Raw genomic sequence first — 54,406 nt, 5'->3', positions numbered from 1 at the left:
TGGCGTAGTGCTGGAAGCGGGGGAGCGCGGTGACCTGCTCGGGGGCCGGGTTGTCGGCCCACTCGCCGGTGATCGCGGAGATGACCTTGCGGGCACCGGTCGTGGTCGCCAGCGAGGACGAGTTCTGCAGCAGCGCATCCCGCACTGGGCCCGGCAGCCGGCCGAGGGCCTGCGTCATGCCGTGCACCCGCACCCCGAACTTCCGCAGGTCCTCGAACATGCTGGCCACGGACTCCGGGGCGCTCCCGGCGATCGTGATGAGCTCGTCCAGGTAGGCGCGGAACGGGACGCGGTCCTTGGGGGCGAGGTCACGCCTCGAGCGGCCGGCCCGAAGCAGCTCGTGCGCGATCAGTGAGGACACCAGCCGGTCGGTGGGCCCGCTGCCGGCCGTGCACACCCACACGATGCGCCGGGTGTCCATTGCCCGCCGCAGGTCGAACCGGCTCACCGGCTGCCCCAGAAATGCCCGGTAGACGGGGTTCTCGGACAGGCGGGCCAGCGGGTTGAGGATGATCCCGAACGCGTCCTGCGGCAGCGTCGGGAACACGGAGCGCCACCAGGACAGCCCGTCGTCGCCGAGGATCGCCGCGGCCGCGTCGAGGGCCTCCTTGCGGAACGCCGCGTCGGTGAGCAGGTGCCGGATGTGGAAGACGGTCGCCTGCGCCTCCGGCTGATCAGCGTGGCAGGCGCGCTCGTTGACGGCGGCCAGGACCTGCACGCACGCGGTGAGGATCGACAGGCCGCGCGGCGTGCTCGCGTCGTCCCAGTTCATGCCCGCGGCCAGGCCGTCCACGACCGAGGCCACGACCGTGTGCCGGGGCCGCTCCAGTCGCATGTCCAGCAGGTTCCACGCCCCGATCTTCGCGTCGGGGCTCTGCACGTTGAGGTCGATGAGCTCGATGCGCGACATCAGCATCGGGTGCGCGAGGTACTTGGCGGCCCGCTCCCACGAATCGCGGTGCGGGTCCACGTACAGCAGGCCACCGCCCGAGTGCGCCAGCGCGATCGCCTGCGTCAGCGCACGCTCCGTCTTGCCGCCGCCCGCCTTGCCGACCCCCGTCTCGAACAGGGTGTCCGCCTCGTATGTGGCAACCAGGCGCCGGTCCCCGTTGGCCTCGACGACTGCCCCTTGCAGCAGCAGAGCCGGGTTGCCGTGCTCGAACGTCGGCAACTGGCCCGGCCGCACCGGCAGATGGCAGTGCTTGGTCGGCGGTTTGAGCAGCCCGGCGAGCTCGTTTATGTCCGTGACGTTCCCGCGCGGCGGCCGGCACTGCCCGCTGTCCCACCGCCGCTGCCACGGCTTCTTCAGCGGCCACGAGTCGGGCCCCCACCACCAGGCCAGGAACCTAAAGCCGCGCGGCGACAGCCGCGCCTCCTGGCTGAACACCCCGAACGCGCCCTGAACCTGCGACAGCAGAGCCCGGGCCCGCCCCTCGGCATCCGAGGCGCAGCGGATCAGGATCTGCACCCGGGTCAGCGTGCTGCCCTCCCCGAGCTTGCCCAGCGCCTGCGCCCGGTCGACGCGCCGCACCTGCGGCACCACCAGCGGAGCCGACTGCGACGAGCGGCCCTGGACGACGGCCCGCAGCGAGTCCGCGGCCGCCGCCACGTCCTGCCGCATCCACCGCGACGCCGCCCGCGCCTCCTTCTGCTCGCCGCCGCGAGCCCGCTGCAGGGCCTGCATGCGCTGCATGCGCAGCGACAACCTGGGCGCGATCTGCAGGTCTACGCACACCTCGACGAGGTCACCGAGGTCGGTGCGCAGCGAGGTGAGCGCGTCCACGAGCGGCTGCAGCGGGTCCGGCTCCAGCGGCACCTCACGCAGGTAGGCGGCCGGGTTGCCGTGCAGCACCATCTCGCCGCGCACCTCGAAGTCGCGCCGGTCGTCCGGCACTTCCGTGTCGGGGCCGGGCGTCGTAATGGTGACGGCCTGCCCGAAGGAGCTGGTGGACAGGAACTTCTCGGCGCCGGGCGGCCCCTCCAGGTGGTAGGAGAGCGGGTGGTCCTCGTCCGAGCGCAGCCGCACCCGCACGGAACGCGTGCGCTTGGGCGCCCACCACGGCAGGGCGTTCGCGGCGTGCAGCAGGTCCAGGCCCTGCCGCATGACGCGCTCGGGGTCCGGTGCGAAGTAGGCGGCGGGCTGAAGGGTGAGGTGGCAGCGCTCCGCCGAGGCCTTCGCCGCCAGCTTGTCGATCGCCAGCTCCCAGACGACGGCGGCGGTCACCGCGACGGCGAGCGGCACGTACCAGTGCTCGACCAGCCACCACAGGCTGTGCCCGAGGCCGAAGACGATGTCGGGCATGCCGAAGGCGGCGGTCATCGGGTGATGGGGGGCTGCGGCTGCCATGCGCTGTCTCCTTGTTCGTGTCGGAATCGGATGTCGGTGATGCGGCCGTCGGTGTAGGTGCCGCCCCGGTCGGCTCCGGCCCACACCAGGTGCACCACGGCCCGTCCCGGACGGCTGCCGTCCTGGCGGGCGATCGCGGCCTGGACGCGGACGCGGGTGAAGGCCGGCGCCACGACGCCGCCTCCTGCGTCGGGGAACGCGGTGGGGAAGGCGTCCTGCCCGACCCCGGTCGCATCCGCGATCAGCACTCGGCGGCCCGCCGCAAGCAGCGTCTTGGCCTGCCCTGTGGGCAGATCGGCCGGCCACGCCTTCTCCAGGACCTGCTGAATGGCCTTGTCGCCCGCGCGTCCCTCGCCGCGCGGCGGCAACTCGCTCTCCCGCCCGGATGGGGAGGCCGACGCCGTGCCGCGTACGGCGTCCTGCGGCGCGGGAGAGGTGGTCGACCGCCCGGCCGCGGACGCGGACGCGGTGCGGGGCGAGGCGGTGTGCGGGCGCGGTTGGTCGGCTCCGACCGACGGAGCGGGGGAGGGGCCGGTGGCCTGGAGGAGCCCGATCCCCAGCGCTGCGAGCAGAACGGTCAAGGCCATCAGCAGCCACGGCCCGCGGCGCCGCTCGGCAGGAGAAAAGGATGAGTTCACAGCAGCCGCGCCCCTCCCGCATAGCCGGACATCGCGTCCACGGGGTCGGTGCGCACGACCGTCCCCGGCCGCGCCGCATTGATCATCTGCCCGCCGCCCAGGTAGATCCCGACGTGGTAGATCGTCGAGTCCCGCCCCGGCGCGTAGCCGAAGAACACCAAGTCGCCCGGCTTCAGCGCCCGCTGTCCCGCCGACGCCGGGATCCGCTTGCCGCGCGAGGCCTGCGCGGCCGCCGTACGCGGCAGACTGATCCCGGCCCGCGCGAACGCGTACGCCGTCAGCCCCGAGCAGTCGAACCCGTTGATGTGGGTGCCGTCGCTGCCGCCCGGCGAGCAGCAGGACCCCGTGGACTTCCCGGCCGCGCCTCCGCCGCCCCACGAGTAGCGCTCGCCGCGCTGGGACATCGCCGCCTCAATAACCGTGCGCACCTTGCCGGTGGCGCCCTTGGATCCTGTGGCGGCCGCCGCGTACTGGCTGATCCACCCGGTGACGTTGGCGACGTACTCGCTGCTGTGGTTGTACTGGAAGACCGCCGCGCGCAGCTGGCTGTCCTTGGTCAGGTCGCGGCCGCGCCCGCACAGGTAGGCGGCGGCGCCGAGCGCGGCATCGTCGGCGTTGTGCGGGTCGCGCACGTCATCGCCGTTGCCGTCCTGTCCGGTCGATTCCCAGGTGGCGGGCATGAACTGGAAGGGCCCGACCGCCCGTTCACCGGCGGCGGTGCCGTCCCACCGGCCGCCGTCGGTGTCCGTGAACACGCTCGTGTTGCCGCCGGCACCGGAGCCGTTGAGGAGGACACCGTAGATCCGCGGCCGGATGTCCCCGCTCGAGGAGACGGTGCGGCCGGCGGCATGGTTCGACTCGACCTTCGCGATCCCGGCCAGCACCGGCCAGGCCATGCCCTTGCACTTCGGCACGATCCGCCGGACCTTGCTCGCGGCCTTCTTGTAGGCGGCGAGCATGCGCGGCGGAATGTCCGCGCTGCTGCCCGCCCCGGCCAGCCCCACGTCCTGGGATCCCTGCTGCTGCGACAGCACCGCGAGGTTGCCCAGAGCCCCGGACAGCGGAGCCGTGCAGCACACCAGAGCGGCCAGCAACACGCCGATGACCACGGCCCACTTGAGGCGCCGGCGTACAGGCCGCACCCGCACCCTGCTACTCACGACTGATCACCGTCGCCCTCCTCGCGCCGCGGCGCGGAGTTCTTGGTGATGCGCCGGAACATCTCTGCGGCCTGCTCCTTCGCGGAGCTGGAGGCTCCGGCCGGAGAGCTCGGCTTCGGACGCGGCCGCACCGGCGCCACGCGGCGCCCATCCGGACGCGGCGTGGGCGCCTCGGCGCCGGACACCGCTTCGGGGGAGGGGCGTTCGGCACGGGGCGGCGCCGTCACGAACCCCGGATTGCGCGGACCCACCGAGCGCTGCCAGGACAACTGCGCGGTGGCGCTGCCCGGCTGCGGCCACGCACCGCCACCCGGGCCGGAGCCGCCCGTACGCGCAGCGGGGGAGGCGCCGGTGGGGCGCTGCCCTGCTGCTGCGGTGGGGATGCGCCGGCTGCTGGGACCGGGCTGCACCGCGCTCTGCAGCATGCTGCCCCAGGCCCGGCCGTCCTCGCGCCAGCTGCTCGACCACACCCGCAGCTGCTGCCGCGCGTCGTGCGTCGCCTTCGAGGTGCCCGCTCGTGCGCCGTGCACGGTCCTGGGCAGTCCGGCGCTCGCCCCGTACAGCATCCGCCCGCCCTGGTGGGCGATGCGGTAACCGCGCAGCCGCACCAGCCGGTTGTGCGCGCGGGTGGCCAGCAGCGTGCGGTCGCTCTTCTGGTCGTGCAGCACCTCCCCGGTCTGCGGGTCGACGATCTCGCCGTCCTCGTTGCGGCCCCGCTCCGGGCTGCCGCCGGCGGGCGCGTTCGGGCCGATCCGGCCCCCGGAGCCGCCGGGCCCGCCCGTTCCGCCGGGCCCGCCCTGCGTGTGGGCGGCGTTCGGGTCGTCGCCGTCGGCGACCGGCTTGCGCAGCGCGGAGAGCTTGTCGTCACCGGGATGCTTGCCGACCAGCAGCGAGTAAGCGCCGGACGCCGCGAGCCCCGCCGTCGCGACGGCCGCGCCGATCGGCGCCAGGCCACGGGAGGCCTCCGCGTTCGCATCCGCCAGCAGCCGCCCCGGATCGCCGGGCATCCCGGTCCCGTCGGTGAACCCGCCGAACACCCCCTTGAGGAGACCGCCGGTGCCGAGCCCGGTGGCCCCGCGGCCGCGCAGCGACCCGCCGCCCACCAGCGCACCCCCCGCGCCGGCACTGCTCATCGCGATCGCCGCACCGAGCTGCGAGTCACCGGCCATGTGACTGCCGCCGATCTGCGCGTACCGCATCCGCAGCGTGAGCCGCTGCGTGAACGAGGTGATCACCGCGAGGAGACGGCGGTGGAACGCGAGCCCGACCAGGGCCAGCACGTCGAGCAGCAGCAGCCGTTCGGCCATCAGCTTGGGGCCGTCGGTCAAGACGACGTCCATCGTGATGCCGACCGCCGGGATGAACGCGGCGATCGCGAGGACCGCGGCCATCGCAATCCCGAACAGCCCCAGCCACTTCCACACCGCGGCACGGCTGGGACCGGGCAGCATGCCCCACACGAAGCACACGCCGCCCGCAGCGGCCGCGCCCGAGCACACGCCCGGGATGGCGAGCAGCACCAGGGACGCCGACAGCAGCAGCGCGCAGATCAGCAGCGCGGCGATGAACACCAGCAGGACCGCGGAGACACGCCACCAGGACGGCTCGGCCGCGTATGCGGCCGCCGACTTACCGACCGGACCCGCCTTCTTCAGATCCTTCAAGAACGCGGCGAACTGCTGGTCCTCGGACGAGGTGATGGGCCGGGTGGACAGATCCAGCAGCGCGTCGCCCGCCGTCATCTTCGGCAGCTCGTCCTCGTCCATGCCCGGGACGCCGGACTCGCCGTAGTTGCGCTTGCAGTAGGCGTTGGCGCGGCCCCGAACTTCCTTGCAGAACTCCTCGGCGGTCTTCTTCTGCCCGTGCTCGGCGCAATACTCCTTCGCCTCGTCGGCCACTGACGCGCAGGTGCCGTCGCCGACCGGCTTGGGCGCGTACCCGCCGGTGACCCACTTCAGGTGCGCGGCGTACGCCTTGCGGTCGGAGGACTTGCCCGGGTCGAGGATCCGCCCGTACTGCAGCAGCATGTACGGCTTGACGACCGTCGCGTTGGTCACCGCGTCCTGGATCGGCTTGGCGATCTTCTCGGAGTCCGGGGTGGTGGCGTCCTGCAGCCCGAAGCACTTGGTCAGCGCCTGCCCGGACATCCCCTTGCACGGATCGTCGGAGGCGAGGTTGCCGCCCCAGGAGTACGAGCTGACCGTCTTCTGCGCGACCTCGGTGGCAGCCGACTGCGCCTGGCGCAGCGGACCGTCCTTGCCGAGCAGGAAGTTGGGGGTGACGAACACCGACGCCGCGAGCGCACCGATCACCAGGGTCAGCGCGATCTCGCCGAGCCCCTTGGCGGCCTTGCCGCGCACCAGGAGCAGCAGACCGAACGCGAACGCGAGCGTCAGCAGCAGCGCCTTGAGCCCGAGGTCGTCGACGACGATGTCCGTGTAGACGTCCGAGAGGTGCTGGGCCGGCTCGGTGAGGATCTTCAGCAGCGGGAACCGGTAGGCGACCTCGATGGCCCAGCACGCCAGACCGACCAGGACCTGGACGACGGTGAACAGGCCGCTCATCACCATGCCCTGCACGGCCGCCGGCAGGGAGAACGCGCTGTCGGGCTGGGAGCCGAGTGTGTAGCCCTTCAGCGAGACGCCCTCGGAGGTGGACAGCTCCAGCGGGGACAGCAGCCCGCCGCCCGAGCTGCTGGTCGCCCCGTAGGCGACGGAGGTGTTGACGGTCAGGAACACGCACAGCAGCAGCAGGACGAAGGCGGCGGAGCGCAGCGTGCCGCGGTCCAGGCGGCGCATCACCGCTGCCCCCGGCGGCGCGTGGCCACGTGCAGGGCGGTCAGGCCCGCGGCGGCGGCCGCGAGCGGCCACGCGTCAGCGGCGGTGAAGCGGCCCTGGACGGGCACGTCGGCGCGGGGCGCGCCCAGGCAGTAGCGGTGGGCCGGCCCCACGATCGCGTCGCACGCGGCCGCGTCCGCCATCTCGCGGTGCGCGGCATCCGCCGGCGGCGCGGGCGTGGCGGCGAAGGCCGCGCCGGTCTTGGGCCACCACGGCGACGGCACGCTCGGCGCCGCGATCACCAGGACGAGCGCGGTGAGCAGCAGCGCCAGGACCGTGCCCACGGTGGTCCAGGCGGCGACGCGGCGCAGCCGGTGGATCGTGGGTGCAGGCATCAGTGATCTCCAGGAAGAGGGGGAGCAGGTGCTGCCATGACGAAACCCGCCGGGGCGTACCGGTCCGCGTACCGATCACCGGGGGCGGCGGTTGCACCTTGGTCACGATGGGCCGGTACGCCCACCGGTACGCCCTGCGTGCCTGGCCCGTACCGGTCCGCTGACCTGCCCGGACGCTGACTGCGCAGCACTGCGCACCCCGGTGCGCAGCCTCCCGCGCAGGCGACTGCGCATCCGGCGGGCTTTTGCGCAGCGGGCGTCATGCGGCGGTCTTCGCGCGGGGCCCGGCGGCCTCGCCGCTCCCGCCCGGGGTGGTGCGGATGTGGTCGGCGATGCGGGGCACGGTGGGGATGTGGACCTTGACGCGGCCGGTGTTCTGCCGCGGGCAGGTCAGCAGGAGTTCACCGGCCCGCTCGGCGACCCCGACGGGGGAGAGGTTCGTGGTGACCATCCGCACCAGGTCCTCGTCGCCGCCGTCCAGACCGATGAAGCCCAACCCGCGGCGGGCGCGGTCACGGTCGGCGGTGCGGGCGAGGGCCTTGTACGCGAACAGGCCGCGGTCGGGCCCGAGCTCCCGCTCGTCGTGGGAGCCGGCGAACAGGCCCGCGTTGTGCTTGCGGCCGTCGTGCAGGATCTCGTGGACCAGCGCGGTGCCCTCGGCGGAACTGGTCAGCCAGTACAGCTCGTCGGTGACCACCGCGCAGAACTTCGATGGGTCGGCGAACGCGGCCTGGCGGGCCATCGCCGCGATCAGATACAGCACCGCCCGCCCGATCAGCGCCTCCAGCGGCTGCTGGTGCAGGATCTCCGGGTTCTCGAACGCGGCCCGCGGCGGCAGCGTCAGCCCCGCCGTCGTGATCACGATCAGGTCGGCGGTCGACGAGCCGTCCAGGCGGGCCACCGGCAGCGTGGGGTCGAACACCATCGCGGACAGCGGGTTGGAGGTGACCAGCCGGAGCATGCCCGCCACCGACTCCGCGGCGTCCGCACGCTTCCCGCTGCCCGCCGTCGCGGTCTGCCCCAGCAGCTCGATCACCTTCGCCATGGAGGCGTCCGGCAGGTCGGCGGCCTGCTCGACCGCCCGGTGCAGGACCTCGCCCTGGATGCTCATCGCACCGATGCCCAGCTGCAGGGTCAGGTAGTTGAGCGCGTACTGGCGTCCCTGCGGCCCTGGGAACAGGCGCAGCGGGTCGATGGACAGTTCGGCCTGCGCGGCGTCGATGACCTGGCAGCGGCCCGGCGCGGAGCCGGTCGCGAAGTGCGCCCATTCCCGCACCGGGGTGCGGTCGATGCAGATGGCCCGCGCCCCGCGGTCCACGACCGCGGACTGCACCGACTTCTGCAGCACGCTCTTGCCGCCGCCGAGATCCCCGACCACGGCCAGCGAGGCGGAGGCATCCCGCTTCGGCGCATCCGCCACGTTGATCATCACGGGGCGGGTGGTGCCGGAGTCCAGGTCCGAGCCGAGCAGTATCCCGGTCGGGTCGCCGACCTCGCTGCGGGTGAACGCCCCCGACATCGCCCAGTCCTCGGCGACCTGATGCTGCGTGAACTCCCGCAGCGCGTACGGGCGGACACTGCCGGGCAGTCCGAGGCCGAACAGCTCCTGCTGCAGCCCGACGGGCCGCAGCACCCGGTAGTCGACGCCCGCCAAAAGCTTCTCGAGCGCGCGGGCCCGCGCATCGCACAGCTCGCTGGTCGGCCCCCACACGCTCAGCACGGTCACCGACTGCACCTCTACCTCGGCGGAGGTGCGCGCCAGCCGGGAGTCCATCTCGCGCAGGTCGCGGGCCGCCTCGGGGATCGATGACGGCAGCCCGGTGGGCTGTGCGTCGTACTGGTCGACCTGATCGGATAGTTCGGTGCGCTTGCGCTGGATCTTGCTGCGGGCATCGGAGGCCGCCACCAGGTTCAGGCTGACGGTGAAGTCGACGGGAAAGTCCAACGCCTCCAGCTGCGCGAACAGGTCGGCGGCCTGCGTGGACACGGCGGGCGGCGCTTCGGCGAGCACCAGGTGCGCCTGGTAGCCGGTGCCGTCCGGGGTCTCGACCTGAAGCCAGCGGCGCTGGAGCGGCGACGTCGCCTCCTTCCACCACTGCCGCGCCGTCAACGCCCCGGCCCCGGTGCGCGGCGCCAGCAGCGACCGCCAACCGGCCGACGGCTTCTTGCTCTTGCCGCCGGGCGGGGTGCCGCCCTCCTCCAGGCGGACCTGCCCGAGGTCGGCGTAGCTCGGCGAGACCAGCTGCCCGCCGCGCACCCGGCTCGCGTACAACTCGCTCGAGGAGGCCTCGCTCAGCAGCGGCTCACGCAGCCCGCGGTGCAGCGCGTGCTGCACCAGCCACACGAGCTCTGCCGGGCGGGCCGCACGGAACGGGATCGCGCCCGCCATCTGCGCCTCGATCTGGGCCGCCTTCTCCCGGGCCCGGGACACGTCGGTGTCCGAGACCGGGGCCGGCTTCAGGCCGAGGACGTCGGCCAGTTCACCCAGCGCACCGCCGTGCAGGCCCCGCACGGCGCTCCCGCGCCCGCCGCGCGTCTCGGTCGACAGCGGCACCGCCAGCCACAGGGTCCGCCGGTGCATCTCCTGCCCGTCCAGCAGATCGAGCGCGGCCTCGACGTGCTCCACCCACGGCTCGGCGCCCTCCACGAGCTCGCCGTCCTGGTCGTGCAGGCCCTCCAGCATCCGCCACGCCACCTCGGACGCATCGACCTGCGCACACACCCCGAACAGCCGCGGTTCACCGGACAGGGAGCGCACCAACGTCGTGATGCGCTGCAGCTGTTCCTCCCGCACGGCGGCCGGAAGGTACGCGCCGGTGACGGCATCGGTGCTGTGCCCGGGCTCGTCGGCATCCGGGTGCAGCCGGTAGACGGCCCACGTGTGACCCTCGCTCGACCACAGCAGATGACCGGCAATGTGACGGATGGGAACACGCATCAGGAATCCTTCGCGGTAAGGAGAGCGGCCTGGACCGGAGACAGCGGCCGACGTACAGCGGAAGCAACTGGGGGCGTCGCGGCACGGGGCGGTCGGCGGCGCCTCGCGGCCGTAGCCGTCCCACCCGGCGCGGAGGCCGATGCCGGGGCTGGGCCCGGGGCTCGGGCCGGGGCAGGTGCGGGGGTGGGAGGGGCGGTCAGGCCCTGCAGGGTGAAGCGGCCCGTGAACGCCTCCGACCGGCGATCCCGTGCCGCGCGGCCCGCCATCCGGCCCCCGGCCGGCTGCGCGATCCGCGCCAGCACGCCGAGCACCGCCCCCACGGGGGTGCGGCCGGCCACCTTGTGCCGACGGCACACGAAGATCAGCACGGCCCACGCGATGACCGGCACCGGCCCCAGCAGCGACCACCACCACGACGACGTCTTCACCAGCAGCAGCCCGCCCAGCGACATGACCCCGATCTGCGCGGCGTTGTACGGGCCGAACGGGATCCGCCAGTCGGCGAACTTGCCGATCACCCACGGCAGGCGGCGCGCCGAGGTGTAGAAGCGGGCGGCGCGCACCGGCTCGCTCGCCGCGCTCACGTCCCCTCACCCGCCTTGCTCGACGGCCTCGGCGGCAGATCGCCGCCCCGGTAGGGCACGTGCAGCTCGGCGGACGACTTGGCCGGGTTCTTCACCTCGTCCTCGACCTTGTCGGAGAGGTCCGTGCGGGAGTCGTAGATGCCCAGAGCGAGCACCATCAGCAGCAGCGCCCCGACCCCGGCCTTCAGGCTGAACCGGGTGGCCATCACGTACACGACCAGGAGCACGAGGAGGACCTTGAACAGGCCGTCCGACCAGCTGCCCAGCATCCCGATCCAGCTGTCGCCGAGATCGGAGAGCGCACCGGCGAGCACCATCTGAGAGGTGTTCACTTCGCCTCACCTCCGCCGGAGGTGAGCGCCGCGATCTCCCAGCGGCCGCCGCGCGCGGCGAGGGTGAGTTCGTAGGTCAGCGGAAGAACGCCCTGGCGGGTGTGCACGCTCGCGCCGGCCTCGACGTGGACCAGGGTGCCGTCGCCCGGCACCTGCTCGGCAGAGGCACGGTCCTCGCGGGCGGTGACCGTCTCGACGTCGACCTCGTCGGCCGCCTCCGGGGACACCGCGGCGAGCGAGGTCTTCGGCGCGAGGTAGCGGTCCACCTCCCCGCTGCCGGACAAGTAGGCGGTCAGGAAGTCGCCGACCGTGTCGGTGAGCGGCCCGTCCGGCACCTCGACCGTGTAGTCGGACGGGCGCGTCTTCGCCGCGGCGGGCGCCGCCACGATCGCGGGCGCCCCGGTCACCGTCACCGCATCCCCCGAGCCCGATGCCGTCACCGGCACCGACAGATAGCGCACCTGGTCCGTGTACCGGGCGGCCACCGTCACCGACCACTGCCCGCCGCCGCGCTGCACACTGCGCACCGCCGCCACCGACTGCGGCGCCTTCGCCTGGTCCGCCGGCTGCGGCAGTGCCACCGACGGGGCGAACCGGCGCGCCCGCGCCGCGGCCGCGCTGTCCGGCTCGGCGTCGCTGGAGCGCAGCCAGGCATCCACGAACTCGGCGGCGTACCCCGACGGGTCAGCCGAGCTCGCGCTCGCCGCGGGCCGCGCCGCCGCGTCGGGGGAGGGGGACTGCGTGACGACCGTCGCCGACGGCCGGGTCAGCGCCACACACAGCGCGGCGGGACCGGCCAGCAGGCACAGCCACACCCCGGCCCGCCCGAGGCGGACACTGCGGCGCGTACGTTCAAGCTCGAGGCCGGCCGCCGCCGGTGGCGCCTCGGTTACGGGTGCTGGCATCAGCGAACTCCTGAAGAGGGAGGGGAAACGGTTGATGCCATGACCAAACCCAGCAGGGCGTACCGAACCGCGTACCGATAGCTGGGACCTGCGGTTGCGGTGTGGTCACGATGCGCCGGTACGGCCACCGGTACACCGCCCACCCGGCGGAACTCACCCGGCAGACCGGCCCGCTGACCGCCGCCGCCCCCTTCACACCCTGTGACCGACCTCCACCGGCCCCGCGCCCGGCCTTACCTCTCGGCCGCTCGCGAATCCCCGGTGACGCCACCCCCGGCAGGCACTGCGCACCCGGACGCGCCCGCGCTGCGCACCGGGCCGAACGCGCAACCACACGGCGGCCGCAGAGCGGCAGCGGACAGCTGCGCACTGGTCCGGCCGCGGCGATCCTGCGCAGTCCCGCCGCCGTGCCGCTGCACAGCCCGCCGCACACGCCGGCCAACCTGCGCAGCACCCGCCGGCCCGCTCAGTGCGCAGCGGCCGCACCCCCACCCCCGCCCCGTCCCACGGGGCCGGTACGGGGCCCGGACACGCGACGACGAGAGGGCGTACCGGTCGAGGAATCAGGGCGTACCGGCACACCTCGCGTCCCGCGCTCACCTCACCCGCGCCAGGCCGATCAGACGCCTCTGACCAGGGCGGTACGCGCACCGGTACGCCCCAGCAACGACTGCGCAGGCCCAGCGTCCGCAGGGCGTACCGGCCTCCACTCAGCGATCCCGCCGGACCGCGCCCGCCACCCCTCAGCTCCTCCCACGGGCAGCCACGCCGAGCCGCCACCCGCCCCGTGCCGTCGCTGCACTCCGCCCCCGCCCGCCTGCCGCGCAGTTGCCGCGCCAGGACGCCGCAGACGACTACACAACCGCACTGCGCACCCACCGCCCGCCCGGCGCTGCGCACCGGAACGCGAGCCGACACGGAACCGGATTCCATCCCCCAACCCGCCGCCGCACGACCGGCGGCCCGCCGCTGCGCACCCAATCGCGCAGAACACCGCGGCGCCCGCGTACCACCGCGCCGCCGGTGCGCGCCCCCGCCTGCGTACCGCTGCACACGCCTCCGGACCGTCACCGAACGTGATGGAACCGTGATCGCTGCCCCTGCGCACCGGTACGGCTTTCGGTACAGGCGGGCGGGTCAACTCCGACATGACCCAAGATCGATGGACGGAGTGACCGTGAGCCCAGCGCGCCAGGGATTCGGAGGGCTGATCGAGCGCGGCCCCATGGCCGTCGATGTGCTCGGAGCCCACTACACCACCGTTTTCAACCAGGCGGTCCGCGACCAACGTCTGTCGCGCCGAGCCCGCGGGCTGCTCGTGGAGCTCCTCAGCCACCGCGACGGCTACGGCATCTCGCTGGCCATGCTCGTCAAGAACGGCCCCGAGGGTAAGGACGCGCTGACGAGCGCCCTGCATGAACTGGAGACGCACGGCTACCTGCATCGCGAGCGCGAGCGGGACGCGCGAGGCCGGCTGGGGGAGACCCGCTACTACCTGACCGACATGCCGCAGGGAGCAGAGATCATCGCGCAGGCCCCGTGGGACACCGGCCTGGCTCCAGCCGCTGGAACGGCAGGCACGCGTTCGCGCAGGTCGGAACCTGAACCGGGAAACCCGCCCCAGGCCGAGCCCGACCAAAATGCCTGGTCAGAACCTAAGTCGGATTTCCCTGCGCAGGCTGCCCCTGCGCAGGCCGAGCCGCCGCATAAGAAGACCAACCGCAAGAAGACCAAGAGGCAGAACCCCAACCCCCTCCCTCCATCCGGGCAGGCGCCCCGGCACGGCAGGGACGGAGGGCAAAGCCAGGAGGTCTCGGCACGGGGAGAGTCGGTGCTGCTGTCGATCGCCCGGCACCACCCCGAACTCCACAGCGCCCTGGCCACCGGCAGCACGCTCGCCGACCAGGCGCCGCTCGTGGGCAAGCTCCTCGAGGCCGGTGTCAGCCGCGAGCACATCCGCGAGGCCCTCGTCGGTCGCCCCTATCCGCCGCCGCAGGAACGCACGCACTCGCTGGCCGCCCTCGTCGCCGCCCGCCTCCAGCACCTCAAGCGCGTGGCCGTCGCCGCCGAGCACGCCCGCAGCGCCTGGAACCAGCCCGCCCCCGTGGAACCGGCCACGCCCGCACCGCACCCGGACCTCGACGTCGCGGTGCCGCCCAAGCCCGAGTGCCCCGGCCAGGACGGCCTGTGCGGCCGCCCCGTCTCGGCGCCCGGAGACCTCTGCCCCCGCTGCCAGTCCGACCACTAGCAGGCCCCGCCGCGCGGCTGGTCGACAATGGGCCGATCATCACCAGCCGGGGGAGGCCTGCATGTGGACATCGCTCGCAGCGATCGGATGGGGGGCGGCCGCAGGATGGCTGATGCTGCCCGCCCTGTACCGGCTCTCCGTCCCGACCGGCACGCCCTGGCACGCCAGCTGCCCTGACGGCCACCCCCTCCGCACCGGCCCCCGCGGCTGGCTCGCCGGGCCTCGCTGCCCGCAGACCGCCCACGCCTGTGTCAGCCGCCGCGCAACGACGGCCGTCACCACCGCCAGCGCCGCCGTGTGCGGACTCCTCGCCGCCGTGACCGGACCCCGCCCCGAGCTCCTCGTCTGGCTCCTGCTCGCACCGCTCGCCCTTCTGCTCGCCCTCGTCGACGCCCGCGTGCACCGACTGCCCGACGTCCTCACCCTCCCGCTCGCCGCCGCCGCGCTGGCCCTCCTCGGGCCCGCGAGCCTCGCTCCCGACGCAGCCGGCTCCTGGACGACCGCCCTCCTCGCCGCCGCCACACTGGGCGGCCTGTTCCTCGTCCTGTTCGTCATCAGCCCACGGTCGATGGGCTTCGGCGACGTCAAGCTCGCCCTCGGCATTGGCGCCGTGCTCGGCTGGTACGGATGGCGTGTGCTCATACTCGGCGTCTTCGCCGGCTACCTGATCGCTGCCGCCCACGGGATGACGCTCCTCATCCGCAGGAAGGCCACGGCGAGGACCGCGCTGGCCATCGGGCCGTCACTGCTCACGGGGGCACTGGTGGGAGTCGCGCTGGGAGCAGCGGCCGGCTGAGTGCTGCGTCGACCGAGCCCCCCGTCCTGTCTACCGGCGGTAGACTTGGGGTATGGACGAGTCGAAGCGGACCAGTATCAAGACCACGGAAGCCGTTCGGGACCGTCTCAAGGCCCTGGCGGACGAGCGACACATGACGGTGACCGCCCTGCTCGAGGAACTCGCAGTGGGCGAGCTGACCGAGGCCGAGCGCGAGCAACGTGCCCGAGAAGCGGCCCGCGAACTCGGAGTCGAGTACACCCCGAAGGTCAAAGCGGCAGGCGCTTCGGCCTGGGAGAAGGTGCGGGCTCACCGAAAGTCCGAGAGCAGCGGCGGCCGTGCCGCGTGAGTGACCACACCGAGACCGCGGTCCTGGACCACACGGCGTTGATCGCGCTGTACGACGCCGACGAATTCTTCACCGGCCTGTTCGTCGAGGCCAGCCACCAGCGCGGGCGGATCGTCGTACCCGCCGCAAGCGTGTGGGCCGCTGAAATCGCCCGGACCGGGGCCGGGACCCACGCCGCCCGGCTCCACCACGTCGAGCACCAGCCCTTCACCACCAACCACGCCGTGCAGGCAGCGTCCTGGCCGCGCACAGAAATCGCCGCCGCCCACCCAGCGGCGATTGCGTGGGAAGCCGGACTCGCAGGCACTCCGCTCACCGTGCTCTCCCTGCAGCCACACCTGTACGCGAGCACGGGCATCATGCCGCTGAACCCGCACGAATAGGCTCAGGACGTAGTGGGGGCTGTGGAGATGACTCGCGCGGAGGCGGTCGCGCTCGTGAAGCGGATCATGGAAGCGGATTACGCCTCAGACGACGAGGCGGACGGCTGGCTGGACAGGCTTGACAGAGCCCTGGCATGCCCGACCGGTTATGTCAGCGACCTGATCTTCTGGCCGCCGGAGCGGGAACTCTCGGCTGATGAGGTCGTCGATCAGGCCCTGGCGTACCGGCCGATCGCGTTGTGAGGTCGGGACTCAGCCCGACGCCAGATGAGTAGAGCTGCGGTGGTTGCGGCAGGCACGGAGCGGTCACATGATCGCCCGGACTGCCCCCTAGCCGCTGGGCGCGCCCTGCCGACGCAGGCACGCGGAAGACAGGCCACCCGCCGCTCACCAGGCTTGCACCGGGAGAGGCACAAGGGCGACCTCGTCCGGGACGGCTCCGTGCGGGGTGCGGCGCGCGTTCTCCAGAAGCCAACTGGTGGCCGCTGTCCGGCCGCTACGCTGGCCGGAGCCGCCAGTAGGGACGGCCGAGGACACCCGCCGAGGGAGCACGTTGAGCAGCCGACCAGACCCGACGGCAGGGAAGGCGGACCTCGCCTCGCTGACGCTCGACATCCACCACACCCACCAACTGCTTGACCCAGCCGCGCAGGGGGTCCAGGTATGGGACGTGCGCATCACCGCCGCCGGCACTCTGGTGGGCAGCCTGACGGCCACGCGCGGAATGTACTGGAAGTCCGACAACCTGCGCGAGCGGATGGCCGACGAGCAGTCCTTCGCGGCTGTGGTCGCTTCCCAGCTCCTGGACGAGCAGGGGCAGTTCACGTACGGGTTCGTGGAGTTCATCGAGATGCCAGGCGACGTCCTGGTCGTGGACCAGCTGCGTCTCGATGAGCCCTATGCCGATCCGCTGATCGCTGCCGCAGTAGTGTCCGCCGTCATCGACAGGCTGACGGACAACTACTTCGCTGTGGTGCTGCCCGGCGAGAAGGCCTGCCACGACGTGGGGGCCGCCCTGCTCGCCGAGGCCGGCACGCTCCTGAGCGCCCAACCCTTCTCCGACGAGTTGCAGATCATCGACAAGGCGCTGGCCGCTCCGGATGAGGCTGCGCAGCGCGTACGCAGCCGCCTCCACCACCTCGCCCGCCATGGCGGCTCACCGGAATGGGATGAGGAGGACGAGGGTGATGAAGCCGACGGCTGGGGTGAGGACACGGAGGAGGGCGAGGAGCTCACGGCACGTACCGCCGCGGTGCTAAGGATGGCGCTCGAGGAGCTCTCCGAAGGCGCCTGGCAGGACGTGGACGATGTGGGCGATGCGCCGCTTCGGCGTGGTCAAGGCCGTGTGCTGGGGATGCTGCCGCCGCTGACCTTCCAGCAAGACCGCCAGTGGCGGCGGCAGATGGCCCGCTGCTTCGATGACCTCGCCACCGAGATCGCCGGCACGAAAACGGCCACTCCGCGGTGCACGGGCGAGGAGATGGCCCTGCATCTGGGCATCGCCCGAGCGGCATCTCTTACCCGGAACCGGCCGCGGCTGGTGGCGCAAGCTGTGAAGGGCATTGACGAGGACCGCCGTGACTTCGACTGGGACTGGTGCTCGGACGTGCTTTTCGAGGACCACGACGTGCTGATGCTGTTCGACGCCTCCCTGGACGGGATCGAGGACAGCGGCAACGCGGTCAACCAGGCTCTCGGCCTGGCCAACCTGGCTCCCACGGATTGGTTCGAACCCTTCCGGCCCGACCAGGCCCGCGACCCCGACCGAGGCTTCCGGCGCGGTTGACGTTGGTCTGCGTATGTGCCTCCGCCGTCCTGCGGGTTCCCGCTGGATGGTGTGGGGTAATCACAGCGCGGCGGCCTCTCCTCAGTGTGGTTGAGGAGAGGCCGCCGCGTTCAGGGGGTGTCAGTTGCCCGACTTGAGTTCCGTGATGAAGGAGCTCCAGCTCGTAGGGGAGAAGAGAACCACGGGGCTCTCTTCGGCGAGTTTGCTGTCTCGTACCGGGACAACGCCCGGTACGAGAGCGGACTCCAGGCAGTTCTGGTCTCCGCTGGAGTAGCTGGCCTTGAACCAGACGGCCGTGGCGGGATCGAAGCGCGGGTGCGCGGTCACTTGCTAGTCCTCTTCCTGTATTGCGGCGCGGATGCGCGCCATGGACTCCTCAACCGGAAGGGCTTCCGAGTTGAGGTGGCGGAACAAGGTGGTGAAGAACTCCACCTGGTCCGGCTGCTCGTAGTAGACGGTGCTCATGAGGCTGTCCGCGTAGACGACGTCCGTCTCCGCGGGCTCAGGGAAGGCGAGGATCCCGAAGGGGCCGTAGAGGGCCGCGTTGATGGGGGCGCTCGTCGGAAGGACCTGAATCTGGATGTTGGTCTCTTGCGCCTGGGTGAGCAGGGACTGCAACTGCTGCTGCATGACGTCGCGGCCGCCTACACGGTGGCGGAGCGCGGACTCGGCGATGATTGCCCACAGCCGGAGCGGGGCGCTGCGGGCGAAGACCTGCCGGCGCTGGCCGCGGACCTTGACCTGCTCCTGCACGTAGTCGAAGTCGTCGGCCTTGTGCGGGTTGTGGAGGCGGATCACCGCCTCCGTGTAGTCGGGCGTCTGTAGAAGGCCCGGGATGAGCGACGTCTCGACGACGTACAGGTCCGAGGCGTCCCACTCCAGAGCGATGTAGTCGGCGTACAGCGGTGTGAGCGCGTCCTCGTGCTGTGACCACCACCCGCGCTCGCGGCCGTAGCGCGCGAGTTCCTGAAGGCGGGCCCGGAGCGCCTCGTCTGTGACGCCGTAGAAGTCCAGGAGAACCCTCAGGTCGAGTGGGCGCACTCCGGACTGGGCCGCCTCGATCCGGGACATCTTGGACTCGGCGCACTGCAGTTCACCCGCGGCCTGGGCCAGGGTCTTGCCCGCTTCGTTGCGAAGGTCCTTGAGCATGCGCCCGAGGCGGCGCTGGCGAACGGTGGGGTTCCGATTCACTGGCACAGCGTGTGTCCTCCCCATTCGACTGGTGTCAGTTTGCCGCTCCCGACTCTGCGCGACAAGCAAGTTGTATCCAAGTCACAGTAGGGACTTGCACCTTGAGGTAGGGGAGCGGGATAGTGGGGGACCCGGCAACTCTGTGTGCGGAGTTGATCACCTTGCGCTGCGCGCTCGGCGGCGCGGCCCCTCTCAAGGACGCGACATGGCCGAAACCACGAAGGACCGATCCCGCTACGCCTCGTATCCCGCCCAGGTAAGAGCCGTCCGGCGCCACGTCACAAAGGTGCTGCGCGACTGGGGAGTCGACGACACCACGCTCCACGACGTGGTGGCCGTCGCCGACGAACTCGCCTCCAACGCGGTACGGCATGCCGGCACCGCACAGGGCCGCGAATTCGGGATGACGTTGCGCCTGCTGGAGACGCTCATCCGGGTCGAGGTGCGTGACGCCGATCCCAACCTGCCCGACCTGCGCAGCCCCGAAGAGGACCTGGACGCCGAAGGAGGCCGCGGGCTGATGCTCGTCGACGGCTTAGCAGCGAACTGGGGCAGCTCACCGGAAGTGCTCGGCAAGACCGTCTGGGCGGACATCCAGTTAGCGCCGTCCGAACAGGCGGCCCCCGCGACGACCACCCTGGGCACCAGGGGGCAGTCGTGACGCTCACCCTCGCCCCACCCACCACCATCACCACCAAGGCGTCAGCGCCGCACTGCGCTCACGACGACTACGAGTGCATCAACACCGCACACCTGCACGGGCGGTCGGCCGTGGAACTGGCCTGCTGCCGCACCACGACCGCCATAGACGCCCTCACCTGGCTTATCGTCCGCGGTTTCCACATCGCTGAGCAGCTCGACACCGAGCCCCGCCGACAACTCCAGGCCTATCTCCTCGCACCGGCGCTGCAAGACGATCTCCTGACCCGCATTTGTGCCCTGCACACGGTCACGCTGGAGATCGCCGACCCCGAGACTCTGTACGAGCTGAGGATCCAGCCGCGTGCCGGGGAGGCGTCATGACCGACGCACTCCTGTCCCAGCCCGGGTACTGGGCCGAATGCAGGCTCAACACCTCCACTTCGGACGAGGACGTCCTCGTCGGAGCCATCGATGTCCCCACCGCCAACCAGGCGCTGCGCTGGACCCGCGTCCTGGTCCGGATGCTGCAGTCGCTCCTCACAGAAGCCGAGGCAGAGCCCGTCGACCTCTGGCTCTACAGCGGCCAGGGCCGCGCCCGCGCACAGCTGCGCGAGCAGCGCCCGATCGAGCTCCTCCTCAAACCCGGGCGATTCCCCGGGATACAGCTGCGCATCACCGTCACACCCGTGGTCTTCCTCCGCCTTGCCGACCGAGACCCCCACAACCTGCCTGCCTGCAGCCAGCGGTGGACCCAACCCGCATCCGTGGCAGGCGCCCTCGCCGCACATACCCGGCCCGCCCCCGAGGCGGCTGAGCAGCGGTAACCCCGCCCTTCAAGGAGGCCCTGGTGAGCACCCTCACCGTCAACACCCCCGAACGCCCCTTCCCGCCCCCGCGCGCCGACCAGGTCTTCGGCTTCGCCCGTACGCAGATACACCACGCGGCCGCACACCTGTGGCCGCACAGCCGCATCGACCTCGGCGCCCACGTCGCGAGCATCACCGGCTACGTCACCCACCTGACCGTCGACGACCAACCCCTGTACGCCAAGTACGACTTCCTCGGCATGTCCCTGGTCTCCCTCCTGCGCGGTGTCGGCGGAACTTGGCCGGAAGTCCGCAGCAAACAGGCGGCCTACATCCAGCGCCCGGACGCCCTCATGGCCCGCGAGCACGCCCAACTCCAGCTCCTGGACGAGCTCGACGGCCCCCGAGTAAGCACGCCCGCCGGCCTCGCCCACGGCGTCCTGTTCACCAACCCCGTTCCCGGAGACACCCTGGGCGACCTCCTGCTGCGCGCACCGCAGACCACCGTCTCTCTGCTGGAGCGCACGCTCGCTGAGCTGCGCCCCCTGTACCGGGCACGCACGGCGCCATGGCTCGGCCCGGCCGGGGCGATCGGTGAGCGCAGCATCGCCGCCACCTTCGCCCGGAAGTTCAACGGCATCAGCGGCCAGACCTATCTGGACAGCATGGGCGCCGACCGCTGCCCACCTGAGGCCGGAGCCGAAGCCGTCGCCCACTTACGGGCCGGGGTGGCCCGGCTGCGGCACGCACGCCTGCGGGCCCTGCAACCCACCCACCAGGTCCTGCTGTACGGCGACCTCAAGCCCGAGCACGTGATCTTCCCTCACGGCGCCGCCGCCGAGCGCCCCCACTTCATCGACCCGGGCCTGAGCCGCGGCCGCGCCACCGGCGACATCGCCAAGCTGATCAGCCGGATCGTGATGCGCCTGCTCATCGCTCACCCCGCGCCGAGCGCGGCTGAGCGCCTCCTGGACAGCCTCGACGACTTCGCCCGCCGCCGCATCACCGCGATGCCGGGCAAGGCCGCACGCACCTGGCAGCGCGAGGTCCTCACCTTCTGGCTGATGGACACCGCCAACCTGCTGTCCACCATCCTGGCCGCGCCGCCCGATCTCCCTCTGAACGAACGCACCGGCGCCCTGGCCGCACAACCGCTCGCCGTCTGCCGCCTCCTGGACCGGCTCACCACGGTCGTCATCCACCAGCACGACGCGGCCACCGCATGGGACACCGCGCTGAGCACCGTCCGGGGAGCGACCGCATGACCAACGCCCCGGTCAACGCGATCGGCCTCATCGGCGCCGGAGCCGTCGGCCAGACCGTCGCCGCCGCCCTGTGCACGGCAGGCCTGAGCGACCGACTGCTGATCACCTCACGCACCGACACCCAGGCCCGCGCCCTCGTCGCCGACATCGACGACCTGCGCGAAGCCACCGCCTCCCCGACCTACGCGCAGGCCACAGCCCCCATAGGGCTGCACTCCTGCCGAGCGGTCGTCATCGCCGCCCGCGCCGCGTTCACCAACACCGCCCGCAGCGACATCCGGATGGCCGGCGCCACCGCGAACGCACCCGTCATCGTCCGCCTCGCCCACCAACTGCGCGGCTACACCGGCACCGTGCTCATGGTCACCAACCCCGTTGACGTCATGACCCGCCTGTTCGCCGAGACGTCCGGCATCCCGAACGTCTACGGGATCGGCTCCAACCTCGACAGCGCCCGCTACCGCAGCCTCCTCGCCCGCCACTTCGCCGTCCCCGCCACCGCCATCCGCGGACACGTCATCGGCGAGCACGGCGACGGAGCCGTCATCTGCGCCTCCACCACCATCGTGAACGGGCAGAGCGTGCCGCTGCCCCTGCAGCAGGCGCGCGACGAACTGCGCTCCCGGGCCTCTCGCATCAACTCCGGCATCGGCCGCACGCGATCCGGCCCCGCCGGCGCAGTCCTGTCGGCCCTGCGGAAAGTCCTCGCACTCGAGGACGGTATCGAGGAACTCTCCACCCCCTACAAGGGCGTACACCTCGGCCTGCCTCTGCACTTCACACGCGGCCGGCCGACCGTCCATCTGCCCGCCCTCAACCACGCCGAGCAGCGGCAGCTCGACGCCGCGCACCACAAACTCCGCGCGGCCCACCACAACCTCACCGCCCACCTCGGCGCCAACGCGCCGAGCCTCATCACCAGCGAAGGAAGCCAGTGAACACCGATACCACCGCGATCCGGCTGCACGCCGCGGACCGTAACCTGACCCTCGTCACCAACAACGCCGACGTCGGTGACTACAACCGCCGCTACTTCGGCTCCTGGTGGAAGGCCTTCGAAGTCCCCGCCGTCACCGCGGCCGCCAGCCCCCTCCTGCTGTTCGCGGACGTCGACCCGGACACGTACGCCAAGCTCAGCACCCTGACCGCGGAGCTCCCGCACGACAAGACGGCCTACGCGCGTGCCGAGACACTCGTCGCCCACGACGACACCGGCACGATCACCGCCGTCAGCCCCACTACCCAACTCGCCTACCAGCACCACACTGCCGCCGGCCGCCTCACCGTCCACGGCACCGACCCCGAACAGGTCGCCCTGGCGTCCGCCCGCATCGCCCGCGACGCTCTGCGCGGCCTCCTCCTCGCCGACGGATGGACCCTCCTGCACGCCTCCGCCGCCGTCCGCGACGGGCAGACCGTTCTCACCTTCGGCTCCAAGGGCGCCGGCAAGACCACCACCGCCCTCGCGCTCGCCAGCCGCGGTTGGTCGCTCCTCGCCAATGACCGCATCTTCGTTCGCCCCAACCCCGCCGGGCACCTGGACGTCCTGCCCTGGCCCTCCGCCGCCGCGATCGGCCTCGGCCTCCTCGACGCCCTCGGCTGGTTCGACCTCGCCCGCTCCCGCATCCAAGCGGGAGAAGCCCTCCACCCCACCCAGCACCCCGACGTGACCCAGGCCCTGGTCGACAACAAGCGCACACCACTGTGGGAGCCGGACGGGCGCCGGGAGCGGAAGGTACAGGTGTTCCCCGACCAGTTCGCCACCTGGTTCGGCCTCGACCTCGCCACCGAGGGCCGCGCCGCCACGGTCCTGTTCCCGCAGATCGACCCCACCGCAGCCCCCTCCGCCACCGGAGAGCACCGCATGCTGGGGGAGGGGGACTTCATGCACGGCGCGACCGAGGACCGCTACCCCGACATCCTCGGCCTCGCCCCCACCGGCAGCGGCAACGACCACGCCCGACAGGCTGTCGCCGCGCACCTGGCCGAACTCCCGCACCACACCGTCCGGCTCGGACACGACCTGGAGGCGAACGCCGACTTCCTGGCCAAGCACCTCTCCTGACCACGCCACCACACCAAGCGACGCGGGGCCGACCAGGACAACGGTCCCGCGACACGCTTGACGATGCCGTCGCACCGAGGCCCTCACCCCGAAAGGCATGGTTTCCAGGTGGGGGCCTATATCTCTGGGGTTGGCCCGTGGTGGAAGAGGGCGAGCACCGATTCGTACAGCAGCTCTGAGCGAGGAGAAGAGGGGGCCAGGGTGGTCACACCGGCGGCAAGGAGGCCCCGGAGGTAGAGCGACGCGGAGAAGACCTCGACGGCCACATCGACCCAACGGCCGTCCTGCAGCGTCGTCGTGTTCAGGGTCGAGAAGGCGGAGATGCCGTCCTGCGACACCGGCCGCCACACCGCCAGAATCCGCCGAGCCTGCTGGACGTCGGCCGGAGTCCTGCCCGCCGGTGGAAGCAGCGGCAAAGCAACCTTGGTGTAGGAGTCCCACTTGTCCCAGCCCCCGGGATCGGAGAGCCAGCGCCACTGCCTCCGCGCGAAGTCGGCGAGTGCATCAGCATCCTCGGGAACGGTCTCGCCCTTGAACGACGCTGCGGTCAACTGCTTGCACTCCACCGCGACAAGCCTCTGATCGCCGAGCGCCAGCCAGGCATCCAGATCTCGGAACGTGGGCCGCCTCTCGCACGCCGCGGTGAATGCCGCATCGTCGCGGCGGGGCCTGCCGGGCAGCAGCTCGAGGGGGCCGGCATCGGCCAAGGCCGGGATCAGGCAGTCGAGGAGAAGCTCCTCACCTGTCAGTGACGCGAGCCGTCCGGTGACGTCACCTCGTCCGGCTTCGCGGAGGTCGAATTCATTGATGAGGGCCGGGATGTTGTAAAGCAGCACCCAAGCAGCTTCCCGCACGACACTGCTCCCGCACAGCCCCGCTCACTACCAGCGGATTGCGGGGTCGTCCGGGGCGGATCGGGGGCGTGCTGTGGGGCGGAAAAGAGCGACGGCCGGCCCCAGGAACCGGGGTTCCTGGGGGAGGGGTGGTTAGTCCCTCACGACCGGCCGTCGTGGTGGCATTCGGGCCGCCGGGGCGTTCGTCGACCCCTTATCCCGTCTGCCACGTCTCAAGGTTAGTCCTCCGTGGTGGAGGACTCGGCGCGCCGACGCTCGGCTACAGCCTCAAGGCGAGCGCGTCTCCAACGCCGTGGCCGGGGAGCGCCGGCGCTCCCGCGGCGTGCCCCCACTGCGTCGTGCTCGGTGAGTTCGGGCAGCTGGCCGTGGGCCACGGCGGACAGGAAGCTGTCGGTGTCCTTGTAGCCCAGCATCTGCGCAGCCTCCGCCGCCTCCGCCAGGTCCTCGTCGCCGGCGCTCGGCAGAGTCCCGCGCTCGCGGGCCGCCGCGATGAGCGTGGCGCGGCGCCACTGCTTGCGGCCGCCGCGGCCGCCGAGGCCGCCGCGCACCTTGGGCTCGGGAAGCTCTGGGATGCGGCCCTGGGACAGGGCGCTCGAGAAGCTCGCCTTGCTCGAGTAGCCGAGGAAAGCTGCGGCGTACTCGGAGCCGAGCAGTTCGTCCGGGTCTCCGTCGACGTCGATCTCCGGCAGCGGTGCCGCGGGCTTGCTCGTCCGGCGGCCCTTGCCCGGGCGGCTCTGCGTCCAGGCGACGATGGTGCCGCGGCGCCACTGGGGGCCGTCGCCGTCCTCGACGTCGGGCTCGGGGAAGTAGCCGGGACGGTCACGCCGGTAGGCGGTGATCGTCGTCGGCTTCACGTCGAGCACCTCCGCGACCTGCCGCAGGCCGAGGAGCTCGTCCTGGTCGGCCTCGAGGACTGAGGCCGGCAGCGTGCGCTGAGGCTTGGCCCGTGCAGCGAAGAAGGCGGCCACCGCGTCGTACTCGCGGTACTGCGTGCGTCCTTCGGTGTGGTGCACCGGAGGGAAGCCGCTCGAGGGCTCCTTGCTCCACTCGCTGATGCGGGACTTGCTGGTATTGAACTCTTCCGCGATCTGCGCGTTGGTCACCAAGCGCTTGGTCTCGGACATCGCAAACCCCCTTCAGCATCGTCGAGTGGATCGCCCCCGGATCGGGTGCGACAAGTTCGATAATGCCAAAGGGGGTGGGTGTGTGTCCAGCTCGCCGGCGAGACTACTCGAAGACCTCGTCGACCAGAGTGACCCCGAGCCGCGACGCGCGGTCCACCAGCTCGCTGTACGCCAGCGCGGCCGGCGAGCTCTCCCACTCGGCGAACCCCAGCTCGGAGATGACCTGGGTGCGGGTCAGGTCCGCCTCGAGCTCCAGGTCGTTGTCCCTGCACCGCGCACGGAGGGCGGTGTCGTCGGCGCCCTCGCACTCATCGGTGACGCGCATCTTCATCTCGGCGAGGCCTTCGCACCAAGCGGTGTGACCTGCCTCCAGAAGGGCCTGCACCACGTCGGTGTCCTCGGTGCGGTTGGCGTGCGCGACCCGCTGGAGCATGGCGTCGGTGACGGTGTCGATGTTCATGGCGATTCCTCTCGGCAACACAAGCAGTATGGGAAGTAGAAGAGCGGATCCGGGGCAGTTCAGACGACGGCCGAGCCGCCCTCGTGCTGCTTCGGATAGGGCAGCGACGTGCCGTGCACGCGGCCGCGGCGCCCGAGCGCGACGGCGTAGCGGTGATTGCCCCGGAGCGCGACGCGCCGCGCACCGATGACGTCCAGGACCTCGGCGAGCCAGGAACCTCCCGGCTCGCCCCGCCCCCGGGGCCGGGCACCCAGCGCCTGCAGCCGACGCTCGACCCCGGCATGGCCGCGCTCGTCGCTGCGGACCTTCGACAGAGCCCGCGCGGTGAGGATCGACGCGTCCGGGAGCATCACCAGCGTGCGCGGTGTCGTACGGCCCAGGTAGTGCATGCCCTTGGCCTGGTACACGCAGCCTGTGTGTCCAGGCAGGACGGTTTGCGGGCCGTTGTCGGTGACGCGGACACGGGGCTGCGGGTCGCTGTGCGCGACGATGCCGCGGACGCCGCGTTCGGCGGCCAGCCGGAAGGCCTTCCCGGCAAGGAACGTCTCCCCGTTCGAGGCCACTTCGTCGAGCAGGACCAGACGGGACAGCTCCAGACTCGCCTGATAAGGGACAAGGTCGGGAAAGACTCGCGTCAGGACGCGCACGCTCATCGGTACGCCCAGGGCCAGCACGCCGACGAGCCGGTCGGTGCGCGCCTGGAGGTCGAAGAGCCCGAAGGCGAAGCGGACCGCGGGCCAGGAGGCGCTGTAGTGGTGCGTGAGCGTGAACTCCTTGGCCGCGCGGGCCTCGCGGCCCTCCATCAGGCGCACGCCGTAGCGGGTCCGGTCGAATCCGCCCTCGTGCACCGGCCTCCAGGTGTGCTGGCGGTGGCGCCAGCGCTGGCTGACCGGCAGGTCGAGCGGCAGCTGTTCATGGGCAGACACGACACGACTCCTTGATGGTGGGAGGGCGGGACGTCAGCCGGTGCGGCGTCCGGAGCGCAGGGCGCCGAGCAGCGCGCGGCCGCGGTCGGCGAAGCGAAGCCACAGGCCCGGAAGTGGGGCGGTGCTCGGCCGCGGGCGGCGGGGTGTGCTGACGAGCACGACGCGGTCGGGGCGGACCTGGTCGTCGTGGAAGACCTCGCCCTTGGGGCCGCGCCAGTGCTCGTAGCCCTGCTCGTCGACGCTGCGGGTCAGGCGGCCGTGCTCGGTGTCGGCGACGTCGCCGACACTCCAGCCCTCGGCCAGAACATGGGCCGTGTGGACGTTGGGGTCGAACGAGATGTCGGTGCCGTCGGCGAGGGTGATGAGGCCGGGCTGGTAGCTGTACTGCACGGTGCCGGTGAAGGTGATCCGCATGAGGGAGCCGGCGGAGGGGTGGCGGGACACAAAAACTCCTTGCAGGGACGGGGCGTTCAGAGCCGGGGGGCGGGGGAGCGGCGTCGGTGCGGCTTCTTGGAGCCGCCGCGCAGGCGCACTTGGAGCTCTTGCTCGGCGGTGAGGTGGCGGCACGGAAGGTGGGTGAGGCCCTCCTGCAGGGCGCGGTGCAGCCGGTGCCAGCCGTCGATGAGCATCGTGGTGTTGTCGAGTTCCGCGACGGTGGCGACCAGGACGGGCGCGGTCAGGTCGGTGTGCGCGGCGTGCTCTCGGTCCACGCGGATCAGCGGCAGGAACGAGAAGAACGGCTCGGTGGGCAGCGGCTGCACCGGGAGGGGCTCGGCGGCCTCCAGGGCAGAGGTGATGTCCCAGGTGAAGGCCAGGAACTGGAAGTAGTCGCGGCCGGAGCGGGAGGACAACGGGTCTCCTTCAGGTCGGCGGGTGCCGCCCCGGGAAGGGGCGGCACCTGAACGGGTTGGCGTGGCGGAGTGCGAGCACCGCATCGCGTCGGCTAGGCGGCGCTCAGGCGCAGATGGGGCACCGGTGGAAGGCGTCCGTCGCTTCGTGGCACCGGGCGATGCAGCTGCGGCACCACGGCGTGTCGGCGTACCGAGCGCGGCCGTTCCATCCGGTGTCGGCGGTGTCGAACGGGACGTGGCAGCGGGCGCAGGAGGGCGGTTGTGACGCCAGCTCCGCGGCCCACGCGGTCAGCGCCTGGAAGTCCGTTCCGAGCAGCCCGGCCTTCGGGCTCACGTGGTGCAGGAGCCCCGGCGCCGGGTGGTGTTGGGCAACGTACGCGCGGTCGGGGGCCCCGATGTCGTCGTCGACCCACGCGAACGGCCGTCCTGCGGCCCACTCGACGACGCGCCTGGTCTTCCAGAACATTCCGGGAGGGGTGGTCTCACGGATGTTCTCGGGCCAGTCGATGACCGGGAGTTCGGGCAGTCCTATGCGGGGGCCGATCATCGTGTTCGCCTCGTGAGCCCACGTGGTGCACCAGACGAGATCGAACGGCAGGGCCAGCAGCTGCCTGCCGTGGTCGGGGTTGAGCCAGACACGCAGCGGCCGCCGGGGGTTGATCCCCTCAGGGGCCAGCCGGTGGGTGGTGTAGCCGTCGGGGCGGCGGGTGGGCTTGGCGTCGTAGGGATTGAGTGGGCCGTCGACGTCCAGGAGGAGAAGCGGGCGGTCGTTCACGGAATGCTCCTTGTCGGTGAAGGGGGCAGGTCGTGCTGTTCACAGCAGCGCGTCCTGTACGGGTTCTGCGCGCGTGGCCGCCGGGGCGGGATCCTCGGGCGAGGGGGCCGGAGCCAGCTCGATATGGGCATCGCGCCAGTCCTGCTCTCGCATCTCGGCGAAGGTGAGCAGGTTCCGGTGCATCCGCCCGCCGAGCACGGCCGTGAGCGTTCCGTCGGGATGGAGCGTGACGTCACGCGGCGGCATGCCGGGGCTCTGCACGCGGATCGGTGTCGGCCGGGAGGGAAGGGCAACCTCCAGCGAGTCCGACACATCCCGCGTGAAGGGCAGGAACGGGAAGTTCTCGCGGCTCATCGGGCCCCCATCAGGTCGTAGGTCGGTGCGGTGGATGGTGTGGCGGCCGGGCCGGTGGCGTTGGCGGCCGCGACGATGTCCGCCATGGACAGATCGGCGGTGAAGGTGTGGCCCAGTTCCTGCTCCAGGGCCACGTACTCGGCGGCGAGTTCGGGGCGCAGCCGTGCCGCGCAGACCAGGTCCTCGCGGGAGGCGAGGACGCAGAACGAGCAGGACAGCCGCCGCATCCCCGCGTCGTACGCCCAGTGGTAGCGCACCCCGGAGGCCCAAATGCGCTCCCATACCTGGCGCTCGCTCCAGTGCAGAATCGGATGCCACTGGGTCACCTCGCGGACGCCGGTGGTGGCCGAGCGGTCCACGGTGAGCTCCGCCTTGCGGGCCCGCCCGGTGGACTCCTCGGCCCGGATACCCAGGCAGTACAGGACTCTGGCCTGCCTGACGGGGCGCGGCGGGCTGCCGTGCCACTCGATCCCCAACTCCCGGACCAGCCTGGTGACCAGCTTCAGTGTCGGGCCGCGCTTCTGGTCGGACGTGCAGTACCGCGCGGCCGCAGACGGCCACGCCGGTGTCGCCCGCAGCTTGGCGGCCAAGACCAGATCGCCCCGTGCCTCGGCCTCGTCGGCCCGGCGCAGCAGGCCCTGCTTGCGTGCACGGATCTGGTCCAGCAGCAGGCCCTGCTCGCGGTGGCACAGCTCGAAGCGGAACCCGTAGTGCTCGGCCTGTTCGCGGGCGAGCTCCACGGTGCCCGGCCACTCGACCGCGCCGAGGTCGTTGTGCACGACCGTGACGCGGTCGCGGATGCCGGCCTGGATGGCGAGCTCGTCGATGTAGTCGAGCATCGCCTGGGAGTCCTTGCCGCCGCTGCTCGCCACGAGCACGGCGTCGTACGCGGCGAGGTCGGGAACGGTCACGGTGTCCCGACCCCGGACGGCTCGTCGAACACGGGCAGGTCGTCGCTGGGGGCGGCGTCGGAGTCGAACAGGACGTACGCGCAGCCGCGGGAGCGGGCGTGGCCGACGATCGCGAGCAGCTCGGCGGGCCAGTCGTGCAGCTCCGGGTCCATGGCTGCCGACTCGGGCGCGTACATCCACCAGCCGTACTCGGTCCGGATGGCAGAGGCGTAGTTGCCGAGCCTGTCGCGGAGGGCGGGCGGAAGGTGCTCGGTCGACAGGTCGAGGAACGAGCGCACGTGGGGGTCGTCGAAGTCCCAGGGGCCCGGCAGGCACTCGGCTCCGCCCGCCTTCAGCACCTCGTCCAGCCGGTCCCACAGCACCCGGACGGGATGCTGCGGAGTCAGGTGGCGTACGGCGTCGATGAGCTGGGCGTGGAGTTCGTCGGTGCCGAGTTCGGCGAGGTCTTCTGTGCGCACGGCTTCTCCTTCCAGAGGCGGGACAGGGGAGGGGAGGGGTTACGACCTCCTTGCGACATGTTCCATAATACCTAAATCGGCTCGGGTGTCACGCGGTTTTCCGAGATGACGCCTCGGACGGCAGGTGCGGGGCCTGGAGGTGGCCCCGCACTGGCGGATCGGAGCGGCGGGAGCGGTGGCCGCTGCTCTGTCGTCCTGGCCGGGTCCGGCGCGGCCTCCGAGATGGCGGCAGAATCTGAAGCGCCCGCGTGGAAGCTCGCGGGGTGGATTTCTGTCGCAGCCCGCACGCGCCACTTGCGTTCAGGCGATGCGCTCAACGTGAGCGAAGGTCACGGTCTCGACTGCATCGCGGTCGAAGCCGCGTTCTCCGGAGTGGTGGGTGAACTGGTACGTCCCGCGGGGTACCTCCACGATGGTGTCAGTCCAGCCGAGCCTGGCGGGGTCGCCGCCCTTCGCCTTCCAGTGCTCAAGGTCGGCGATGGAGTAGGCCCACAGGTCGGTGCAGATGCGCGCCAGGCGGGTGCTCTCGGGGATCGACGGATTGTCGTCATCGTCGTAGCGCGGACTGGCGATGATGTAGCTGTCCGGACCGGTGCGGTACAGGCCGGGGCAGCTATTGCCCACCGGGCCGTACGCGCAGCCGGCCGCAGCCATGGCCTCGACCGCCTGGGCCTGGCCGAGGGTTGAGTTGTAGTCGGCGATGGCGTTGTCGTCCCAGTTGAAAACTGGCCGCAGGTCGTCGGTGACCAGAAGCTTTCCGGACGTCACGTTGATGGTGATCTTGGTGGTAATGCCGTCCGGGTAGGGGCAAGGTTCCCGCACCTGGACGGCGCTGTCGGTGGTTCGGAAGACCGGTTGGCGGTCGCAGACGGTGCAGTGGTACGCGACGCCCGCAATGTACGGCTCCCGGCCGTCGAGGCGGAGCACCTCCACCTCGGTTTCTCGCGAGATCAGATGCCCGTTGGCCTGCAAGGGCAGTCGCTCGATGGTCATCGTTGTGGCACTCCCTGCTTTGCCGCTCGCCTCAGGTGAAGGCGAGGCTGAGTGATTGGTGTGGAGTTCGTCGGTGTCGGGTTCGACGGGGTCTTCTGCGCGCACGGCCTCTCCCGTGAGGGGATGGCGTGACCCTCAACGACATGTTCCATAATACCTAAACTGGTTCGGGTGTCACGCGGTTTTCCCAGGACGGATCCCCGAGCGGTAGTACAGAGCTTGGCGACGGCCCCCTACCGGCAGATCAGAACAGCGAGAGCTGCGGCCGCTGTTCTGCCGTCCCGGCCGGCTCCGGTGCGGCCTCCGCAGCAGCGGCCTCTTCCTTCTCCGGGGCGGCCTTCTGCGCCGCAGGCGCGCCGGGCGGGGCGCCGAACTTGAGGCAGGGGCAGCGGCACCACCACACGCACTCCTCGCCGCCGGGCCTGAGGATGAGATCCGCGGCCCGCTGCCCGTTGGGCCAGTAGACGATCTCGGTGTTGTCGCAGGCGTGCGGGCCGCCCTTGTTGCGGTGCAGGCACCCGCCGCAGTCGCCGGACAGGCAGTTCCAGCAGGTCCCGCGCTCACACATGGACCAGAAGAAGCCCCACACGTACCGGTCTTCGAGGACCTGGAGGTGCTTGGGCCACACGGTCTCGCGCACCTGCGCGCCCTCGTCCTCGGACATCGGCGAAGGGTTGCGTACGGGGTCGAGGATGCCCATGTGCTTGGCCCCGTAGAAGTTCAGCAGGGAGCTCCGCTTGAACCTGCCGATCTGCGCGGCCTCGTCCGCGGTGAGCGTGCGCTGCGGGCGCCGCAGGACCGGCACCGGTCCCGGACGTGACGGTGTCGGTGTCACCCGCTCCTGCGTCGTGGCGGGCGAGCTCGCCGGCGCTGCTCCCGCGCTGTGGCCGCGCGGACCGGCCGCCGACGGTGCAGGCCGCGGAGGCTGCACGGCGGGGCACGCCCCGCCCTCGCCCTCCCACCGGGCCTCGTCCACTTCCTCGAGGCGCCGCTCCTGCGCGGCCAGCGTCACCGGCCGCCGGAAGCGGCGCACCGCGTGCCGGGCCAGCGGCGGCAGACGACGCGCGGCCTCCTTCTTCTCGTCGCTGGACATCCACGAGCGGGCAGCCGCGGCGTACCGGGACTCGTAGGCCGCGCGGTCGTCCGCGCACAGGCCGTCCGGGTGCAGCCGCACCAGTTCCAGGGCCACTTCGCCCATCGGGCTCAGGCGCAGGAAGCGGACGCCGTCACGCGCACGGGAGGCCGTCAGGAACCGGGAGGCGTACAGCAGCCGGGTCCGCTCCCGGCTCACCCGGCGCCCGCCCTCGGCGATGCCGCCGCGCGGCGCGATCCGAGCCTGCCTGTCGCGCCAGTACAGGCGGCCGGTCTCGGCGGCCTCCAGCACCCGGACGTGCCCGGCCGTCCAGCCGAGCTTGCCCACATGCTCCCGTGCCAAAAGCCGGTTGAACTCGGCCTGGACGCGGTTGGCGCGGTCCATGCCGGTGGCGGCCCGCTCCTGCGCCTCCCGGCGGCGGGCGGCGCGCTCCCGCTCGGCGCGCTCCTCGGCGGTGAGCGGGCGTTGCAGCGCGGCACGCAGTGTGTCCGCCGTGCCGGGCACACCGGCCGTCGTCTCGGCGAGCGCCGCGGCCTCGACGGCGCGGGCGGCGTAGTTGGCGAGTGTGGCCCGTGAGACGCCGTCGCTCTCCCACGTGTCGGCGTACCGGGCCCACCGCCCGGCGGCCACGGCGTGCTCGTGCACGGCGAGCATCACCTCCGTGAGGCGGGCCTCGTTGCGCGTGCTGCTGCGGCTCGCCTTGTGCGTGGCGTCCTCGTCCGCGGCTTCGGCGGCAGCAGCGGCCGAGAGGGCGATGCGGACGTAGGTCTGCGAGGGCAGGCCTCGGTGGGGTGCGGTGTGTTCGGTGTCGGTCATGGGATCCCTCGCTCCATGCGGTCTGCTGCGGTCGCCGGCGGGGCGGCCGGGCGGTACCCGGCCGCCCCGGACCGGGGCGTGGTGCCGGTCGGACGCAGTGGTGCTCAGCGGTCATCCCGCGCTGTCACTGGCCGTCCAACAGGGCGTAGTTGTGGAAGTCGTCGCTGACGGGGAAGTCGGCGGTGCCGACGGGCGCGCCCACCCATCCCGTCATCGGGCCGGGCGACGTCTGCTGGCCGTCGAGCCACCGGTAGACGTCGGGGCTGAGGGTGTGGAGGACGCCGTCCCCGCCCTCGGCGTAGAACTGGGAGTTGCCGCCGAACCCGTACGCGTCCGCGTACTCCCACACGCACACCAGGTACGGGCCGCCCGCCTCCTTCAGGAGCCCGAACACGGACCGGATCGCGTCGTCGGTGTAGCCGTCCGCGAACCGGCCGTGCAGCTCGGCGATCTCGGGCGGCAGCCCCGGATCGCTGTCGGCGGTGTCCCTCGGGGCGCCGCCGCTCTCCTGCGCCTGCTCGGGCGCGGGCTCGGTGTCGGGAGCGAGGACTTCGGCGGCGGTGGCCTGACCGGTGACCGTGTGGAACGGGACGCGGCCGGGCCGCATGTGCGGCTCGTCTCGGGTCACGACCTCGCGCCGGGCGGCGCAACTGGCCACCGACAGCGACTTCTTGTTCACCTTCAGGACCTCGGCCCAGCGTCCGGCCACCTTCGCGAACTGCCCCGGCCGGAAGTCCTGCGGCCCGTACACCTTGGCGCCCTCGGCCTCGGCGCGGGTGACCACGAACTGCCAGTAGCCGAGCTGCTCGGTGATCTCGGCGTGGTGCCAGTCCGAGGCGGCGAGGTCCTCGACCAGGTCCTCCGGGGTGCGGTGTCCGGAGACGGCCTGGTGCACGGTGTCCTTCTGCTGCCGCTCGATGCGGAGCAGGTCGGCGATCAGGCGCTCGATGCGGGCCAGCGTGGCGCGGGGCGCGTTGCGGAAGGCGGTGTAGTGCCCGGCGGCCTCGGCGAGCCGGTCCCACCTCTGGGTGCGCTGGGAGGCGTCGTAGCCCTTCTGGAAGTGCCGGTTCATCCGCTCGCGGAACCGGATCTCGCGGGTGGCGCTGTAGTGGTCGGCCAGGATCGGCTGCCCCATCGGGATGCTGTCCAGCATCCGCTGGCCCTGGGCGTAGTGGGTGTCGCGCTCGGTGGCGGCCCGGTCGGCGTAGCGGGTGTACCGCTCGGCCCGTCGCGCCGCCGCGTTGTCCCGGGCGGCTTCGGCGTCGGCGTACGAGCGGCGTGCGTAGTTGTCGATGGTGACGGTCACGCGGTGCCCGTTGTTGCGGAGGTCGTCCGCGGCCTGCCGGATGCGGCGCTCGTCGGCGCGGGCGTCGCGGGTGTGCGGCATGACCCAGTCCTGCCTGCCGCGCGACCAGGTGAAGCCGTGGCGTTGCAGCACGGTTGCGGTGCCGTCGTTCTTGGCGGTGCCGGTGAGGCGGGTTCCGTCGGCGGGGGTGTGGGTGAGCGTGAGGTCGGCCATGAGGTGATCTCCCTTCCGGGGCGTGCGCGGCGGCCGGCGGGCCCGGACGCACGGGGTCTGGCGGTGGCGGGGCCGGGGAGCGGGCGCGTGATGGGCGGCCCGCTCCCCGTGGCGGTGTGTCAGGTGGCGGTGAGGGACCGAAGGGCCTCGGCGACGGACACGGCCAGCGCTCCCGCGGGCTCGGAGGGGCTGCGGCACTCGAACCAGACCCCCGGCGGGTAGATGACGGCGCCGCCGCCCAGCGGACCTTCGGGGACGCTGTGCCCCATGGCGTCGTCGAACCAGAGGGCCAGGGTTCCTTCGTCGTCCAGGAGGCGGAAGACGCGCTGGTCCGGGCCGGTGAAGACGCTCTCTGCGGCGCCGTGTTCGGCGGTCCAGTCGGAGCCGAGCGCCTCGTGCGCGAGGGGACCGATGGCCTCGACCGGGAACGCCCCGGTGCCGGTGTCGGAAGAAGCGGGGTCCGGTGCCGCTGCGGTGTGGTCGGGCAGCGTGGCGGCGTAGGCGCGCATGACGGCCTCGGCTGCGGCGGAGGAGATCCAGCGCAGGTTGATGGTGTGGGTCTCCTGGCTGCTCACGTCGACGTCGGCACGGGAGAGGTTGGGCCCGTAGTGGTGGACGTGGACCGCTCCGCCTCCGTGGTGGCCGTCGCCGACGCTGGCGCCGGGGACGAGCGAGGCGAGGTGGTCCGCGAACGCGTCACGCTTGCGGGCGGCCTCGACGTGGGCCGAGTTGGCGGCCACGACCTGGGGGTGGATCTCGTTGTAGACCGGCAGCAGCTTGCGGGTGAGCGCTGAGGCGAGGGCCCGGGCGCCGCGATCGGCCCGCATCTCGGTGGTCGGCTGGTGGCCGCCGTGGAGCGGGAAGTGGCAGGGGTGGGGGTAGAGCACGCTGGCGTGCACGTAGCCGTCGCGGCGTGCGCGGTCGATCCGGATCGACCGGCCGTCGGCGTGCGTCAGGCGCGAGGCGCCCGGGTTCCATGTGTCGTCGGGCACGGCTGTCCACGGCCCGTCCGGCAGGAGTGAGGCGGTGTCCTTGGCAAGGTTCAGGGTGTCCACGGGGGCGTCCCTTCTGGAGGCGGGGCGGTTGGTGGTGTGGTCAGGCAGCGGCGGGAACGCGTCCGGCGAGGACGCCGGGCAGGGCGTTGTCGACGTAGGCGACGTGCTGGCGCAGGTCGATCCCGACGTGGGCGTTGTCGAGGTAGCGCTGCTGCTGGCCCGGCCGGTGGGGGCTGTTGGCCAGGCGGCCTTCGCCGATGGCGACCACGTGGACGCCGGGGGTGAGGGCTTCGGAGGCGTTGCGGGCGGCGTCGCCGTGCACGGTGACGATGACCGTCTTGGCGGTGTCGGCCGGGTCGAAGGGGGCTTCCACGAGCCAGAAGCGGGCGACCGGGGTTCCGGCAGCGGAGTAGCGCAGGTGGACGACCTCGTGGACGCGGCCGAGAGCAACGGCACTCATGGGGGCCTCCTTGGAAGCGACGAACTGGGGGCGGAGCCGAGAGAGGTGACCAACCCCTCTCGACATGTTCCATAATACCTAAATCTCGTGTGGTGTCATCCGGTTTTCGTAGACCGGCCCCCACCCGGGGGCGGCCCACCGGGCCGGTGCCGTGCGGCTCAGGTCCTGGTCGCGGACCATGGGGGCGACGGGGCGTGCGCTTCCTCGATGAGGCGGGCGAGCACGGCGTCGGGCTCGAAGGAGCCCTCGAAGCGGGTGACTTCCATGCCGCCGGGGTTGCCGTGGCAGGCCGTCACGTGATCGTCGGCGGCCTCCCAGGACCCGAACGGGCCGCAGGCCGTGGCGTGTTCGCGCCAGTCGAAGGCGTTCCTCGGCGCGTCGCCGTCCTCGATCAGGTAGTACCAGCGGCCGGGCGCGACCTCGACCACCTCGCACGCGCTTCCCGAACTCATGGGTCCCCAACTCCTCTCGTCATCCGGTGGGCGGCGGATCGTCACTGCCCGGCTGCGTCGGCGGGCTCATCGCCCGCCTGGCCGGCCTCGCGTGCCGTGCGCTTCGTCTCCCTCAGCCGCCGCAGCCGGTTGACCAGGACCGGCGCCAGGCGCAGCGCGTCGGCCTGGTCGATGATCGCGTTCAGCAGCAGGAAGTAGCGGGTCGGAGCGATGCCGAGCTCGTCCCTGATCGCGGCATCGCGCGCGATGGGCGTCGGGTAGCTGCGGCCCGCGACGTGCAGCACGTACCGCACGCCGAGCTCGACGAGCGCGGTCGGGGCCTGCTCGGGCGCGGCGTCCGGCGCGGACGGCTCGGGCGGCTCGGTGAAGTCGAACTGCCCCAGCCACCCTTCGACGACGGGCACGACGTCGGCGCCGGGCAGTTCACCCGCGCTCTCCTCGATGCCGGTGATCGTGTCGTGCAGGGCGCGGATCGCGGCGCCTTCGGGCGTGCTGGGATCGGGACGCAGCATTTCAGGACCTCTCTTCGTGAAGCGCGGGGTGGGACACGGGGGCCGAGACGGTCCCGGCCGGGGAAGCCGGGCCGTCGGCGCACGGGGTGCCGGTGAGCCGTTCGGCGTGCCAACGGCACGTGAAGCAGCACGCGTCGACCTCGGCGCGCAGGTGGCCGACGGTGAGCACGCCCAAGGCGTCACCGATCACGATCAGGGGAGCGTGGCGCCGCATGACCTCGGCCATCGGGTCGTGCGACTCGATCAGCTCGTCGAGCAGCTCGGTCGCCTCGATCAGGCCCTGGTAGAAGTCGCGGTCCCCGGGCGGCAGCCGGTCGAGCACGCTGAAGGTCACGCCCTGGCCACTGTCCCTGGGCACGGCGTCCCACAGGTCGGAGACGGCGGCGCGGAGCTTCTCGCACCACTGACGGAACACCCCGTCCGCCTGACGCTTCGCGTAGGCCCTGCTCCACGCGAAGCGCGCGGCGTTCAGGTCGGGCACCACGGTCGTGGACTGAGGGCTCGGCATGTCAGGACTCCTCGCGGGTGGAACGCTGGTGGGGGACGCCCGCGCTGCGGGCCGTGCCGGTGGTGTCCTGCGGGTGGGGCCACGGCCCGGCCCCGGCGGTGTCCGCGGGCGGCTCATCGCCGCTGACCGGGGCTTCGTCGGCGGCCCGTGCGCCGCCGTGGCGCCGGTCGGCGCAGGGCGTGCACACCACCTGGGCGGGGACTCCGAAGTGGGCGAGGTCCATGCGGACCCACTCGACGGTGCCGCAGTGCAGGCAGGCCAGCGGCAGGGAGCGCGTCATCGACCGCATGGTGAGGAGCTGGTCGCAGGGGAGCGTCAGCGTGCCGTCCTGGGTGGCGACCGTCAGGTATCCGGCGACGACCCGGTTGTGGCTGACGTCCACGACGTGCAGGTGCGGCGCCCGCGCGGTGTCGGCGACGGGGGCGGGCAGCGCCACGGTGAAGGTGTCGCCGGGAGCCAGTTGGGCGGCGGCGGGCGGCAGCGGGGACAGGCGGGGAATCTCCACGGGGAACTCCAGAACGGATCAAGAGGTGCAGGGGGCGGCCGGGCCCGCGCCTGTCGCGGGCCCGGCTGAAGGGGGATGGGGGAGTCAGGCGGTGTCGGTGTCCACGCGGGACCAGGACCCCGCGCCCAGGAGGGTGCGCAGGTGACCCACGGTCATGGGGTAGGGGCAGCGGGGCCCGCGCGTGGTGACGATGAGCAGCAGGCCGCCGGGGCGGTGTGCCTCGACCACGCACGGCGTGCCGTACGCATCCCGCAGGCGGGTCCCGACCGGGAACGGATCGGCCGTGACGAACCGCAGTGCCTGGTGCGGGTGCAGGCGGGACGGCTCGGCGCCGTCGGGCAGACAGAGCGCGGCAACCTCGTCCACCTCGCTCCAGCCGTGGCCCTCGCCGTACTCGTCGGCGCAGTGCTTGGCGGCCTGCTCGGCGCTGAACCGGTCCGGCGCCGTCACGCAGACACTGAGGCCGGCTGCGTCGTCATCGACGTCCGGCACGTACACGAACAGCCACGTACGCACGGGAGTTCTCCTCTCGACAGGCGCGGGGCGGCGGCCTCGGTGTGTCACGGGTCGGGGTACGAGGTGCGGTTCAGCTCGCGCAGGATCCGCTGTCCCTGGAGGGCGCCGACCGTGTCGTCGCCCTCCAGGCGCTCCATCTGGTGGAGCACGTCGGCCGTGCTCAGCGGAGTCAGTCGCGCCCTCTCCTCGCTGGTGAAGGACTGGAGGTCGACGAAACGGCTGGCCTCGTAGTGGTGGTAGTCGAAGTTCTGAACGCAGATCACGATGATGCGGTGGTCGCGCTGGCTCAGGTACCGGCGGTAGTGGACGCCGGGGGCGTGCTGGTGCACTCCGGTCATGTCCAGTGGCATGGCGTGCTCCTGGGCGGTGGGACAGGTGGTGGGTGCCGGGGCGCGGCCGTGCCGCGCCCCGGCGGTGCTCGGTGTCGGGCGGTGCTACTTCGCGCCGGTCTTCTTCTGCTTGGGCCGGTGCGAAGCGACGGCGTCGGCCTCGACCTCGGACAGCACGTAGACGCCGTTGTCGGCCTTGCCCAGCTCCTCAAGCAGCAGCAGCCACTGCGCCGTCTTGGGGTGCAGGCTCGCCCACGCCTTGTTCTCCCGGAGCGCGTACTCGTAGGCGGCGGCGACCTGCGCGAACATCACATGCGCCGTCTTCGACTTGGGCAGCGCCGTGATCGCCTCCACGGCCTCGTCGTAGCTGTCGGCCGTGATGCCCAGGTACGGAGCGATCTCCTTGACGGTGTTCTTGTCGGTGAACGCCGCGTAGAAGAACGGCATCGTCACCAGCGTCGTCTGGGCGAACACCCGCGCCGCCTCCGGGAGGGCCTTGCTGCTGCGCGCGAGAGCGGTGATGTAGTTCTGCCGCATCGTGCGGGCCGCCTTCCACGCCCGGTTGCGGGCCACGGTGTTGGCGCGCTCGGCCCGCTCCTTCTCCGAGAGCTTGTTCTTCGGCTGCCGCGCCTCGGGGCGCACCTTGTGCCCGTACTTCGCCGGTTCCATGCAGTGCCAGACCGGCTGGTGCTCGTCGTCCAGGCGCGCGCTGTGTCCGGCGCAGCCCTTGTGCGCCTCCTCGGTGAGCGTGTTGCCCAGGTTGGTCATCAGCTCCGACAGCGGGCGCGGCCGGTCCTTCTCCGGAAGGTGGTTGTAGGAGTACACCGAGTGCAGCACCGGGATGTCGGCGTCCTTGAGGGCCTGGAGGGCGGCGTCACGCTTGGTGTTGTCCGCCATCTCGGCGTGCAGCGCGTTGATCTCCTGATCCCAGTGCCCGCGCCCGCCCTTGCCCTCCTCCTGGTCACGCGCCAGCGCCGCCAGCAGACGCCGCTCGGCGTTGCGGATCTCGCTCACCTCCGCGAGCTGCGCGGTCTGTTCGAGGTCCATACCCCCGGCGCTCGCCCGGCGCAGCTCGGCGTCGGTCAGCTTCTGGGCCCGCTTGACCTGCTGGGCGGCCTTGCGGCCCAGCCCGAGGGCCTTGGCCGCCACCTTCCGCTGTACCTCGTCCATGCCGACAAGAGACAGCTCGGCGGCCTTGAGGGTGTCGCGGGCGTCCATGCCCTCGCGGTGGTCGTTCTCGACGAGGGACAGGAAGCGGGTCCAGTCGTCCTGGCCGACCAGTTCCCCGTGAACGAAGGCCGGAATGGGGCGCTGCTCGCGCTGCTCGTCGGCGGCGGTGTCGTTCGCGATCTGGGCGGCCTGGGCGCGCCGCCAGCCCTTGAACGCGCCGTACGTTCCGTCGCCCAGCGGGCGGACGCTGATGGGCTCCTGGACGCCGAGGGTCTTGACGGAGTTGATCAGCTTGTCGTCGGGAGCCGGGTCGGTCTCGCGGGCGTTGCACGCGTCGCGGACGATCAGCGACGGGTCCAGGTACTGCGTGACGTGCTGGACCTCGGGCGGGGCGGCCGGGCCGGTGGTCGGAGCGGGAGGGGTGGCAGTAGCCATGGTGGACTCCTGTGAGAGTGACGAACGTTGGGCGGTGTCGGACCGGGAACCAACCGTTCCGACATGTTCCATAATACCTAACTCGTGGTGCTGGGCAACTCAATTTCCCCGGCGCGCCACCGGCGCGGAACGGAACGGAGCGGCGAACGACCCACGGCTGAACCGGACGTTCGGCCCGAGCCGCTCGTGCGCGTGCTTCGTGCAGGCGAACACCGGCCGCACGGGGCCGTGCGTGCGGGGCATCTCGGCCACCACGACGGAACCGGGGTACCCGCAGTCCAGACACCGCCGGTCCTCCGCAGGCGATTCCGCACGCTGCTCGCGGGGACGGGACGACGAAGGGCGCTTCATGATCAGTTCTCCTGAGCGGTCGGTGCGGTGTCGGTGTGTGGACGCCGTTCGGCAGGCGGCCCGGCGTCGGCCTGCTCGGCCACCAGGGCGTCCAGGCGGGCGCCGTCGGCGGTGAGCCGGTCGGCCTGCTCGGCGGCCAGCAGCTCGCCGTACTCGGTGTCTCCGGCCTCGAATGCCCCGGCCATCGCGGCGGCCAGGTCCGCGTCCGTGAGGCCGTCGAACTCGGCGCTCACCGCTGCTCCTTGCGGGAGGCGGCGCGCAGGAGCCAGAAGCCCTGGGAGTGCTCGTCGCTGTGGCGTTGGCCGAGCCTCCAGCCCTCAAGGCGGGCTAGGTCAGGCCACGGCCAGTGCGCGACGCGTGAGGCCCACCCGTCCTCGGGCCGGTGCACCTGGTGCGCGCGGCCGTCCTCATCGACACGGATCAGCACCTCGTCCGAGGGGCTGTCGAGCCGCTTCGGCGCGGCCGTGAGGACCGGGCAGGTCGAGCACGCGCCGCCCTTGGTGCAGAGCCCGAAGCCGCCCCACCGGGCGCGGCGCGTGTCCTGGCTCTCCCACAGGGTCGCCAAGTTGCGCGGAAGCAGGGCGCATTGATCGTCCAGGCCGAGCCCGGCCACGTTGAGCGCGACGCGGTTCATGCTGCGGCCGTCGGGCCCGTCGGGCCCGACGGGCCGGGAGGCCGGGGCGGTCAGGTGGATGGGCATTGCGGTGTCCTTCCTGTGCAGTTGACAGGCGGCGGGAGGCCGCGCGAGGCAGAGGGGGTGCCGTGCGGACGTCAGGCGAGCGGGGCGCCGATGAGTTCCAGGGCCTGTTCGGCGGTGGGGGCGCTGCCGAGGAGCTGGGTCCGGTCGCGCTCGTCCCACACGCGCCAGCACGCACCGCCGATCACGGGCTGCCACGTCAGGTTCCAGAAGTCACTGAGGTTCTTGCGTACCGTCCAGCGGCCCCGCTGGCGCCGCTGGATGCTCCAGCCGTCGCCGAGTTCGGGTATATCCGGCTCGGGGCCGTGGGCGGCCTCGACGAACGCCAGATAGGCCGGGGTTGGTGTGATGCGGACTCGGACGGACTGCGGGTCCGGCCTGCCGGTGTGGACACCGCCCGACTCGTGGGCCTGCCAGCGTGCGCCGCGCTCGCGAACGAAGCCCGCGGCCTGCATCCGCTCCTCGGCGCCGGCCAGCAGAGCAGCCGTCAGTGCGCCCTGGTCCAATGAGCCGTCCACCGGGGCGAACCGCGCGGACGTACCGGCCGCAGGAGCCTCGGTGAGGTTCCACCGGTGCCGGTGTTCCGTACAGCTGCCGTTCCGGTCGAACAGGCGCAGGTTCGCGCCGCCCCCGGCACTGGGGCTGGCGATGCGGATCTCGGCGACGACCGGCCGCACCGCCTGCTCCCCGCGCCGAGAGCGCTCCAGTCGGTCTGCGTCGCTCAGCTGTGGCACGGTCGGCCGTGAGCGCCGCTCGGCGAGCCGGTACGCCAAGGTGCGGGCGTACTGCTGCGTGCGGCGGTGTTCGTCCAGCTCCTGCGTGAGCCGCTCGGCGTACCGGGTGACGGCTTCGGCGGCCTCCTGGGGTAGACCGGTGACCGTTACGGTGACCGGGCTCCCGTTGTAGCGGGGTGCGAGAGTGCGGGTGTCCATGGCCACTTCGGCTGCCAGCACGGCTTCGTAGGTGGGCCGGTACGAGGCGCAGTTCGGGCACGTCGCCTCCGTTCCCTCCGGGAGGGCCCCTTGTTGAGTCGACAGCCCGCACAGCGCGGATCCGGTGGCCCACGCTTCCCACCGGGGCATCCACTGCATGAGGGAGAGGTGGACGTCGTGGGGCTGGTCCGGCAGGTCGAGCCGGGCGACGGGAACCAGGTAGCGCCGGTTCCTGTCGAGTTCCTCGCTCATGGGTTGGTGTCCCTTCTCTCCGGGCGGCGCCCGGCCGCGTGACTGCTGTGCCGGGGCGGGCGTGGTGCACCGCCCCGACGGGATGGGGTGTTCAGGCGTCGTCCGTGGCGTGGGAGCACCGCAGACCGGTGATCTCCTCGTAGCCATACCGATCGGTCCAGCTGTAGCCGGTGGTCACGGAGACGGTCTTGGGGTTGGCGCGTACGACCTGGCGCCACTGGCCGCGCACCTTCACCTGGTCGTCGCGGTGCACGTTGCTTTTGGTGTAGCGGCCGAACCGGCCCTCCTGCGTGGCCTGCTCCAGTACGGCCCGGTCGCCGTCGATGCGCTCGACCAGTACGGCGCGCTCGCTGGCGTACTGCTCGCGCAGGTCCTCGCCGGCGTCCGCGTCCAGTTGTGCGATCTTCCGGTCCAGGGCCCGCAGTTCGGTCTCCATCCGGTCAACGCGCCGGGCGGTGACGTCGGGGCGCTCCTTGTATGCCTCGGCCCGGCGTGAGCCCTCGATCCGGGCGGGTATCCGCTCGGCCTCCTGGGCCGTGAGCGCGCCCCGGATCGCCGTGTTCACGCTGCGCTCCAGCAGGTTGCGGTGTGCCTGCCCCTTCCGGCCGGGGGCGACCGGCTGCCCGAGGGGGAGGTGTTCCACCATCGCGTCACTGGCCCGGTGCAGCGCCTGCGCCTGCTCGCCGAGTCGTTCGGCCTTCTCGGACAGTCGAGCGCGCCGGTCCTCCAGGCGGTCGTGACGGTCGGCGTTGACTTCCTCGTTGGCGCGTACGTTGTCGTCGATGGCGACTTGGACGCAGTGCCCGATCCCGCGCAGTGCCTCGGCTGCCTTGTTGATCGCCACTCGCCGCGCGGCGCGGTCGCGGCTCTGCCGGATGATGAAGCAGCCGATGGAGGGGGCCCAGCGGAAGCCGTAGCGCTTCAGGACGGGGCCCGCGCCGTCGCCCTTGTTGGTGCCGGTCGCCATCGTCCCGTCTGCGTGCGTGTGGTTGATGAGGATCTCGGACATGCGGTGTGGTCCCTTCTGACGGCGGGTGGTGTGAGGCTGGCCGCCCGGTGGGGGATGTTCCGGGCGGCCAGCAGTGCAGGGAGCATCGGTCAGTGCGTGAGGTGCACGCCGGGGTCGTGTCGCAGGACGGCGTGGGCGGCGCGGACGGCGGCCAGCGTCTTGGGCGAGCACTCGCGCCAGCCGCAGGCTTTGGCGGCGTCGAGGATCTCCAGGTCGGCGACGGGGCGGGCGTGCGCGCCGGTCCGCATCAGGTGCACGGTGATGGCCTGCACCTTGCGGGCGCGGTTGTAGGCGATGCACTCCTCACCGGACGCGCCGGGCATGGCCTTCTTGGCCTCGGGCGGAAGGTCGGGCGTGAACGGGGCGTTCAGGGCCCGGCTGATCGTGACGCGGGCCGGTCGGAACAGATGGCGGATGGCTGCAAGCACGGCAACTCCTCGGAGAGGGACGGAGGGAGCGGCACCCCCTTGCGGCAGGTTCCATAATACCTAATCCGTGGTGGGTGTCGACCTGTTTTCCGCGTACGCGCCCCTCCCCGTGGTTCCCGTCGGGAGAGGCGCGCCCTAGCTCCGGGGCGCGCCCGCTTCGCCGCGCGTCTCCGCGCGCTCGGACAGCTCGCGGGCGCGGGCCAGGGTGTCAGCGTGCTCGGCCAGCTCGCGGGCCACAGCCCGCGCCCCCTGGTGGGCCTCGCCGCCCGGGTAATGGCGCTCCAGGCTGGCCGCCAACTCCTCGGCGATAGCCACGGCCCCGTCAAGCGCGTTGGCGCGCACGCCCGCGAGCAGCGCGTTAGCGCGGTCGTCGGTCATGCCCCGGGCGTCGAACAGCAGTGAGTGAACAGCCTCGTCGGGCGTGCGCTGAGCGCCGCACGACCGGCAGGCCGTCCCGTGCTCCCAGGTGTGCCCGAACGGGTGCTGAGGACACAGCCAGCCCGTGGTGTCGATCTCGTTCATGTACAGCCTTCCGGCTCGGTGGGGTGTGGGCGGGGCTACGGGAGGATCAGCCGGGCGGTGTCGGCGTCCGGCGCCAGCAGGCGCTTGTGAACGAGGGTGTGCGGGAGAGGCGGTCGCCCATACGTCGTGTGCGCGTAGGTCTCCCCGGCGCGGTGCTGTACCCGTGTCGGGTCGGCTCGGACCACCCCGGACGGCGTCAGTGTCAGCCGGTCCAACAGGGTGTGGTGTCCGTCCGCGTCCCACCGCAGGTAATGGGTCTTCAGGTCGGGCACGCCGTGCGCCGTGACCGACCACATCGTGGCGGTGGCGCCGGGCCCGGTGTACTCCACGGCGCGCGGCGCGCTCACCTTCGGCGGTGCGTCGGGGAGCGGCGTAAGCGTCCCCGCCCACGTGATCTGCGCGCTGAGGCGAGACGACAGGTGGATGACCAGGGTCCCGATACGGGAGTTGGCGAGAATCTCGGCGACGCGCTCCGGCTCTCCGTCACGGGCACGCGGGTCGAGGCGCAGGACCTCGGCGGCGGCATCGGCCGCCTCGGCGACCGTGCCCACGGGCTCGAACCTGCGGCCCCCCGAACGGTCGGGAGTGGTGAGCGTGAGCGCATACGCGTGCGTGATCCGACGAGTCCTCATCTGGCACAGCTCCTGGGTGATTTGGCGGGGCCGCTGGGCGGGCCCCGGACACGGGTTCGGGTTCATGCGGTGTGAGGGGAGGGCCGGCGGGGCCTGCGCCGCGCCACCGGGCGCCGCACCACGGCGCAGTCATCCGGGGCGCGGCGGGCCGCTCTAGTACTGGCTGGCCCACAGCTCCTCGATGGCGTCGGGCCACGGGCACTCGGCTTCGCACCGGTCGTAGGGGCGCCCGCACGCGCACCGCGGGCCGCGCTGGGTCACCTCGACCTGCGACCACGCGTGCCGGTGCAAGGGGGCGCGCCCGGCCAGCCGGATGGTGGCGTCGGTGCACATGTAGTCGGTGTCGACCGTGGCCACCGGCCCGTACACGGTGCCCGTGCCGTCGAAGAACCGGAACCGGTCGCCCAGTTGCAGCCCGTGCACGAACTTCGGCTCGGCCAGGTGGCCGCGCCACATGCCCGCGCCCTCGATGCGGCCGTGCTCGTCCAGGTGCAGCCACACCCCCGGCGGGCCGGGCACGTAGGTGATCGGGGCGAGACAGGCGTAGCACTGGCGTACAAGGTGCGTGCGGCGGGGCGCGGTCATGCGTCCTCCTGGTGCTCGGTGTCGGGTGGTCGCTGAGGTGGGCCGGGGGGCGTCAGACCCACGCCGTCAGCTGGTGCTCGGCCCGGTAGCGGGCGAGTGCGGCGGCCGTGTAGGCGGCCGCACGGGCGGACTGCTCATCGAGCGCCTGCACGGAGTGCGTGCGCGTGGCCCGGCGGGCGACGAGAAACCGGCGCTGCTTCTCGCGCAGGTCGCGGCGGGCGGCCTCGCGGTCGGGCTCGGCGGCGACGGTGTGCAGCACCTGCTGGCCCTCGCTGTCCCACAGCACCCAGTAGGTGCGCAGGTCGGCCACCGTGTGGGGCCGCGCCGGGCCGAGCGTCGTGTCGGAGAGGTGGCCTCGCGCCCGCGCGAGCAGATCGTCGATCTCCCGCGACGGGCTGGCGTTGCTGTGCGGGTTGCGGCAGAACCAGACCTGTCCCTGCTCGACGGCCGTCGCGAACTCCAGCGGCCCGAACACGGTGATGATCTCGCGCGCCCAGGCGTCGTGCTCCGTGTGCTCGCGGCTGGCGCGGCGGGCGGCGTTGGTCACCTGGGTCTGCGTCCAGCGCAGTTCGGCGGCCGCGCACGACGTGCCGTAGTACGTCACGGTGCCCTCCTCGTTGCCGTCGGCGTCAAGGGGCATCAGGGCGACGGTCCGCTTGAGGTTCGTGCGGCCGCAGCATTCGCACGTCGTGCAGTCGTCGACGATTCCCTTGATCGTCCACTTCGGGGCGCTGAGGCGGGCAGTCATCCGTGCGGCTCCTACGGGATCGGCGGGCGGGGGAGGAGAGAGGGGGCATCACCCCCTTTCGACATGTTCCATAATACCTAAGTCGGGGTGTGGGGCAACCCGTTTTCCCGGCGTGAGCGGTGCTAGCCGATCGTCCAGGCGGCCCGGATCGCGGCCACGGCGGCGGCGGCCTCGGCGGTCGCGTCCTCCGGGGCGGCGCACGGGTCGCTGCGGAACACGACCGGCTCGGCCGTACCGACGTGGCACCGGATTAACCACGTGCCGGCCTCGCCCTCCATGGGGTCGTCGACGAATGCCCGGTCCTCGGCGGGGGCGTAGACGTACGCGACGAGATGGGGTGTCCCCGCGCCGGGGAAGTGCCTCCCGATCGGGGGAATGACCAACCACGAATTCCCGGCGTCCTCGTCGTGATGGGCGGGGACGCCGTACGCGTCGAGTGCCGCAGTCATCCGCTCGCGGGCCGTGGGCGGCGGCGTGAGGATGAGCCGCGCGAGCCGCCCGTCATCCCAGAACTCCTCCACGGCCCATCCCGCCTTGCGGAACAGGGCGGCGCAGTCCCGAACGATCCGCTCGCGCTCGGCGGGCGGCGGCCCGGTGCGCCAGTGCTCGGCGACGAACCCCAGCACCACTTCGCCGGTGTCCGTGCGCGGGTCCAGGTCGACCCCCTCGCTCGCGCACCGCTGCCCGGCGTCGAATGCGGCGAGCGGTTGTCCGGCCTCGGCGAGAACGCGTTTGGCGGCCTTCACCTGGGGGGCGTTGGCGCTCTCCGGGAGGCAGCCGGTGCGGTGCTGCGCGGCCTCGTCGACGGTTCCCGTCTCCGTCCCGGACGGCGGCTGCTCGGGCGCCAGGATGCGGAAGCGGTGTCCGTCCTCGGCCGTGAGGGTCTGCCCCTCGGTCATGGCCTGGACGCTCTCGGCTCGCCCGTCGACGTTGTCGGCGCGGTAGCCGAGCCCGTGGGCGTCCAGCAGCAAGGAGCTGAAGTACGAGCGGGCTCGCCCGGTCCGGGTGAGACCGTGACCGGCCTCGTCTACGGTGGCGCCGTGGCTGACCGTGACCCACGCGTCGTCACCGTGCGGCGCGCAGACCTGCGCGCGGTAGTGACGGGCCGGTGCGCTCTCGTGGCCCAGCGGGCGCCGGTGCTCCTCGGGTACGCGGGCGGCGGGGCTGTCCTTCCTGACCTTGCGGCGGCTCTCCGTGCCCTTCTCGGTGCACACCTCGTAGACGTACAGGAACCGTGCGGATGCCTCCTCGATGGCGCTGATCTGGCAGACGCTGCCGCCGTTGTACATGACCTGGTCGCCGACGACGAGTTCGCGCGCCTCGACGGCGGGCACCCAGCCGACGTACTGGAGGCGCACCTTGCGGGGCGCGGCGGCGGGAGCGGGCGCCTGCTCGGCGTCCTCGGCGGGGGCTTTCTCGACGGCGGTCGCCTCGGTGGCCTCGTACCGGGCGGCGTGCGGGTTCGTCGACCTCGGCGCCCGGACGGCCTTCGCGTAGTCCTCCTGGGCGCTGAATCCGATGTGCTGGAACCCCTCGCCCTGGCCGAAGTCGCCCCAGGTGACCCACCGGGCCGGGCGGCCGCCCTTGGTGAAGGTGACCCGCTCGCCGGTCTCCGGGTGCTTGGTGCTGTACGTGGTCTGGGCAGCGGTCACAGCAGGTCTCCTGACGTAAGGGAAGGGGAAGTTCGGCGAGAGGTGAAACCCCCTCGCGACATGTTCCATAATACCTAATTCCGGGGGTGGGGCAACCCGTTTTCCGGGACGCACACCCACCCCCACACGAAGCGCGAACCGGGGCCGTTCAGCCCTCAGGCCGCGCGCTGGTCAGTCCGGCGAGTTCGGACCGGAAGCGATCCGCGAGCACGTCCTCGTCGCGCCCCACCTCGTCACTGATCCTCGCCAGCTGCTCACCCTGCACCGCCCGGCGAGCTGCCGTGTCCGGCCCGTCGGCGAGCAAGACCAGCACCACGGGCGCCTGGTGCTCGATGAGCAGCCGCGCGGCGGACCACCAGTAGGCCGTGAAGAACCGGGCGGCCCGGCGGTCCTCGACCGCCTGAGCGGCACACCGGGCCACCGCCTGCTCCTTGTGCTGGATCATGGCGCGCAGCCACCCGATCAGGCGCGGGGACGTGTGGCGCCTGGCACGCTCGCGCAGGTCCGCCAGATCGCTACGGGCCCGGAAGTCGTCGCCCGCCGCGCGCATGAGCTGGGTCAAGGTCTCGGCGGCCTGCGGCGGGGCGGGGTTCCCCGTGGGGCCGGTGACGGACGGGGCCAGCGAGTCGGCCGGCGCCCCGTCGGCGGGGCCGTGCAGGAGACGTCCGGTGTAGTCCCGGCCCCGGACACGGGGCAGAGGCCCGGCGGGCTCCTCCAACGTGGCGTCCGCGCTGCCCAGGGACACGCGCACGGTGTCGAACCGGTCCCACTGACGCGGGTTGTGAGCGACCGTCACGTGCACCGACCCGCGCACCGAACCGGTGAGCTCGTACAGCACCGCGCCGGAAGCGTCCGGCTCTGCCGGGGCGACAGCCACGCGGCCCGACGGGGTCATGACCTCGAACATGGGGGGAACTCCTCACAGCGAAACAGCGGACGGCGAAACAGCAAGGTGCAGGGGAGCGGGCAGTACCGGCGCGGCGCGGGCGAACCTCGGCGGCCCCTCGACCTGGCCACAGGGACGGACCGCACCGGCCAGCGACCCCACCGGCATCGGGTGCAGCCATCCGCGGCGCACCCTCCAGGCACACACCCCTGCCCAGTGACCGTGATCGGTGCGGCTGGTCAGTACCGCGCTGTCCAGCGCGCGGCCCTCCAACGCGAGCGCCAACGCCAGGTGCACCACGGCCAGTTCCCCCGTCGCTCCCGGCACCGGGGGCATGCCGGGGCCGTGCCGCGTCCCGATCGCGACCGTGGCATCGGCGACGGTCCACCCGCCCGGATCCGGGCTCCACCCGGCGAACGACAGGTGATGCGTACCGGCGCCCAGCGCGCGCAGAACGGCACGCAGCGCCACAGCCGCGCGCTGCTCGGCGGGCTCGCTGAGGCGCTCGGGGACGGGGCGCGCATCGGCAGACATGGGCAACTCCTCACAGAATCGGTGCAACGGGGAAGGCCCGGTCGGTGGCGCGTCGCCGCCACCGACCGGGCGACGGCGGCTCAGTGCGAGCGACGGAGCTTGCGCCGCAGCCATGCGGCCGCGTCCATGACGCCGAACACTGGTGTGGTGACCAGCAGCGCGACCGTGAGGGCCCCCACGAGCGCATGAAACTTGAGGGCGCTCCACGCCTGGGGCGCTACCTCGGCGGCGCGCAGGTAGACGCGTGCCAAGGGGCGCAGGTCGTCGCGATCCTCGTCCTCGTGGACGACGGCGAGGATCGCGGCAGCCACCCTGCGCGGACCCGCATCGGGCGGAGCGATGCACCGCAGGTCGTCCCAGTCCCCCATGAAGTAGTCGACGATGTGCCATCCCTCGGAGTCGCGGAATACGGCGTACTCGGCGGTGCTGGACACGACGGTCAGACCGTGGGTCATGGCGGCGACCGTGCCCGTGTGTACGTCCAGGTGTCCGGCGAGCACGAGCCGCGCCTCGACCTGGCGCAGCGCGCGGCGCTCGGCGCTGGGGCCGTGAAAGGCGTTCACACGCGCGCGGGAGTTCTCCCACTCGAACCGGTCATCCCTGCCGTACATCGGCGTCAGACTCGGATTCCAGACCAGCTGGGCCGGTGCGCCGTCCTCGTCGTCGACAGGCCCGCTCTGCCACACCGTCTTCCGGATGCCACCGCTGTGCAGCTCCTCGATGGTCGGCGCGTCGGGAACCGTGGACACGCTGCTCACGCGCCCGTCGGCGAGCTGCTCGATCACGATGTGAACGGTGTCCGGTGCGGTGTTGGTGTCCTGGGGCTGGGTGTACGTCACGGTGTCCTCCTGGAAGAGCGGGGCGGTCCTGCCGGGCGCCTGGCACGCGGCGGGCCTGGGCTTGTACTGAGCAGCAAGGCGGGCGGCACCGGGGGCCGGGGCGGCGGAAGGTTGCCGCCGCCCCGGCCCCTGCGATGGGGGGGGGATCAGACCCGGCGCAGACACACCAGCGGGATGCCGTCCATCTCCAGCTCCGTGACACCGGCCGGTACGAAGATCTGGCGGCTGCGCGCGTGCCGGAGCTCACGGGTGGACTCCGCCGTGAACTTCACGGTGGCGCTCCGACCGTCGATCTCCTTCACGGTGCCTCGGTGTCCCTTGAGCGCGGCGGGCTTGATGTTGACCACCTCGACATCGAGCCCGACGACGATCGCGGCGGCGGCCTGCTGCCGGAGCGCCTTCCGGCGCTCCTTCATGACCGCGAGAATGCGGTCGCAGTCCGCATCGCTGGCCTCCGTCGCGATGTACGTCGTCAACGTGCTGAGGGTGGGAGACTCGGCAGTCTCAGACATGAGAAGAACTCCTCTGCTCTCGGTGGGTTGACACCGGCGGGGATTGCGCCGGGGATCGGGGGGCCTGCGCCGGGGCGCGGGCGGGCCGTTCAGCGGCGTGTGCACGGACGCGTGGCGTCGTGCGCTGCGGCCGCCGCGTTGCGCGCGTGCTTGCGGTGCAGCGCGTACACGGACTCAAGAGCCGCAGTGACTACGTCGCGGGTGGTGGCCGTGGCGAGCACTCCATGCGCGGCGTCCAGGCGTTCGAAGATGTGCGCTTCGGCGTTGGCGAGCTGGCGGCTCGACGGGTTGCACCGCTCGGGCAACTTGGCGCGGACCCTGCCGCCGAGCGGTGCGAGTACGTACGGCAGCGGGGCCGGAAAGGCCAGTTCGGGATGGTCGAAGGTGAGTTGGTCGGCTTCGTACAGGGCGAGCAAGGCAGCGCGGGGCACCATGTTCGTGGCGGTGGCGCCGTCGATCACCGGGGCGTCCTCGGTGTCGAACGCCGTCGCGGCGGTGTCACACCTCTGCGCGATCTCGGCGTACGTGCTCTGCGCCTCGCGGGACGTGCCGGGGGCGGCCGCCTGGCGGCGCGCGATGTCCGCAATGACCGTGGCGCAGTGTGCGGCAAGGCGGGCGGTGTGCGGGATGGTCACGGGGTCTCCGTCTCCGGGCAGGCTGGGGCGCGCGGCGGCGGCCGGCCTCGAGGGCCTGGCCGCGCGCTGCGGCGGGGAAGGAAGGATGGGGCGGGTTCGGCGGGCGGTCTCGCCCGGTCGGCGGGGTGGGCCGGTGTCAGTCGGCCTTGCGTAGGCGGGTGAGATGGAATCCGCCCTTCGTCCACTCCGTCACGCCGTCGGGGACACGGATTGCGGGGCTGGGCTCGCGGCGCAGCGCCTCGGTGGTCTCGGGCGGGAAAGTCAGCGCTGCGCGGTTCTCCTCGATGCGCGCCACGCGGCCGCGCGTTCCGTTGAACTCGGGCGGCTCGACGTCCAGCACTTCCACCACGTCGCCAATCCTGATCGCGGCGGCGAGCGTCTTTTGCCGGTCGTGCACGACGGCGAGGATGTGCCAGCAGTCCTCTTCCTGCGCCTCGTTCTCGATGAACCGGTTGATGGCTCTCAGATCGGCGGTGTCGGTCGGGTCAGTCATGCGAACTCCCGTGAATGAGCGGTGGTGTCGACCGGCGGCGCGCCCAGTCCGGCGCGTGCAGCCGCGGCCCGGCGTGCGGGGTTTCCCTGTGCGCGCGGCTCGCTCCGCGAGCGCGACGCGCCGCCGCTACGCGGCGGGGCCGGGACGGGAGCGCTCCGCGCTTGGCGGGGCGCGGCCGGTGTCGGCTCCGGCCGCGCACTCCGTGCTCGCCTACTGGGCGGCGGGAAGCGGCGTGCTACCGGGCTTGGTCACCTTCTTGACGGGCTGCGCGAACGGGTCGGTGCTGGCCTTGATCCACGCGGCCTCGGACGGAAAGACGGTGCGGCATCCGCCGGTACAACGGTGCTCGCCCGGCTTCAATCCGACCTGCTCGGCGTAGACCGGTGTCGGCAGGTAGCCGACTGTGCCGAAGTGGGAGCAGAAGCCGCGCGCCTCGTGCGCGTGCAGCTCGTCCGCGTGGCGGTCCATCGCGTCCGCGTCGGCGTCGACCTCGCGGGCGCGCTCGTGGGCGGCCTCCATGGCGTCGGCGGCGGTCTCGTCGGTGTAGAACATCGGGGCACTCCGGTTCGTGATCTGCGGGACGCGGCAGAGGGGGCGGGGCGGCGGGCCGGGGTGGGGACCCGCCGCCCCTGGGCACGGCGTGCAGGGGGAGGCACGCCGTGCGGCCTGGGGGCTCGGGAGGGCCTGGGCCCTCCCGAGCGGGGGCGGCTAGACCGTGAGGAGTGAGAACGCCTTTTCCATGGACGCGTCAGCGGTGCCGCTGACGACCCGCTCGGCGCGGGTGATCGCCTTTGCGCTCTCGGTCTTGGCGCGCGCGGGGGCAAGGTGGTTCACGTACTCGGTGATCGCGTTGTATCCGGCCCACCGGGTGCCCCGGCAGTTGGCCTGCGTGTCGGCGAACTGGAACAGGTCGGAGATCGTCCCCCAGCGCTCCTCGCGGTTGCGCTCCGCGATCTTCCCGTCGAAGGTCATCGGGAACACGTTGTCGACCACGTCACGCAGTTCGGACAGCGTGAGTTCCGCCTGGATCATCCGCTCGGCGGCCTTCTCGAACTCCTCCGCGTACTTGAACGTCAGCCCGATTGCCTCGCGAGCCTTGGCGATCTTCTCCTTGACGTTCCCCGAGTGCGTAATGCCGAACTTGTACGGGGTGTTCTGCAGAGCAGCGCGCGCCGTGTTGTCGCACACGACCCGAATGGGCGTGGCCACAACCCAATACTTGGAGCTGCCGTCGTGGGCGTTGATGGCCGCGATGTTCCAGTCCGAGCGGTCCTTGCCGTCCAACAGCATGGTGTGCGGAAGCTTCATGGTGACGAACGTCTTCCGGCCGCCCCGGAGCGACCCGGCCGTGTCGAAGTGCGCGCCCGACTCGTCGGCAAGGATGTTCAGGAACTCGGCGTGATCCTCGTTCTGCACGGCCTTGAAGTCGTTGCCGACGACGCCGAGATACTCGGTGCGCCCGGTCTTGGGGTTGTTCCGCACGCTCGCGAACTGGTCGGGGATCTCGATCGACTCGGCGCCCTCGGTCGTGATCTCCGTGCCCGTAAGCGGGATCTTGCGGACGTTCCATCCGCCCAGGAACGCTTCCCGGATGACCTCTTCGGCGGTCATGAGGCCCGGCCGGATGCTGCCGAGCTTGTGCCATGCGCTCCTGTAGGCGGAGACGAATGCGGCCGTACCGTCGGTGAACTGCTCGATGTGGTCTGGCACTTGGGCCCTCTCGTGTTGACGAACTTCCGGCGATGTCGGGGGAGGGAACCAACCTCCCCCGACATGTTCCATAATACCTAAACTGCGGGGCGGGGCAACCCATTTCCTGGAAGCCCCACCCCTGGTGAAAGCCCTACGCCACGCCGGGCAGCATCCGGGGCACGGGCGTGAGCGACTCCGGGCGAACGTCGTGCAACTTCGGCTTCATGCCGCGCTCACCGAACCGCCCGAGCGAGTACCGCGTACGCGTCCCGCCACGCATGCCGGTCGGCTCCTGCGCCACAGCGCACACCCAATAGAGGCCGTGCATGTGCGTCAGGCTGCCGTGGTACCGAACCTGCGTGTACATGGGCACCGGGCGGTCGCCCTGGACCTGGGCGGCGTCGA

The 54,406-nt window shown here is 71.9% G+C and carries 62 protein-coding genes and 2 pseudogenes (1 of these 64 cut by a window edge); 12 read left to right on the top strand and 52 right to left on the bottom strand.

The features are described 5' to 3' along the window. The 9 genes from ACTWJ8_RS40070 to ACTWJ8_RS40030 all read right to left on the bottom strand — a co-directional run. A protein-coding gene (locus tag ACTWJ8_RS40070) for an ATP/GTP-binding protein (RefSeq protein ID WP_443265297.1) crosses the window boundary here: on the bottom strand, positions 1 to 2,347 show its 5' portion. The gene continues 263 nt to the left of window position 1, outside the view; 2,347 of the gene's 2,610 nt are visible here — the first part of the coding sequence; the start codon lies at positions 2,345 to 2,347; its stop codon lies beyond the left edge, outside the window. Beyond that, positions 2,317 to 2,934 carry a hypothetical protein gene (locus ACTWJ8_RS40065; RefSeq protein WP_443265296.1) on the bottom strand — a complete coding sequence of 206 codons (618 nt, stop codon included), beginning with the start codon at positions 2,932 to 2,934 and terminating at the stop codon, positions 2,317 to 2,319. The genes ACTWJ8_RS40070 and ACTWJ8_RS40065 overlap by 31 nt, the downstream gene beginning before the upstream one ends. Before the next feature lie 47 nt (positions 2,935 to 2,981). Continuing rightward, positions 2,982 to 4,145, bottom strand: coding sequence for a C40 family peptidase (locus tag ACTWJ8_RS40060; RefSeq protein WP_443265294.1), 1,164 nt, complete (start codon positions 4,143 to 4,145; stop codon positions 2,982 to 2,984). After that, a complete protein-coding gene (locus tag ACTWJ8_RS40055; protein ID WP_443265292.1) occupies positions 4,142 to 6,943 on the bottom strand; it encodes a hypothetical protein in 2,802 nt (933 codons plus the stop codon). The genes ACTWJ8_RS40060 and ACTWJ8_RS40055 overlap by 4 nt, the downstream gene beginning before the upstream one ends. Next, entirely contained in the window at positions 6,943 to 7,317 is a 375-nt protein-coding gene (locus ACTWJ8_RS40050) for a hypothetical protein (protein ID WP_443265290.1), read from the bottom strand. Before ACTWJ8_RS40050 ends, ACTWJ8_RS40055 begins: the two co-directional genes overlap by 1 nt. 259 nt (positions 7,318 to 7,576) lie before the next feature. After that, a complete protein-coding gene (locus tag ACTWJ8_RS40045; protein ID WP_443265288.1) occupies positions 7,577 to 10,255 on the bottom strand; it encodes an ATP-binding protein in 2,679 nt (892 codons plus the stop codon). Further along, on the bottom strand, positions 10,255 to 10,839 hold the full coding sequence (locus tag ACTWJ8_RS40040; protein WP_443265286.1) for a hypothetical protein: 585 nt from the start codon (positions 10,837 to 10,839) through the stop codon (positions 10,255 to 10,257). The genes ACTWJ8_RS40045 and ACTWJ8_RS40040 overlap by 1 nt, the downstream gene beginning before the upstream one ends. Further along, on the bottom strand, positions 10,836 to 11,171 hold the full coding sequence (locus tag ACTWJ8_RS40035) for a hypothetical protein (RefSeq protein WP_443265284.1): 336 nt from the start codon (positions 11,169 to 11,171) through the stop codon (positions 10,836 to 10,838). The genes ACTWJ8_RS40040 and ACTWJ8_RS40035 overlap by 4 nt, the downstream gene beginning before the upstream one ends. Then, positions 11,168 to 12,076: a conjugal transfer protein gene (locus ACTWJ8_RS40030; protein WP_443265282.1), complete on the bottom strand. Its 909-nt coding sequence runs from the start codon at positions 12,074 to 12,076 to the stop codon at positions 11,168 to 11,170. Before ACTWJ8_RS40030 ends, ACTWJ8_RS40035 begins: the two co-directional genes overlap by 4 nt. 1,177 nt (positions 12,077 to 13,253) lie before the next feature. Here ACTWJ8_RS40030 and ACTWJ8_RS40025 point away from each other — a divergent pair. From ACTWJ8_RS40025 to ACTWJ8_RS40000, 6 genes are all read left to right on the top strand, one after another. Then, positions 13,254 to 14,324, top strand: coding sequence for a hypothetical protein (locus ACTWJ8_RS40025; RefSeq protein ID WP_443265280.1), 1,071 nt, complete (start codon positions 13,254 to 13,256; stop codon positions 14,322 to 14,324). 61 nt (positions 14,325 to 14,385) lie between these two features. Then, positions 14,386 to 15,120: a prepilin peptidase gene (locus ACTWJ8_RS40020; RefSeq protein ID WP_443265279.1), complete on the top strand. Its 735-nt coding sequence runs from the start codon at positions 14,386 to 14,388 to the stop codon at positions 15,118 to 15,120. A 52-nt stretch (positions 15,121 to 15,172) separates the two neighbouring features. Beyond that, positions 15,173 to 15,448: a hypothetical protein gene (locus ACTWJ8_RS40015; protein ID WP_443265277.1), complete on the top strand. Its 276-nt coding sequence runs from the start codon at positions 15,173 to 15,175 to the stop codon at positions 15,446 to 15,448. Continuing rightward, positions 15,445 to 15,831 (top strand): PIN domain-containing protein, encoded by a 387-nt coding sequence (locus tag ACTWJ8_RS40010; protein WP_443265275.1) that lies wholly within the window; start codon positions 15,445 to 15,447, stop codon positions 15,829 to 15,831. The genes ACTWJ8_RS40015 and ACTWJ8_RS40010 overlap by 4 nt, the downstream gene beginning before the upstream one ends. A 27-nt stretch (positions 15,832 to 15,858) precedes the next feature. Then, positions 15,859 to 16,074, top strand: coding sequence for a bacteriocin immunity protein (locus ACTWJ8_RS40005; protein ID WP_443265274.1), 216 nt, complete (start codon positions 15,859 to 15,861; stop codon positions 16,072 to 16,074). A gap of 310 nt (positions 16,075 to 16,384) precedes the next feature. Continuing rightward, positions 16,385 to 17,617, top strand: coding sequence for a hypothetical protein (locus ACTWJ8_RS40000; protein ID WP_443265272.1), 1,233 nt, complete (start codon positions 16,385 to 16,387; stop codon positions 17,615 to 17,617). 120 nt (positions 17,618 to 17,737) lie between these two features. Here ACTWJ8_RS40000 and ACTWJ8_RS39995 read toward each other — a convergent pair whose 3' ends face one another. Continuing rightward, on the bottom strand, positions 17,738 to 17,944 hold the full coding sequence (locus ACTWJ8_RS39995; RefSeq protein WP_443265271.1) for a DUF397 domain-containing protein: 207 nt from the start codon (positions 17,942 to 17,944) through the stop codon (positions 17,738 to 17,740). A gap of 3 nt (positions 17,945 to 17,947) precedes the next feature. Further along, positions 17,948 to 18,766: a helix-turn-helix domain-containing protein gene (locus tag ACTWJ8_RS39990; protein WP_443265269.1), complete on the bottom strand. Its 819-nt coding sequence runs from the start codon at positions 18,764 to 18,766 to the stop codon at positions 17,948 to 17,950. A gap of 247 nt (positions 18,767 to 19,013) precedes the next feature. Between ACTWJ8_RS39990 and ACTWJ8_RS39985 the strand changes: the two genes are divergently transcribed. From ACTWJ8_RS39985 to ACTWJ8_RS39960, 6 genes are read left to right on the top strand one after another with little or no spacing between them, the layout of a single operon-like run. Beyond that, on the top strand, positions 19,014 to 19,469 hold the full coding sequence (locus tag ACTWJ8_RS39985) for an ATP-binding protein (RefSeq protein ID WP_443265267.1): 456 nt from the start codon (positions 19,014 to 19,016) through the stop codon (positions 19,467 to 19,469). Further along, positions 19,466 to 19,831 carry a hypothetical protein gene (locus ACTWJ8_RS39980; RefSeq protein ID WP_443265265.1) on the top strand — a complete coding sequence of 122 codons (366 nt, stop codon included), beginning with the start codon at positions 19,466 to 19,468 and terminating at the stop codon, positions 19,829 to 19,831. The genes ACTWJ8_RS39985 and ACTWJ8_RS39980 overlap by 4 nt, the downstream gene beginning before the upstream one ends. Continuing rightward, positions 19,828 to 20,274, top strand: coding sequence for a hypothetical protein (locus tag ACTWJ8_RS39975; protein WP_443265263.1), 447 nt, complete (start codon positions 19,828 to 19,830; stop codon positions 20,272 to 20,274). The genes ACTWJ8_RS39980 and ACTWJ8_RS39975 overlap by 4 nt, the downstream gene beginning before the upstream one ends. 23 nt (positions 20,275 to 20,297) lie before the next feature. Then, entirely contained in the window at positions 20,298 to 21,521 is a 1,224-nt protein-coding gene (locus ACTWJ8_RS39970; RefSeq protein WP_443265261.1) for a phosphotransferase, read from the top strand. Beyond that, entirely contained in the window at positions 21,518 to 22,459 is a 942-nt protein-coding gene (locus tag ACTWJ8_RS39965; RefSeq protein WP_443265259.1) for a lactate/malate family dehydrogenase, read from the top strand. Before ACTWJ8_RS39970 ends, ACTWJ8_RS39965 begins: the two co-directional genes overlap by 4 nt. Next, on the top strand, positions 22,456 to 23,586 hold the full coding sequence (locus ACTWJ8_RS39960) for a hypothetical protein (protein ID WP_443265257.1): 1,131 nt from the start codon (positions 22,456 to 22,458) through the stop codon (positions 23,584 to 23,586). Before ACTWJ8_RS39965 ends, ACTWJ8_RS39960 begins: the two co-directional genes overlap by 4 nt. 116 nt (positions 23,587 to 23,702) lie before the next feature. Here ACTWJ8_RS39960 and ACTWJ8_RS39955 read toward each other — a convergent pair whose 3' ends face one another. The 41 genes and pseudogenes from ACTWJ8_RS39955 to ACTWJ8_RS39755 all read right to left on the bottom strand — a co-directional run. After that, entirely contained in the window at positions 23,703 to 24,440 is a 738-nt protein-coding gene (locus ACTWJ8_RS39955) for a hypothetical protein (RefSeq protein WP_443265256.1), read from the bottom strand. 218 nt (positions 24,441 to 24,658) lie between these two features. Next, positions 24,659 to 25,564 (bottom strand): helix-turn-helix transcriptional regulator, encoded by a 906-nt coding sequence (locus ACTWJ8_RS39950; protein WP_443265254.1) that lies wholly within the window; start codon positions 25,562 to 25,564, stop codon positions 24,659 to 24,661. 103 nt (positions 25,565 to 25,667) lie between these two features. After that, a complete protein-coding gene (locus ACTWJ8_RS39945) occupies positions 25,668 to 26,024 on the bottom strand; it encodes a hypothetical protein (RefSeq protein WP_443265252.1) in 357 nt (118 codons plus the stop codon). A 59-nt stretch (positions 26,025 to 26,083) separates the two neighbouring features. Then, a complete protein-coding gene (locus ACTWJ8_RS39940) occupies positions 26,084 to 26,950 on the bottom strand; it encodes a Mom family adenine methylcarbamoylation protein (RefSeq protein ID WP_443265250.1) in 867 nt (288 codons plus the stop codon). A 33-nt stretch (positions 26,951 to 26,983) separates the two neighbouring features. Further along, complete coding sequence (locus ACTWJ8_RS39935; protein WP_443265248.1) at positions 26,984 to 27,394, bottom strand: hypothetical protein; 411 nt, start codon at positions 27,392 to 27,394, stop codon at positions 26,984 to 26,986. 26 nt (positions 27,395 to 27,420) lie between these two features. Continuing rightward, positions 27,421 to 27,801: a hypothetical protein gene (locus ACTWJ8_RS39930; protein ID WP_443265246.1), complete on the bottom strand. Its 381-nt coding sequence runs from the start codon at positions 27,799 to 27,801 to the stop codon at positions 27,421 to 27,423. Between the two features lie 268 nt (positions 27,802 to 28,069). Further along, positions 28,070 to 28,576 (bottom strand): annotated as a pseudogene (locus ACTWJ8_RS39925) (hypothetical protein); the annotation flags it as partial. Between the two features lie 39 nt (positions 28,577 to 28,615). Beyond that, positions 28,616 to 28,930 carry a hypothetical protein gene (locus tag ACTWJ8_RS39920; RefSeq protein ID WP_443265245.1) on the bottom strand — a complete coding sequence of 105 codons (315 nt, stop codon included), beginning with the start codon at positions 28,928 to 28,930 and terminating at the stop codon, positions 28,616 to 28,618. Beyond that, complete coding sequence (locus ACTWJ8_RS39915) at positions 28,927 to 29,841, bottom strand: phosphoadenosine phosphosulfate reductase domain-containing protein (protein ID WP_443265243.1); 915 nt, start codon at positions 29,839 to 29,841, stop codon at positions 28,927 to 28,929. The genes ACTWJ8_RS39920 and ACTWJ8_RS39915 overlap by 4 nt, the downstream gene beginning before the upstream one ends. Next, the gene (locus ACTWJ8_RS39910; protein ID WP_443265241.1) at positions 29,838 to 30,299 is read right to left on the bottom strand and encodes a DUF5983 family protein; all 462 of its coding nucleotides are present in this window, start codon (positions 30,297 to 30,299) and stop codon (positions 29,838 to 29,840) included. The genes ACTWJ8_RS39915 and ACTWJ8_RS39910 overlap by 4 nt, the downstream gene beginning before the upstream one ends. Positions 30,300 to 30,599: 300 nt before the next feature. Then, positions 30,600 to 31,292, bottom strand: a complete 693-nt coding sequence (locus tag ACTWJ8_RS39905; protein WP_443265239.1) for a hypothetical protein — start codon at positions 31,290 to 31,292, stop codon at positions 30,600 to 30,602. A 244-nt stretch (positions 31,293 to 31,536) separates the two neighbouring features. Continuing rightward, entirely contained in the window at positions 31,537 to 33,201 is a 1,665-nt protein-coding gene (locus tag ACTWJ8_RS39900; RefSeq protein WP_443265238.1) for a DUF6248 family natural product biosynthesis protein, read from the bottom strand. Positions 33,202 to 33,325: 124 nt separating this feature from the next. Next, entirely contained in the window at positions 33,326 to 34,720 is a 1,395-nt protein-coding gene (locus ACTWJ8_RS39895; protein ID WP_443265236.1) for a DUF3560 domain-containing protein, read from the bottom strand. Positions 34,721 to 34,839: 119 nt separating this feature from the next. Further along, the gene (locus tag ACTWJ8_RS39890; protein WP_443265235.1) at positions 34,840 to 35,775 is read right to left on the bottom strand and encodes a hypothetical protein; all 936 of its coding nucleotides are present in this window, start codon (positions 35,773 to 35,775) and stop codon (positions 34,840 to 34,842) included. A gap of 40 nt (positions 35,776 to 35,815) precedes the next feature. Further along, complete coding sequence (locus tag ACTWJ8_RS39885; protein ID WP_443265233.1) at positions 35,816 to 36,175, bottom strand: hypothetical protein; 360 nt, start codon at positions 36,173 to 36,175, stop codon at positions 35,816 to 35,818. Positions 36,176 to 36,333: 158 nt separating this feature from the next. Continuing rightward, positions 36,334 to 36,627: a hypothetical protein gene (locus ACTWJ8_RS39880; protein ID WP_443265231.1), complete on the bottom strand. Its 294-nt coding sequence runs from the start codon at positions 36,625 to 36,627 to the stop codon at positions 36,334 to 36,336. Positions 36,628 to 36,668: 41 nt separating this feature from the next. Next, a complete protein-coding gene (locus ACTWJ8_RS39875; RefSeq protein WP_443265229.1) occupies positions 36,669 to 37,139 on the bottom strand; it encodes a DUF3263 domain-containing protein in 471 nt (156 codons plus the stop codon). Between the two features lies 1 nt (position 37,140). Beyond that, complete coding sequence (locus ACTWJ8_RS39870) at positions 37,141 to 37,647, bottom strand: hypothetical protein (RefSeq protein WP_443265228.1); 507 nt, start codon at positions 37,645 to 37,647, stop codon at positions 37,141 to 37,143. 1 nt (position 37,648) lies between these two features. Then, positions 37,649 to 38,152, bottom strand: coding sequence for a hypothetical protein (locus ACTWJ8_RS39865; protein ID WP_443265227.1), 504 nt, complete (start codon positions 38,150 to 38,152; stop codon positions 37,649 to 37,651). An 84-nt stretch (positions 38,153 to 38,236) separates the two neighbouring features. Beyond that, positions 38,237 to 38,668, bottom strand: coding sequence for a hypothetical protein (locus ACTWJ8_RS39860; RefSeq protein ID WP_443265225.1), 432 nt, complete (start codon positions 38,666 to 38,668; stop codon positions 38,237 to 38,239). 44 nt (positions 38,669 to 38,712) lie between these two features. After that, complete coding sequence (locus ACTWJ8_RS39855; RefSeq protein ID WP_443265224.1) at positions 38,713 to 39,018, bottom strand: hypothetical protein; 306 nt, start codon at positions 39,016 to 39,018, stop codon at positions 38,713 to 38,715. A gap of 84 nt (positions 39,019 to 39,102) precedes the next feature. Further along, entirely contained in the window at positions 39,103 to 40,602 is a 1,500-nt protein-coding gene (locus ACTWJ8_RS39850) for a ParB/RepB/Spo0J family partition protein (protein ID WP_443265222.1), read from the bottom strand. 353 nt (positions 40,603 to 40,955) lie between these two features. After that, positions 40,956 to 41,186, bottom strand: coding sequence for a hypothetical protein (locus ACTWJ8_RS39845; RefSeq protein WP_443265220.1), 231 nt, complete (start codon positions 41,184 to 41,186; stop codon positions 40,956 to 40,958). Beyond that, positions 41,183 to 41,653: a hypothetical protein gene (locus tag ACTWJ8_RS39840; RefSeq protein ID WP_443265218.1), complete on the bottom strand. Its 471-nt coding sequence runs from the start codon at positions 41,651 to 41,653 to the stop codon at positions 41,183 to 41,185. The genes ACTWJ8_RS39845 and ACTWJ8_RS39840 overlap by 4 nt, the downstream gene beginning before the upstream one ends. A gap of 71 nt (positions 41,654 to 41,724) precedes the next feature. After that, a complete protein-coding gene (locus tag ACTWJ8_RS39835; RefSeq protein WP_443265216.1) occupies positions 41,725 to 42,834 on the bottom strand; it encodes a hypothetical protein in 1,110 nt (369 codons plus the stop codon). A 91-nt stretch (positions 42,835 to 42,925) separates the two neighbouring features. Beyond that, the gene (locus ACTWJ8_RS39830; RefSeq protein WP_443265214.1) at positions 42,926 to 43,843 is read right to left on the bottom strand and encodes a DUF3560 domain-containing protein; all 918 of its coding nucleotides are present in this window, start codon (positions 43,841 to 43,843) and stop codon (positions 42,926 to 42,928) included. 89 nt (positions 43,844 to 43,932) lie between these two features. Then, positions 43,933 to 44,271: a hypothetical protein gene (locus ACTWJ8_RS39825; RefSeq protein WP_443265212.1), complete on the bottom strand. Its 339-nt coding sequence runs from the start codon at positions 44,269 to 44,271 to the stop codon at positions 43,933 to 43,935. Between the two features lie 135 nt (positions 44,272 to 44,406). After that, positions 44,407 to 44,793 carry a hypothetical protein gene (locus tag ACTWJ8_RS39820; RefSeq protein ID WP_443265211.1) on the bottom strand — a complete coding sequence of 129 codons (387 nt, stop codon included), beginning with the start codon at positions 44,791 to 44,793 and terminating at the stop codon, positions 44,407 to 44,409. A gap of 35 nt (positions 44,794 to 44,828) precedes the next feature. Then, positions 44,829 to 45,425: a hypothetical protein gene (locus ACTWJ8_RS39815; protein WP_443265210.1), complete on the bottom strand. Its 597-nt coding sequence runs from the start codon at positions 45,423 to 45,425 to the stop codon at positions 44,829 to 44,831. Between the two features lie 153 nt (positions 45,426 to 45,578). Then, positions 45,579 to 46,010, bottom strand: coding sequence for a hypothetical protein (locus ACTWJ8_RS39810; protein WP_443265208.1), 432 nt, complete (start codon positions 46,008 to 46,010; stop codon positions 45,579 to 45,581). 52 nt (positions 46,011 to 46,062) lie between these two features. Continuing rightward, positions 46,063 to 46,758, bottom strand: coding sequence for a hypothetical protein (locus ACTWJ8_RS39805; protein WP_443265207.1), 696 nt, complete (start codon positions 46,756 to 46,758; stop codon positions 46,063 to 46,065). 122 nt (positions 46,759 to 46,880) lie between these two features. Beyond that, complete coding sequence (locus ACTWJ8_RS39800; protein ID WP_443265206.1) at positions 46,881 to 48,410, bottom strand: hypothetical protein; 1,530 nt, start codon at positions 48,408 to 48,410, stop codon at positions 46,881 to 46,883. A 148-nt stretch (positions 48,411 to 48,558) separates the two neighbouring features. Then, positions 48,559 to 49,317 (bottom strand): hypothetical protein, encoded by a 759-nt coding sequence (locus ACTWJ8_RS39795; RefSeq protein WP_443265204.1) that lies wholly within the window; start codon positions 49,315 to 49,317, stop codon positions 48,559 to 48,561. Between the two features lie 12 nt (positions 49,318 to 49,329). Next, on the bottom strand, positions 49,330 to 49,830 hold the full coding sequence (locus tag ACTWJ8_RS39790; protein WP_443265202.1) for a hypothetical protein: 501 nt from the start codon (positions 49,828 to 49,830) through the stop codon (positions 49,330 to 49,332). Between the two features lie 80 nt (positions 49,831 to 49,910). Continuing rightward, positions 49,911 to 50,669 (bottom strand): hypothetical protein, encoded by a 759-nt coding sequence (locus ACTWJ8_RS39785; RefSeq protein WP_443265200.1) that lies wholly within the window; start codon positions 50,667 to 50,669, stop codon positions 49,911 to 49,913. A 146-nt stretch (positions 50,670 to 50,815) separates the two neighbouring features. Beyond that, on the bottom strand, positions 50,816 to 51,181 hold the full coding sequence (locus ACTWJ8_RS39780) for a hypothetical protein (RefSeq protein WP_443265198.1): 366 nt from the start codon (positions 51,179 to 51,181) through the stop codon (positions 50,816 to 50,818). An 89-nt stretch (positions 51,182 to 51,270) separates the two neighbouring features. Next, positions 51,271 to 51,816 carry a hypothetical protein gene (locus ACTWJ8_RS39775; RefSeq protein ID WP_443265197.1) on the bottom strand — a complete coding sequence of 182 codons (546 nt, stop codon included), beginning with the start codon at positions 51,814 to 51,816 and terminating at the stop codon, positions 51,271 to 51,273. Between the two features lie 136 nt (positions 51,817 to 51,952). Continuing rightward, positions 51,953 to 52,309, bottom strand: coding sequence for a hypothetical protein (locus ACTWJ8_RS39770; protein WP_443265196.1), 357 nt, complete (start codon positions 52,307 to 52,309; stop codon positions 51,953 to 51,955). 210 nt (positions 52,310 to 52,519) lie between these two features. Next, on the bottom strand, positions 52,520 to 52,861 hold the full coding sequence (locus tag ACTWJ8_RS39765; protein ID WP_443265195.1) for a hypothetical protein: 342 nt from the start codon (positions 52,859 to 52,861) through the stop codon (positions 52,520 to 52,522). A 156-nt stretch (positions 52,862 to 53,017) separates the two neighbouring features. Further along, positions 53,018 to 54,019 carry a DUF932 domain-containing protein gene (locus ACTWJ8_RS39760; protein WP_443265193.1) on the bottom strand — a complete coding sequence of 334 codons (1,002 nt, stop codon included), beginning with the start codon at positions 54,017 to 54,019 and terminating at the stop codon, positions 53,018 to 53,020. A 133-nt stretch (positions 54,020 to 54,152) separates the two neighbouring features. Beyond that, positions 54,153 to 54,406: pseudogene (locus ACTWJ8_RS39755) on the bottom strand (hypothetical protein); the annotation flags it as partial.

It is taken from the genome of Streptomyces sp. SDT5-1 (assembly GCF_052245995.1).
Taxonomy (GTDB): Bacteria; Actinomycetota; Actinomycetes; order Streptomycetales; family Streptomycetaceae; genus Streptomyces.
The sequence above is the reverse complement of the archived record's forward strand: the minus strand, read 5'-3'. Positions and strand labels throughout refer to the sequence as shown.

Excerpts from the sequence above, each read along its gene's own strand:
- ACTWJ8_RS40015 (WP_443265277.1), top strand. The coding sequence starts at position 15,173 with ATGGACGAGTCGAAGCGGACCAGTATCAAGACCACGGAAGCCGTTCGG.
- ACTWJ8_RS40055 (WP_443265292.1), bottom strand. The coding sequence starts at position 6,943 with ATGCGCCGCCTGGACCGCGGCACGCTGCGCTCCGCCGCCTTCGTCCTG.
- ACTWJ8_RS39895 (WP_443265236.1), bottom strand. The coding sequence starts at position 34,720 with ATGGCCGACCTCACGCTCACCCACACCCCCGCCGACGGAACCCGCCTC.
- ACTWJ8_RS39770 (WP_443265196.1), bottom strand. The coding sequence starts at position 52,309 with ATGACTGACCCGACCGACACCGCCGATCTGAGAGCCATCAACCGGTTC.
- ACTWJ8_RS39975 (WP_443265263.1), top strand. The coding sequence starts at position 19,828 with ATGACCGACGCACTCCTGTCCCAGCCCGGGTACTGGGCCGAATGCAGG.
- ACTWJ8_RS39815 (WP_443265210.1), bottom strand. The coding sequence starts at position 45,425 with ATGAGGACTCGTCGGATCACGCACGCGTATGCGCTCACGCTCACCACT.
- ACTWJ8_RS40045 (WP_443265288.1), bottom strand. The coding sequence starts at position 10,255 with ATGCGTGTTCCCATCCGTCACATTGCCGGTCATCTGCTGTGGTCGAGC.
- ACTWJ8_RS39835 (WP_443265216.1), bottom strand. The coding sequence starts at position 42,834 with ATGAGCGAGGAACTCGACAGGAACCGGCGCTACCTGGTTCCCGTCGCC.
- ACTWJ8_RS39790 (WP_443265202.1), bottom strand. The coding sequence starts at position 49,830 with ATGTCTGCCGATGCGCGCCCCGTCCCCGAGCGCCTCAGCGAGCCCGCC.
- ACTWJ8_RS39880 (WP_443265231.1), bottom strand. The coding sequence starts at position 36,627 with ATGAGTTCGGGAAGCGCGTGCGAGGTGGTCGAGGTCGCGCCCGGCCGC.
- ACTWJ8_RS40030 (WP_443265282.1), bottom strand. The coding sequence starts at position 12,076 with ATGCCAGCACCCGTAACCGAGGCGCCACCGGCGGCGGCCGGCCTCGAG.
- ACTWJ8_RS39840 (WP_443265218.1), bottom strand. The coding sequence starts at position 41,653 with ATGCCCATCCACCTGACCGCCCCGGCCTCCCGGCCCGTCGGGCCCGAC.
- ACTWJ8_RS39810 (WP_443265208.1), bottom strand. The coding sequence starts at position 46,010 with ATGACCGCGCCCCGCCGCACGCACCTTGTACGCCAGTGCTACGCCTGT.
- ACTWJ8_RS39855 (WP_443265224.1), bottom strand. The coding sequence starts at position 39,018 with ATGCCACTGGACATGACCGGAGTGCACCAGCACGCCCCCGGCGTCCAC.
- ACTWJ8_RS39905 (WP_443265239.1), bottom strand. The coding sequence starts at position 31,292 with ATGACCATCGAGCGACTGCCCTTGCAGGCCAACGGGCATCTGATCTCG.
- ACTWJ8_RS39945 (WP_443265252.1), bottom strand. The coding sequence starts at position 26,024 with ATGAACATCGACACCGTCACCGACGCCATGCTCCAGCGGGTCGCGCAC.
- ACTWJ8_RS39900 (WP_443265238.1), bottom strand. The coding sequence starts at position 33,201 with ATGACCGACACCGAACACACCGCACCCCACCGAGGCCTGCCCTCGCAG.
- ACTWJ8_RS40065 (WP_443265296.1), bottom strand. The coding sequence starts at position 2,934 with ATGGCCTTGACCGTTCTGCTCGCAGCGCTGGGGATCGGGCTCCTCCAG.
- ACTWJ8_RS39990 (WP_443265269.1), bottom strand. The coding sequence starts at position 18,766 with ATGCTCAAGGACCTTCGCAACGAAGCGGGCAAGACCCTGGCCCAGGCC.
- ACTWJ8_RS39875 (WP_443265229.1), bottom strand. The coding sequence starts at position 37,139 with ATGCTGCGTCCCGATCCCAGCACGCCCGAAGGCGCCGCGATCCGCGCC.
- ACTWJ8_RS39885 (WP_443265233.1), bottom strand. The coding sequence starts at position 36,175 with ATGAGTGCCGTTGCTCTCGGCCGCGTCCACGAGGTCGTCCACCTGCGC.
- ACTWJ8_RS39965 (WP_443265259.1), top strand. The coding sequence starts at position 21,518 with ATGACCAACGCCCCGGTCAACGCGATCGGCCTCATCGGCGCCGGAGCC.
- ACTWJ8_RS39820 (WP_443265211.1), bottom strand. The coding sequence starts at position 44,793 with ATGAACGAGATCGACACCACGGGCTGGCTGTGTCCTCAGCACCCGTTC.
- ACTWJ8_RS39830 (WP_443265214.1), bottom strand. The coding sequence starts at position 43,843 with ATGTCCGAGATCCTCATCAACCACACGCACGCAGACGGGACGATGGCG.
- ACTWJ8_RS39950 (WP_443265254.1), bottom strand. The coding sequence starts at position 25,564 with ATGTCCGAGACCAAGCGCTTGGTGACCAACGCGCAGATCGCGGAAGAG.
- ACTWJ8_RS39870 (WP_443265228.1), bottom strand. The coding sequence starts at position 37,647 with ATGCCGAGCCCTCAGTCCACGACCGTGGTGCCCGACCTGAACGCCGCG.
- ACTWJ8_RS40020 (WP_443265279.1), top strand. The coding sequence starts at position 14,386 with ATGTGGACATCGCTCGCAGCGATCGGATGGGGGGCGGCCGCAGGATGG.
- ACTWJ8_RS39765 (WP_443265195.1), bottom strand. The coding sequence starts at position 52,861 with ATGTTCTACACCGACGAGACCGCCGCCGACGCCATGGAGGCCGCCCAC.
- ACTWJ8_RS39780 (WP_443265198.1), bottom strand. The coding sequence starts at position 51,181 with ATGTCTGAGACTGCCGAGTCTCCCACCCTCAGCACGTTGACGACGTAC.
- ACTWJ8_RS39795 (WP_443265204.1), bottom strand. The coding sequence starts at position 49,317 with ATGTTCGAGGTCATGACCCCGTCGGGCCGCGTGGCTGTCGCCCCGGCA.
- ACTWJ8_RS40005 (WP_443265274.1), top strand. The coding sequence starts at position 15,859 with ATGACTCGCGCGGAGGCGGTCGCGCTCGTGAAGCGGATCATGGAAGCG.
- ACTWJ8_RS39920 (WP_443265245.1), bottom strand. The coding sequence starts at position 28,930 with ATGAGCCGCGAGAACTTCCCGTTCCTGCCCTTCACGCGGGATGTGTCG.
- ACTWJ8_RS39805 (WP_443265207.1), bottom strand. The coding sequence starts at position 46,758 with ATGACTGCCCGCCTCAGCGCCCCGAAGTGGACGATCAAGGGAATCGTC.
- ACTWJ8_RS39850 (WP_443265222.1), bottom strand. The coding sequence starts at position 40,602 with ATGGCTACTGCCACCCCTCCCGCTCCGACCACCGGCCCGGCCGCCCCG.
- ACTWJ8_RS39985 (WP_443265267.1), top strand. The coding sequence starts at position 19,014 with ATGGCCGAAACCACGAAGGACCGATCCCGCTACGCCTCGTATCCCGCC.
- ACTWJ8_RS40050 (WP_443265290.1), bottom strand. The coding sequence starts at position 7,317 with ATGCCTGCACCCACGATCCACCGGCTGCGCCGCGTCGCCGCCTGGACC.